The following is a 47846-nucleotide window of genomic DNA, read 5'->3' as shown; positions in this document are numbered from 1 at the left end:
GGGCGACGTGAAGTGATGCGGCTACTCAGACCTCCCGGACGCCGGCTCGCCAGACCGCCGCCGTCAGTGGCACGCCCGGGCGGTACGCCAGGTGCACGTGCGAGGGCGCGTCCAGCAGCAGCAGGTCCGCCCGGGAGCCGACCGCGACCGTCCCGACGTCGCCGCGCCGCAGGGCGTGCGCGCCGCCTGCCGTGGCCGCCCAGACCGCCTCGTCGGGGGTCATGCCCATCTCGCGCACCGCGACCGCGATGCAGAACGCCATCGAACTGGTGAAGCTGGAGCCCGGGTTGCAGTCGGTGGACAGCGCCACCACCGCGCCCGCGTCCAGCAGCCTGCGCCCGCTCGGGTAGTCGGCCCGCGTCGAGAACTCCGCCCCCGGCAGCAGCGTCGCGACCGTGCCCGAGCCGGCCAGCGCCGCCACGTCCTCGTCGGTCAGGTGGGTGCAGTGGTCCGCCGAGGCGGCGCCCAGCTCGACGGCGAGCTGCACGCCGGGCCCGTACGTGAGCTGGTTGGCGTGCACCCGGGGGGTGAGGCCGCGGGCGATGCCGGCGGTCAGGACCGCCCGCGCCTGGTCGCCGTCGAAGGCGCCCTGCTCGCAGAACACGTCCACCCAGCGGGCGTGCGGGGCGCAGGCGTCCAGCATCTCGCCGGTGACCAGGTCGACGTACCCGGCCGGGTCGTCGGCGTACTCGGGCGCGACCACGTGCGCGCCCAGGTAGGTGGTCTCCGGGGTGTGCCGCGCGGCGATCCGCAGCGCCCGCGCCTCGTCCTCGACCGTCAGCCCGTAGCCGGACTTGCACTCGATCGTGGTGGTGCCCTGCCGCAGCGCCTCCCGGACGAACCCGGCCAGGTTGGCGTCGAGTTCGGCGTCGCTCGCGGCCCGGGTGGCCGCCACCGTGGTGCGGATGCCGCCCGCCGAATACGCCTGCCCGGACATCCGGGCGTTGAACTCAGCCGTACGATCCCCCGCGAACACCAGGTGGGCGTGCGAGTCGACGAAGCCGGGCAGCAGCGCCCGGCCCTCGGCGTCGAAGCGCTCGTCCGCCGCCGGGGCCTGGGCTGCCGGGCCGACCCAGGCAACCGTTCCGCCGTCGATCACCACGGCCGCGTCGGTCAGCACTCCGAGCGGCCCGGTGCCGTGCCCGGGGTCGTTGGTGACCAGGCTGCCGATGCCCGTGATCAAGGTGGTCCTGGTGCTCAAGACAACGCCTTCCGAAGGGAATTGAACAAAGAGGTCAGTGGTCCAGCACGCCGATCGAGTCCCGCAGCGCGCCCGGCACGTCCGCGACGAGCTGGTGCACGCCGTCCCGGACGATCTGCCGGCCGCCGACCACCACGTGCCGCACGTCGGCCGCCGAGGCCGCGAAGACGGCGGTCTCGGCGCCGAGGCGGGGCGGCGGGCCCGCGGTGCGCACCGAGTCCAGGGCGATCACGGTGAAGTCGGCGAGCGCGCCGGCTTCGACCCGCCCCGCCTCCGGCCAGCCGAGCGAGGCGTGCCCGTCCTCGGTGCCGGCCCGCAGCAGGAGGTTGGCCGTCCAGTGCCCGCGGGTGCGGGTGCGCAGCCGCTCGTTCAGCTCCAGGGCGCGGGCCTCCTCGAACGGGTCGATGACGGCGTGGCTGTCGCTGCCCAGGGTGACCGGGCAGCCCGCCGAGGCGAGCCGGCGGGCCGGGCCGATGCCGTCCGCGAGGTCCCGCTCGGTGGTGGGGCACATGCAGATGGTGGTGGAGGTGTCGGTGAGGAGCCGGACGTCCTCGTCGGTGAGGTGGGTGGCGTGCACGGCCGAGGTGCGCGGGCCGAGCACGCCGTGGTCGGCGAGCAGCCGGGTCGGGGTGACGCCGTGCGCGGCGAGGCAGGCGTCGTTCTCGGCGGTCTGCTCGGACAGGTGGACGTGCAGCGGCGCCTCGCGCACCGCCGCCCACTGCGCGACGGTGCCCAACTGCTCGGCCGGGACGGCCCGCACCGAGTGGACGGCGGCGCCGATCCGGGCGTGCTCGCGGGGCTTGAGCGCCTCCGCCCGCACCGCCCAGGCCTCGGCGTCGCCGTCGCTGAACCGCTGCTGCGGCCTGGTCGGCTCGGCGCCGAAGCCGGCGGACAGGTAGCAGGTGTCGAGCAGGGTGATCCGGATGCCGGCCCGGGCGGCGGCCTCGATCAGCGCCTCGCCCATCGCGTTGGGGTCGTCGTAGCGGGCGCCGCCGGGGGCGTGGTGCAGGTAGTGGAACTCGCCGACGGCGGTGACCCCGGCCAGCGCCATCTCGGCGTAGACGGCGGTGGCGAGCGCCAGGTAGCGGTCCGGGTCGAGCGCCCCGGCGAACCGGTACATGGTGTCGCGCCAGGTCCAGAAGGTGCCGGAGCCGACCTGGACGTGGCCGCGCAGCGCCCGGTGGAAGGCGTGCGAGTGGGCGTTCGCCTGGCCCGGCAGCAGCAGCCCGTCGAGGCGGACGGCCCCGGGCGGGCAGGGCCCGCTGTCCGGGGTCACCGCGGTGATCCGGCCGCCGGGGCCGGCGGTGATCAGCACGTTCCGCTCGACCACCGGCCCGTTGGGGTGCGGCAGCCAGGCGTACTGCGCCCAGTACGCCACCGGCTCGGCCCCCGAGGTCAATGGGCTCAGCGACACGCCAGGTCCTCCAGTACGTCGGCGAGGGCGGCGACCCCGGCCAGGCAGTCGGCCTCCTCGGCGTGCTCGGCCGGGGAGTGCGACACCCCGCTGGGGTTGCGCACGAACAGCATGGCGGTCGGGACGGCCGACGCCAGGATCCCGGCGTCGTGTCCGGCACCGGTGGGCAGCACCGGGGCGTCCAGCAGCTTGGCGAGCCGGTCGCGCAGCGGGCCGTCGAAGTCCACCACCGGGGTGTAGGACTCGCGGGTCAGCTCGACCCGGACGCCGTCGCGCCCGCCGCGCTCGGCGGCGGCCTGCTCGATCTCCTCGACCAGCGCGGTGAGCGTCGCCTCGTCGGCGGCCCGGGAGTCCAGCCAGCCGCGCACCAGCGAGGCGATCGCGTTGGTGCCGTTGGGCTCGACCGCGACCTTGCCGAAGGTGGCCAGCGCGCCCGCCTGCCGGGCCTTCTTGCGGGCCGCGAGCACGGTGTTGGCGTACGTCAGCATCGGGTCGCGGCGGTCCTCGATCCGGGTGGTGCCGGCGTGGTTGGCCTCGCCGTGGAAGTCGAACCGCCAGCGGCCGTGCGGCCAGATCGCGCTGGCCACGCCGACCGGCCGGTCCTCGGCGAGGAGGCGGCCCTGCTCGACGTGGAGTTCGACGAAGGCGCCGATCCGGGCCAGCCGGTCGTCGTCCGCGCCGATCGCGCCCGGGTCGTAGCCGGCCCGCTCCATCGCGTCGGGCAGCCGGACGCCGTCGGCGTCGCGCAGCTCGTACGCGGCCTCGCGGGAGAGCACGCCGGCGGACAGCCGGGAGCCGATGCAGGCCACGCCGAACCGGGCGCCCTCCTCGTCACCGAAGTTGGTGATCGCCAGCGGTCGGGTGAACTCGGCCCCGCGGCCGCGGAGTTCGTCCAGGGCCGCGAAGGAGGAGACCACGCCGAGCGGGCCGTCGAAGGCGCCGCCGTCCGGGACGGAGTCCAGGTGCGAGCCGGTGACGACCGCCCCGCCCGCGTTCGGATCGCCCAGCCAGGCCCACTGGTTGCCGTTGCGGTCCAGCTCGTAGGCGAGGCCGCGGTCACGGGCCTGCTGCTCGAACCAGGCGCGGCACTCGGCGTCGGCGGAGTTCCAGGCGAAGCGGCGGTAGCCGCCGGAGGCGGCGGAGCGGCCCACGGGGAGCAGCTCCGCCCACATCTCTTCGAACGAGGACGTCACAGCTCACCCATCGGGACGCGCACCCCGCGCTCGGCGGCGACCTCGGTGGCCCGGTCGTAGCCGGCGTCCACGTGCCGGATCACGCCCATGCCCGGGTCGTTGGTGAGCACCCGGCGGATCTTCTCGCCGGCCAGCGCGGTGCCGTCGGCGACGGTGACCTGGCCGGCGTGGATCGAGCGGCCGATGCCGACGCCGCCGCCGTGGTGGATGGAGACCCAGGACGCGCCGGAGGCCACGTTGACCATGGCGTTGAGCAGCGGCCAGTCGGCGATCGCGTCCGAGCCGTCCAGCATCGCCTCCGTCTCCCGGTACGGGGAGGCGACCGAGCCGCAGTCGAGGTGGTCGCGGCCGATCACGATCGGGGCGGACAGTTCGCCGGAGGCGACCATGTCGTTGAAGCGCTCGCCGGCCTTGTCGCGCTCGCCGTAGCCGAGCCAGCAGATCCGTGCGGGCAGGCCCTGGAAGTGCACCTTCTCCTGGGCCATCTTGATCCAGCGGTGCAGCGACTCGTTCTCCGGGAAGAGGTCGAGGACGGCCTTGTCGGTCTTGTGGATGTCCTGCGGGTCGCCGGACAGCGCCGCCCAGCGGAACGGGCCCTTGCCCTCGCAGAACAGCGGCCGGATGTACGCGGGGACGAACCCTGGGAAGGCGAACGCGCGGTCGTAACCGGCCAGTTGGGCCTCGCCGCGGATCGAGTTGCCGTAGTCGAAGACCTCGGCGCCCGCGTCCTGGAAGCCGACCATCGCCTCGACGTGCCGGGCCATCGACTCGCGGGCCCGCTGGGTGAACTCGGCGGGCTTGGCCGCCGCGTAGTCCGCCATGTCGTCGAAGGCGACGCCCACCGGCAGGTAGGCGAGCGGGTCGTGGGCGCTGGTCTGGTCGGTGACGATGTCGATCGGCGCGTCCATCGCGAGCAGTTGCGGGACCAGCTCGGCGGCGTTGCCCAGCACGCCGATGGACAGCGGCTGCCGCTTGTCGCGGGCGGCGGTGGCCAGCTCCAGCGCGTGCCCGAGGTCCTTGGCCTCGACGTCCAGGTAACGGTGCTCGATCCGGCGGGCGATCCGCGACGGGTCGCAGTCGATGCAGATCGCCACGCCGCCGTTCATGGTGACGGCCAGCGGCTGGGCGCCGCCCATCCCGCCGAGGCCGGCGGTGAGGGTGATGGTGCCTTCCAGCGTGCCGTTGAACCGCTTGTTGGCGACGGCCGAGAAGGTCTCGTAGGTGCCCTGCAGGATGCCCTGGGTGCCGATGTAGATCCACGAGCCGGCGGTCATCTGCCCGTACATGGTGAGCCCGAGGCTCTCCAGCCGGCGGAACTCCTCCCAGTTGGCCCAGTCGCCGACCAGGTTGGAGTTGGCGATCAGCACCCGCGGCGCCCACTCGTGGGTCTGCATGACGCCGACCGGTCGCCCGGACTGGACCAGCATGGTCTCGTCCTGCTTCAGCCCCTCCAGCGTCCGCACCATGGCGTCGAACGAGCGCCAGTCCCGCGCCGCCTTGCCCGTCCCGCCGTACACCACCAGCTTCGACGGGTGCTCGGCGACCTCCGGGTCGAGGTTGTTCATCAGCATCCGCAGGGCCGCCTCCTGCTGCCACCCCTGCGTCGTCAGCCCCGTCCCCCGCGCCGCCCTGACCTCACGCGGCCCACTCGCCTGCTGCACCATGTCCTGGCCTCCCTGCGGATGGATTCATTCAGATTCAGCTCGGCTGAATATATCCAAACAATCAACTCCCGACCAGACCCCGAACCCATCCGATCAGCCCCGCCGCCGACCGACCCGGCGCGCTAGCCTGAACCCGGCGAACACCAGCCACTCGGCCCAGCGACGAGAACGGAGAACACGATGACTGCGATCACCGTGCGGCCCGGCAAACTGCGGGATGTGGCGGAGGAGATCGAGCGGAGCACCGGCCTCCGCGTCCAGATCATCGGAGGAACCCTGGTGATGTCCCCCACTCCTCGCGGCAAGCACGCGGGGACGGTCAAGCGCCTGTCCCGCCAACTCGACGGCAGCCTCCCGGCCGGTCTCGGCGCCTACGAGGTCTCCTCGATCAACATGCCCGACGACGCCGAGGACTACGCGACACCCGACCTGGTCGTCCTGCCGTCCGACTGGGAGGACGACGACGACTGGCTGGCCGACCCGCACGACGTCGAGCTCGCCGTGGAGGTCATCTCCACCTCCGAGCGGGTCAGCCACATCGCGACCAAAACCAGCTGGTACGCGGTCGCGGGCGTGCCGGTCCTCCTCGCGGTCGACCCCCGCAAGGGCGTCTGGACGCTCCGCACCCACCCCCGCGACGGCGAGTACCAGGGCGTGCTGCACGGCAAGTACGGCGAGCCCGTCCCGCTGCCCGCGCCGCTGCCCGCCGAGCTGGACACCTCCGCACTGCCGCTGTACGCACCCCGCGCCTGAGTCAGGCCGCGGCGTCGCCGTCCCAGTCGATGCCGATCTCGGCGAGCCAGCGGCGGTCGGCGGCGTCGGGGGTGGGCGGGGTCGGCGGGCGGGGGATGTTCTGGACCGGGCCGAGACCATACTTCTCGGCGGCCGCGGCGGCGGCGCGGGCGTCGGGTTCGATGACGCCGACGTGCACGGCGGACTCGTCTCCCGGGTCGAGGACGGTCAGTTCGGGATCGGGCAGGCGCCGCAGGGTGACGCGGCGTCCGCAGGTGGGGCAGGACCATTCGTCGACACCCGAGGCCAGGCGGGCGACGAACTTCATCTCGTGGATCACGCGCATGGGCGGCACCCCCTGCTGTAGGGGATGCCCGGGTTCGTGACGGCTACTCCCCGCCGTGTCTACTCCAAAAACAGGCCACGTGCCGCGGCGGACTGCTCGATGGCCTCCAACCTGGCCTCCGCGCCCGGGAGTTCGTCACACATGCGCTGCAACAGCACCCGGCCGAGCATCATCGGCGCGCACGCGGTGTCGAAGACCAGCCCGGTACCGACGGCGGCCGGCAGCATCAGGTCGGAGAGCTTGGCGACCGGCGCGAAGGCGCTGTCGGCGACGGTCAGCACCGTCAGCCCGCACTCGCGGGCCACCGTCAGCGCGTCCATCAGCTCCCGCGGGTAGCGCGGCAGCGCGAAGCAGAGCAGCGCGGTGGCCCCGGCCGCGGCGGCCTGTTCCAGCCGGTCGGCGAGCATGCTGCCGCCCTCGTCGAGGAGGCGGATGTCCGGGTGCACCTTGGCGGCGAAGTAGGCGAAGCCGCGCGCCTGCGCGGAGGCGGCCCGCAGGCCGAGCACCGGCAGTGGGCGGGAGGCGGCGAGCAGCCGGGCGGCGCGGGTGATCGGCTCGGGGTCGGCGAGGAGTTCGGCGAGGTGGCGCAGGTGAGCGATCTCGGCGAGCACGGCCTGCTGGTGCTCGTTGCGCACCGCGTCGTCGGGGGTCTCGGGTGCGGCCGGCTCGCCCGCGCCGAGTTCGCGCAGCTGCTTGCGCAGCGCCGGGTAGCCGTCGTAGCCGAGGGCGACCGCGAAGCGGGTGACGGACGGCTGGCTGACGCCGGCGAGTTCGGCGACCTCGACGCTGGAGAGGAACGGCGCCTCGGTGGCGTGCCGGACCAGCGAGTGCGCGATCCGCCGCTGGGTCGGGGTCAGTCGGTGGCCTTCGAACAGCTGGAGCAGTCGGGCGGAGGGGCCGACCGTGCCGGCCTCGTCGGTGGCGGTCATCAGCGGTACCTCCGGATGCGAGCGATTCGGACGACGACTGTGCAGCAGTGCGTCGCGCCTGGCAAAGACGTCTCGTACGGCGGGACGCCGGGCGAGACGGCCCGAGCGGGTGGGGGCTCGGGGTAACCCTGAATTCTCCCTGAACCCGCCCGGATTCCCCCACCGACGGATGGACCGCGCCCCTGGCACGGGCCCAGGCTGTTCCCATGGACACTCGCCAGGACGACCTGCGGCGCGACCTCGACGCCGCCCTGCACGCTCGCAAGGAACTCGGCAAGGAGTACGAGCCGGAGCTGGTCGACTCGTTCCTGAGCCGCCTGGACGCCCGCCTGGACGCCCGGGTCGAGCGCCGGGTGGCCGAGCGGATGGACGACTACGAGCCCGCGCACCGGCGCCGACCGCACCGCCCGGGGCCGGGGCCGGGGCTCGGCCGGCCCGGCAACCGGTTGGCGGTGATCTCGCTGGCCCTCGGCATCCCGCTCACCGCGATCGCGGCCAGCCCGCAGGGCGGCGGTTTCTTCGGCCTGCTGGTCAGTTGGGCGGGCATCGTCGGGGTCAACTTCGCCGCCGCGTTCGGCAACCGCCGGGACCGGGACGAGCCGCGGTCCCGGTCCCGGTCCCGCGACGACTGGGACTGAGCCCCGCCGCCCGCACCAGCCGTCCCACCGCCCGCACCGGACCCGACGGCCCGTCACGCCGATCGCACCGAACGCACCGGGTCACACCGGGTCAGGCCAGCGGCCCGGTGACCCGCTCCACCGCCCGCACCAGTTCCCCGGAGGCGACCAGCGCGGCCGCGGCCTCCAGGTCCGGCGAGAGGAAGCGGTCGCGGCCGGCGCCGCCGACCCCCGCCTCCCGGGCGGCGGCCATGGCGGCCGTGGTGGCCGGGGCCGTCCGGCCCGCGCCGTCGGCCTGCTGGCGGATCTCCAGGGCGCGGGCGGCGGCGGTGAGTTCGACGGCGAGGATCCGGCCGAGGTTGTCGACGGACTGGCGCAGCTTGCGGGCGGCGGACCAGCCCATCGACACGTGGTCCTCCTGCATCGCGGAGGACGGGATCGAGTCGACCGAGGCCGGGACGGCGAGCCGCTTGTTCTCGCTGACCAGCGCCGCCTGGGTGTACTGGGCGATCATCAGGCCGGAGTCCACGCCGGGGTCGTCGGCCAGGAAGGCCGGCAGGCCGTGCGAGCGGGCCTTGTCGAGCAGCCGGTCGGTGCGGCGCTCGGAGATGGAGCCCAGGTCGGCGGCGGCGATGGCGAGGAAGTCCAGCACGTACGCGACCGGGGCGCCGTGGAAGTTGCCGTTGGACTCCACCCGGCCGTCCGGCAGCACCACCGGGTTGTCGACCGAGGCGGCCAGCTCGCGGGAGGCGACCAGCTGGGCATGGGCGAGGGTGTCCCGGCCGGCGCCGGCCACCTGCGGGGCGCAGCGGATCGAGTAGGCGTCCTGGACCCGCGGCGCGTCGTCCTGGTGGTGGCCGGTGAGGCCGGAGTCCTTGAGGACGGCCAGCATGTTGGCGGCGCTCAGGGCCTGGCCCGGGTGGGGGCGGATCGGGGCGTGCAGTTCGGGGGCGAGCACCTTGTCGGTGCCGAGCAGCGCCTCCAGGGTCATCGCGGCGGTGATGTCGGCGGTGGTGTACAGCCGCTGCAGGTCGGCGATGGCCATCACCAGCATGCCGAGCATGCCGTCGGTGCCGTTGATGAGGGCCAGGCCCTCCTTCTCCAGCAGTTCGACGGGCTCGATGCCGGCGGCGGCGAGCAGTTCGGCGGCAGGCTTCTCCACGCCGTCCGGGCCGGTGGCCACGCCCTCGCCCATCAGGACCAGCGCACAGTGCGACAGCGGCGCGAGGTCGCCGGAGCAGCCGAGCGAGCCGAACTCCCGGACCACCGGGGTGATGCCCGCGTTGAGCAGGGCGGCCATGGTCTGCGCGACCAGCGGGCGCACCCCGGTCCGGCCGGAGGCCAGCGTCTTCATCCGCAGGAAGACGAGTGCCCGGACGACCTCGCGCTCGACGGCCGGTCCCATCCCGGCCGCATGCGAGCGCACCAGCGACCGCTGGAGCTGCGCGCGCAGTTCGGGGCTGATGTGCCGGACGGCGAGCGCGCCGAATCCGGTCGACACGCCGTAGACGGGGCGTGGTTCGGCCGCGAGGGCGTCGATCCGCGCCCGCGCCGTCGCCATCTCGGCGAGCGCGTCGGGGCCTATCTCGACCCGGGCGTTCCCCCGGGCGACGGCCAGCACGTCCTCGGCGCTGACGTCGGCCTTGCCGACCTGGACCAGCGGAGCGTCGGGGGCCACAGCACTGTGCATATCCATATACACCATCACATCAGGTGAATGAAGATATGACAACAGGTGGTCGCCATCCGAAACGGCCACGATCGTACGCCCGTACCGGCCAGCAGGATTTTCACCCGGGCCGCCCCGTACCGCACGCTGGTGCCCACGGACACGCACGGAGGTGGCAGGGCGATGACGCGGGCGACGGCACGGCGCCGGGTGGTGCGGCTGCGGGGGGACGAGCGCGGGGTGCGGCCGGACTCGCTGGCGGCGGAGGAGCCGCTGGAGATCCGGCTCGGCGGCGAGCCGCTGACCGTCACCATGCGCACCCCCGGGCAGGACTTCGACCTGGTGGCCGGGTTCCTGGTCGGCGAGGGGCTGGTGCACACCGCCGAGGAGCTCGCCGCCCTGCGGTACTGCGCCGGGACGGACGAGTCCGGCGCCAACACCTACAACGTCGTCGACGCCACCTTGCGCGGCGCCGCCCGCGCGCTGCCGCTGTCCGCGCACCGCAACCTGCTCACCACCAGCGCCTGCGGCCTGTGCGGCCGGGACACCGTGGACGCCGTCCGCACCCACGTCCGCCACCCGGTGGGCGAGGACCCGCTCACCGTCCCGCCGTCCCTGCTGTACGGCCTGCCGGAGCGGCTGCGGGCCGCCCAGCGCACCTTCGAGTCCACCGGCGGCCTGCACGCGGCCGGCCTGTTCGACGCCGCCACAGGCGACCTGCTCTGCGCCCGCGAGGACGTCGGGCGGCACAACGCGGTGGACAAGGTGGTCGGCTGGGCGCTGCGCGAGGGCAGGCTGCCGCTGACCGGGCACGTCCTTCTGGTCAGCGGCCGGGCCTCGTTCGAGCTGACCCAGAAGGCCGCGCTGGCGGGCGTCCCGCTGCTGGCGGCCGTCTCGGCGCCGTCCTCGCTCGCGGTGGACCTCGCCGAGGAGCTGGGCCTGACCCTGGTCGGCTTCCTGCGCGGGGAGGGCGCGAACGTCTACACCCGGCCGGACCGGATCGCCTCGCCCTCCCCCGCCTCGCCCTCCCCCGCCTCGCCCTCCCCCGACACGCCCTCGACAACGGCGCCCTCCCCCGCCGCGCCGGTCACCCCCTGAGCTCGGCCTCGATCAGGTCCGCCGCGCGGGCGGTGCCGCCCTCGGCCCGGCCGGCGGCGGCCAGCGCCTTCAGCCGCTCGGCCACCGCCGGGTCGTCGACCAGCTCCAGCAGCGCGCCGCGCAGCGCCTGCGGGGTCGCCTGCGCGGTGTCCAGGCGGCGGGCGACGCCGAGCCCCACCAGCGCGTCCGCGTTGGCGAACTGGTCGACGGCCTGCGGCACGGCGATCATCGGCACGCCGTGGTACAGCCCCTCACTGGAGCCGCCCATGCCCGCGTGGGTGACGAAGGCGTCCGCCTGCGCGAGCACCGACAGCTGCGGCACCCACCGGTGCACCTCGACGGTGTCCGGCACCTCGCCCAGGTCGGCCAGGTCGGTGTGCGCGCCGACCTGGAGCACCGTGTGCCAGCCGGGCAGGCCGCCGAAGGCCTGGACGCAGGCCCGGTAGAACGCGGGCTGGTGGGTGAAGGCGGAGCCGAGCGAGACCAGCAGCACCTTCTCCGCGTGCGCCGGCCGCTGCCACTCGCCCTGGTGGGCCCGGTCGCCGAAGCACGGTCCGACGAAGGTGACGCGCCGTTCGTCGACCCGGTCCGCGTTGAGCTGCAGGGCACGCGGGATCAGGGCGACGGACCGCGCCGGGCGACCCTTGAAGGCGTCCACGTCGCGCTCCACCGTCCCGGCCTCGGCCAGCCAGTCGGCGAACCGCCGGTAGTGCTCGGCGCCGCCGGGCCCGCTGCGGATCGCCTCGTACACCTCCGCCATGTCCTGCTCGATGCCCTCCCAGCCGACGTAGGTGGGCGACAGCTGCACCACCGGCACGCCCAGCCGCTCGCCGAGCGCCCGCCCGGCGAAGCCCGCGATGTCGCAGAGCACCAGGTCGGGGCGGTCGTCCGCGAAGGCCTCCAGCAGGACGGGGTACATCGCGAGGGCGTCGTCCAGGAACAGCTCCTGGAGCGCCACCGGGTCCTCCTCCCAGGCGTCCGGGCCGCCGGCGAGCGGCAGCCTCGTCGGGTACGGGACGAAGCGGGCGCCGGTCGACTCGACGGCCCCGGCGAAGGAGGCGTCGTTGACGTAGCTGACCCGGTGGCCCCGGGCGACCAGTTCGGCGATCACGGCGAGGCTGGGGTTGACGTGCCCGTGGGCCGGGATCGAGACCATCAGGATGTGGGCGGGGTGCGCGGAGCGGGTCATGGGGGCCTCCAGGGTCCAGAATGAGACGAGACGGTCCGTCTCGCTGGCGCCGCTCCAGCATGGTCCGGGGTCCGGCGCCGCGTCAAGACGATACGGTCCGTCTCGCCACTTCGCTTAGAATTTCCGCCATGGCCCACAGAACCGCCCCCGACCCGGCCCGCCGCAGCGAACGCTCCCGCGCCGCCGTCCTCACCGCCGCCGCCGAACTCGTCGCCGACGTCGGCTTCGGCAAGCTCACCATCGAGGCGATCGCCGCCCGGGCCGGCGTCGGCAAGCAGACCATCTACCGCTGGTGGCCCTCCAAGGGCGCCGTCGTCTTCGACGCCTTCCTCGCCGCCAACGAGCACGAGGGCAGCCTCGCCCTCCCCGACACCGGCGACCTCGCCGCCGACCTGCGGGCCGTCCTGCGCCCCGCCGCCGACGAGCTCACCGACCCCGCCCTCGACCGCACCTACCGCGCCCTCACCGCCGAACTGCTCAACGACCCGGCCCTGTACGCCGACTACCGCACCCGCCTGCTGGACCCGCTCCTCGACGTCACCCGCGAGCGCCTGCGCAGCGCCCGCGAGGCCGGCCAGCTCGCCCCCGACGCGGACCTCGACCTCGCCCTCGAACTCCTCTACGGCCCGCTCCACTACCGCTGGCTCTACCGGCTCGGCCCGCTCGACCACGCCCACGCCGACCGCCTGGTCGAGGCGGTCCTGCGCGCCCTCGGGCGGGCCTGACCGCACCGGCCGCCCGCCCCGGCCTCACACCACCGGGGGCGAGGCCGCGCCCGCCAGGGCGACGGCCACCAGGGCGCGCATGGCGAAGGCCGCCTGGCCGAGCGGCAGGGTGGCGTCGTCGGCGAAGAGTTCGACGAGCCAGCCGCCGGCCGGGTTCTGGCCGCCGGCGGCGACCATGCCGCGGTAGCCGGAGACGACCAGCATGGCCTCCTCGGCCGGGTCGTTGCCGGCCGCGCCGGCGCGCAGGGCGAAGGCGCCGCCGCGGACGGCGCGGCGGGTCATCGGGTAGTGGCGCAGGTCGAAGACGGCGTCCGGGGCCTCGATCTGGGCCCGCTGGGTCTCGGCGCGGGTGCTGCTGGGGCCCCTGGTCATCCGGTAGACGGCGTGCTGGGCGGTGCGCATGAGGTGGGAACCGGGCGGGACGTAGGAGACCCACCAGCCGACGGCGTCGAGCAGCCGGGCGGAGGCCTCGGCGACGACGACGAGCTTGCCGAGGGTGTCGGCGGGGTGGACGGCCCGGGCGGCGGCGGCCTGGTCGAGGGCCGCGAGGACGGCGGTGAGCAGCTGGCCCGGGTCGGCGCTGTGCGCGGCACCCCGGAAGCGCCGCCGGTCGCCCGCCCCGGCCCGGCCGGGGCGGGCGCCGCGTCCGTCGGCCCGGTGGTGCGGGTCGGCGGCGTCGGCGAGCAGCACGGTGGGGTCGGGCGAGAAGCCGGGGCCGTGGCTGCGCCCGGCGACGACGGGGTGGGCGGCGCGGGCGGCCTTGGCCCGGTACTGGGCGGCGTCGGCGAGCCGGAAGAGCCGGTCGGGGGTGGTGACCGGGCCGATGGAGTCGCCGGTGGAGGCGACGCCGCAGGCGACGCCCTCGCCTTCGGACAGGGCGAGGGCCCGGGCGCAGAGCTCCTCGGCGACGGCGACGACCTCGTCGGCCTTCTGCCCTTCGGCGAGCAGGCAGAACTCGTCGCCGCCGAGGCGGGCGGCGAGGCTGCCGGGGAGTTTGGCCGCGGCGACCGAGAGCTGGTGGGCGAACCGTTCGAGCAGCCGGTCGCCCATCTCGTGGCCGAGCTGGTCGTTGACCCGCTTGAGGCCGTTGACGTCGCAGACGACGAGCGAGACCACGGTGTTGTCCCGGTTGTGCGCCGTGAGGGCGCTCTCCAGCCGGGTGTCGACGGCGCGCCGGTTGGCGAGGCCGGTGAGCGGGTCGGAGAAGGCGAGTTTGCGCAGGTCGGCGAGGCGTTCGGTCTGGGCGAGGCCGGCCGAGATCTGGGCCGCGAGCAGGGTCGCGTAGTCGGCGTCGGCGGCGGCGAACTCGGGCTTGCCGACGCTGCGGGCCAGGTACAGCTCGCCCCAGGCCTGCCCGTGCAGGACGATCGGGGCGACCACGCAGCAGGCGCGGCCGCGCCGGCGCAGCGCCGCGGCGCGTTCCTGGCAGTACGCGCCGGCGGTGGGGTGGGCGTGCCCGGCGTGCGGTTCGGCGTTCTCGGCGGTCTGCAGCCAGGCCCGCGGGAGGCGCCCGGTGGTCCAGCGCTCCTCCAGATAGGTGACGATCTCGGGAAAGTCGGCGACGGGGTAGGACTCGTCCTCGGGCAGTTCCTCCTCGCCGGGCGCGAGCTCCCCGTGGTTGACCAGGACCCGGAGCCGGCCGGATTCGCGGTCCCAGACGGAGACGGCCGCCATGGTCGCCCCGAGCGCCTCGGTGGCGCGGGCGGCGGCGGCCCGGACGGCCTCCAGCGGGGTGAGCGCGCCGGCCATGTCCTGGGCCAGCTCGACCACGGACTGCAGCCGTAGGTCGGGCAGTTGGCCGGCCGGCTGCGGGCCGCCGCAGTCGCAGTCGCAGCCGCGGTCCGTCATGATCGCCTCACTGCTCACCGGCTCGCCTCGCTCCCTGTGCTCGGTCCTGCCGGACCCCCGACGGCGGCCGCACCCACCCGGCCGCTTTCACCAAGACTATGGCGGTTTCGTTCGGTTATGCCCCGTTTGCCGGGGCGGACCCGCAACCGGCCGTACGGGTTTCAACCGTTCGGCACCCCAAGCATCGGGACCGGCCCGGGGCCACGTCCTGGAAAAGGCCGGGGAAGGCCGGAAAGGCCCGGGAAAAGCCGGGAAGGGCACAGGAGAAGACCGGAAGGGGCCCGGAAGAGACCGGGAAGGGTCCGGGAGAGGCGTGAGAAGGGCCCGGGAGGGGCAGGGGCGGAGTCCTACTCCGGCTTCAGCCGCCGCGACAGCAGCCACGGCTCGACCAGCCCGAGCCCGCGCACCGGCCGGCGCCACATCGGCTGCAGGTGGAACCGGTGCCCGGCGTCCAGGCCCGGCACCGGCAGGCCCGAGGCGGGCATCCCGGCGGCGGCCGACAACGCCTCGGCGAGGCCGGGGCCGTCCGCGTCCGGCGGGGCCACGCTGCCGTACTGCTCCAGGGCGGCGGCGAACTCGCCGTCGATCAGCACCGCGTCCTTGGGTGCGATCGAGGTGAGCCGGCTGGCCAGGTTCACGGTGGTGCCGAAGACGTCGCCCATCCGCGAGGTGACCGTGCCGAAGGCCATGCCGACCCGCAGCGCGGGGATGCTCTCGTCCTCGGCGAGGGCCTCGATCAGGCTGAGCGCGATCTCGGCGGCGGTGACCGGGTCCTCGGAGACGTAGAGGATCTCGTCGCCGAGGGTCTTGATGACCCGGCCGCCCTGCCCGGCGATCAGGTCCGAACAGGTGTTCTCGAAGGTCTCGACGAGTTCGCCGAGCTCCTCCTCCTCCAGCCGCCGCGACAGCCGGGTGAAGCCGACCAAGTCGGCGAAGCCCACGGCGAGGCGGCCGCTGGTGATCTCGTTGTCCTCGGCGGCCTGGACCACCCGGCCGGTGACGGCGGCGAGCTGGCGGCGCCAGACGTACACCAGGAACTGCTCCAGCTCCGGCAGCAGCAGCTCGACCAGCGGGTAGGCGACGTCGGCGCGGGTCAGGCCGGGTTCGACGGCCTGGGTGAGGTTCTCCAGGAAGGTGTCCATCTGCCAGCCGGCCAGCCGGGCGGTGGTCTGGCCGGTGGAGCGGGCCACCTGGATCGCCATCGACTCGCTGAGCAGGCCGGACTCGACCAGGCCGGCGAGCCGGCGCAGGGCGATCACGTCGCCGTCGGTGAGGGCCCGGGACTGGCCGATGTCGGGGAAGCCCATGGCCCGCCAGAAGCGGGTCGCCAGCTCCATCGGGACGTCTGCGGCCCGCGCGGCCTGGTACGGGGTGTAGCGGCGTGGCGCGTCCAGGATCAGGCGTTCCAGTTCGAGCGCGACCGTGGGGTCGTGGGTCCCCGATGTCGCGCCGCTGCTGCCGTCCTCTGCCACCGGTCCGTCCCCGTGCGGTCGCCGCACTTGCCTCGTGTCCTGCCTGTCCGGGCGCGCCCGCCACCCGGCGGGCAGTGGCGCGCCTCACACCGCTGCCAGGTGGAATGTTCGCACGGAATCGCGTGATCCGGGGCATCAGCCCGGGTCAAGGAGAGGTGAAGAGTGCCGTTCAGCGGGGCTCGGGGCGCACGTGGACGACGTCCCCCGCGCCGACCGCCCGGCGTGCGCCGTCGGGGGTGCGGACCACCAGGCGGCCGTCGCCGTCGATCGCCACCGCCTCGCCGACCAGCTCCCGGTCGCCCGGCAGGTGCACCTTCACCTGGCGGCCGAGCGTGGTGCAGCGGTCCGCGTAGGCGCGGAGCAGCTCGCTGGTGTGCGGGTCGCCGGCGGCGGCCGTCCAGGTGCGGTACAGCCCGGCGAACTCGCGCAGCAGGGCGCGCAGCAGGGTGGACCGGTCGGTGACCTCGGCGCCGGCCAGCGCGAGCGAGGCCGCGGTGGGGACGGGCAGCTCGGGCTCGCGCAGCGAGACGTTGATGCCGAGGCCGGCGACCACGGCGCCGCCGCTCAGCTCGGTGAGGATGCCGCCGAGCTTGCGCTCCGCGCCGTCGATCTCCACCTGGAGGTCGTTGGGCCACTTCAGCCCGACCTCGACCCCGGCGACCCGGCTCAGCGTGCTGGCGGTGGCCACCCCGACCAGGATCGGCAGCCAGCCGTAGCGCTCGACCGGCACCTCCTCGGGGCGCAGCAGGACGGACAGGAACAGCCCGGAGCGGGCCGGGGCGCTCCACTGGCGTTCCAGCCGGCCGCGCCCGGCGTTCTGCACCTCGGCGACCAGCACCGCGCCCTGCGGGGCGCCGGCCCGGGCGCGGGCGGCGAGGTCGTTGTTGGTGGAGCCGGTCTCGGCGACGACGTCCACCGAGGTCCAGAGCCCGTCCGGGACCAGCAGGTCGCGGCGCAGCGCGGCCTCGTCCAGCGGCGGGCGGTCCAGGTCGGTCCACGGCGACGGCCCGGCGTGGCCGAAACCGCGCAGTCCACTGCGGCGGGGGGAGTCGGGTGCGGTCATGGTCCAGAACACTAGGTCCTGTCCGGTCGCATGGGGCGTAGGCCGCCCCATCGTCCCGCAGAACGCGCGTTGACACACTGTGTCGATGGCCATAACGCCAGGACATGACGTCCGGGCCGGTGCGCTGGCTACGCTACCCAACGGTAGTTCGCAGCGCCGCCCTGCCCTCATGCGCGGGCCCCCACTCCGGCCCGCGCGCACTCGAACAGGTCGCGGCCCATGGATCAGGGAGAGCCACCGGATGACCGAGGCGCCGTACGACCCCCACACCACCGCCGGCAAGCTCGCCGACCTGCGGCGCAGGCTCGACGAGGCGGTGCACTCCGGCTCCGCCGCGGCCGTGGAGAAGCAGCACGCCAAGGGCAAGCTGACGGCCCGCGAGCGGGTCGCGGAGCTGCTGGACGAGGGCTCCTTCGTCGAGTTCGACGAGTTCGCCCGGCACCGCTCGACGAACTTCGGGCAGGAGCGGAACCGCCCGTACGGCGACGGCGTGGTGACCGGCTACGGCACCGTGGACGGCCGTCAGGTCGCCGTCTTCGCCCAGGACTTCACCGTGTTCGGCGGCTCCCTGGGCGAGGTGTTCGGCGAGAAGATCGTCAAGGTGATGGACTTCGCGCTGAAGACCGGCTGCCCGGTCATCGGCATCAACGACTCCGGCGGCGCCCGGATCCAGGAGGGCGTGGTCTCGCTCGGCCTGTACGGCGAGATCTTCCGCCGCAACGTGCACGCCTCGGGCGTGATCCCGCAGATCTCGCTGATCATGGGCCCCTGCGCGGGCGGCGCGGTGTACTCCCCCGCGATCACCGACTTCGTGGTGATGGCCGACCGGACCTCGCACATGTTCATCACCGGCCCGGACGTGATCAAGACCGTGACCGGCGAGGACGTCGGCATGGAGGAGCTGGGCGGCGCCCGCACCCACAACAGCAAGTCCGGCAACGCGCACTACCTGGCCGCCGACGAGAAGGAGGCCGTCGAGTACGTCAAGAGCCTGCTCTCGTACCTGCCCTCCAACAACCTGTCGGACCCGCCGTCCTACCCCGAGCAGGCGGACCTCACCGTCACCGACGAGGACCTCGAACTCGACGCCATCGTGCCGGACTCGGCGAACCAGCCGTACGACATGCGCAAGGTGATCGAGCACATCGTCGACGACGGCGAGTTCCTGGAGACCCAGCCGCTGTACGCGGGCAACATCATCACCGGCTTCGGCCGGGTCGAGGGCCAGTCCGTCGGCATCGTCGGCAACCAGCCGATGGACCTGGCCGGCTGCCTGGACATCAACGCCAGCGAGAAGGCCGCCCGCTTCATCCGGACCTGCGACTCCTTCAACATCCCGGTGCTGACCTTCGTCGACGTGCCCGGCTTCCTGCCCGGCACCGAGCAGGAGTGGGACGGCATCATCCGCCGCGGCGCCAAGCTGATCTACGCCTACGCCGAGGCGACCGTCCCGCTGATCACCGTGATCACCCGCAAGGCCTTCGGCGGCGCGTACGACGTCATGGGCTCCAAGCACCTGGGTGCCGACCTCAACCTGGCCTGGCCGACCGCGCAGATCGCGGTGATGGGCGCGCAGGGCGCGGTCAACATCCTGCACCGGCGGGAGATCGCCGAGGCCGAGGCGGCGGGCGGTGCCGAGCAGAAGCGGGCCGAGCTGATCGCCTCGTACGAGGACACCCTGCTGAACCCGTACCTGGCGGCCGAGCGCGGCTACGTGGACGCGGTGATCCCGCCGAGCGAGACCCGCCGGCACATCGTCCGGGGTCTGCGGGCGCTGCGCGGCAAGCGCGAGGTGCTGCCGCCGAAGAAGCACGGCAACATCCCCCTGTAGGCCCTCGTCGGGAGAGAATGAGCCATGGCACCGATCCACGTGCTGCACGGGCAGCCGACCCCCGAGGAGCTCGCCGCCGTCCTGGCGGTGGTCCAGGCCCGGGCCGCCGCCGCGCAGGCCGCCGCCGAGGCGGCGCGCCGGGCCGGTGCCGGCCCGGCCGCCCCCTGGAACGACCGTTCCCGCCTGTTCCGCCAGGCCGTCCACCCGGGCGTCAACGCCTGGCGGACGTCCGGCTGGGCGAGCTGACCCGCCCGGATTGCCCGAAAGCTGAGTACGGATACTCAGGCGCCCGGGGCCGGGCGCGGCGCACCCTGGACGTGTGCTCTGGTCAGACCCCCGCGACGAGCCCTCCCCGGAGGCCCGCCGGATGATGGAGCGGCTGCACCGGGCCGGCCGGGTGCTCGCCGCCCTCGCGATGGTGGCCGCCGTCCTCCTCCTGCTGTGACCGGCGCCCACCCGACTGCGGTGACCGCCACTCACCCGACCGCCGCGACCGTCGTTCACCCGAACGGCGGACACCGGCACCCCCTACCCTGAGGGGCATGACCGACCAGCGCATCCTCGTCCTCGCCTCCGCCTCCCCCGCCCGCCTCGGACTGCTGCGCCAGGCGGGCCTCGACCCGCGCGTGGTGGTCAGCGGCGTCGACGAGGACGCGATCAGCGCCGCCACCCCGGCCGAACTCGCCCTGGTGCTGGCCGAGGCCAAGGCGAAGGCGGTCGCCGCCGCACTGACCGACGGCGAGCTGGTGATCGGCTGCGACTCCGTCCTGGAGCTGGACGGCCAGGCCCTCGGCAAGCCCGCCGACGCCACCGAGGCGCTCGCCCGCTGGCAGTCGATGCGCGGCCGGGCCGGGGTGCTGCGCACCGGCCACTGCGTGATCGACACCGCGACCGGCCGGCAGTCCTCGGCGACCGCGTCCACCACCGTCCGCTTCGGCACCCCGGACGACGCCGAGATCGCTGCCTACGTGGCCTCCGGCGAGCCCCTGCACGTCGCCGGGGCGTTCACCCTGGACGGGCGCTCGGCGCCGTTCATCGAGGGCATCGACGGCGACCCGGGCAACGTCATCGGCCTCTCGCTGCCGCTGCTGCGCACCCTGCTCGCCGACCTGGACGTCCGGCTGGTCGACCTCTGGGCCTGACGGCCGGACCCGCAGAACGGGCGGCGGCCCGCCGCCCGTTCCACCGTCGTTTGAGCCGGCCGCGCGAGAGTGTGTCCGATGCCACCGGGGCACCGGACAACGCCCGGTCACCCGCTGTGGATCCGGCCGGTTCGACCGCACCGGCCGCGACCTGCGGCGTCACCGGACAGGCGGTCGACGGGCCCCGGAAATTCATCACCGTCCGTGTGGGATAGTTCACAACCTGGGGCTACTCGCCGGTACCGCCCAGGAATCCATAAACTCGACCAGGTTCAAGAAGGGAGCCACAGTGCGCAAGGTGCTCATCGCCAACCGCGGGGAAATCGCCGTCCGCGTCGCCCGGGCCTGCTCGGACGCCGGTATCGCCAGCGTCGCCGTCTACGCCGAGCCGGACCGGGATGCGCTGCACGTCCGCGCGGCCGACGAGGCTTACGCGCTGGGTGGAGACACCCCCGGCACCAGTTACCTGGACATCGCCAAGGTCCTGAAGGCCGCAGCGGACTCCGGGGCCGACGCCGTCCACCCCGGCTACGGGTTCCTGTCGGAGAACGCCGACTTCGCCCAGGCCGTCCTCGACGCGGGCCTGACCTGGATCGGCCCGCCCCCGCAGGCCATCCGCGACCTCGGTGACAAGGTCACCGCCCGGCACGTGGCGCAGCGCGCCGGCGCGCCGCTGGTCGCCGGGACCCCGGACCCGGTCTCGGGTGCCGACGAGGTGGTCGTGTTCGCCCGGGAGCACGGCCTTCCGGTCGCCATCAAGGCGGCCTTCGGCGGCGGCGGCCGCGGCCTCAAGGTCGCCCGCACGCTGGAGGAGATCCCGGAGCTGTACGAGTCCGCGGTGCGCGAGGCCGTCGCCGCCTTCGGCCGCGGCGAGTGTTTCGTCGAGCGCTACCTGGACAACCCGCGGCACGTGGAGACCCAGTGCCTCGCGGACAAGCACGGCAACGTGGTGGTCGTCTCCACCCGTGACTGCTCGCTGCAGCGCCGGCACCAGAAGCTGGTCGAGGAGGCGCCCGCGCCGTTCCTGACCGCCGAGCAGAACGCCGAGCTGTACCGGGCGTCCAAGGCCATCCTGAAGGAGGCCGGCTACGAGGGCGCCGGAACCTGCGAGTTCCTGGTGGCGCTGGACGGCACGATCTCCTTCCTGGAGGTCAACACCCGGCTGCAGGTCGAGCACCCGGTCACCGAGGAGGTCACCGGACTCGACCTGGTCCGCGAGATGTTCCGGATCGCCGACGGCGAGGAACTGGGCTACGGCGACCCCGAGGTGCGCGGCCACTCGTTCGAGTTCCGCATCAACGGCGAGGACCCGGGCCGGGGCTTCCTGCCCGCGCCCGGCACCGTGACGCTGTTCGCGCCGCCGTCCGGCCCGGGCGTCCGGCTGGACTCCGGCGTGGAGACCGGCTCGGTCATCGGCCCGGCCTGGGACTCCCTGCTGGCCAAGCTGATCGTCTCCGGCCGGGACCGCAAGCAGGCCCTGGAGCGGGCCCGCCGCGCGCTGAACGAGTTCAAGGTGGAGGGCATGGCCACCGCCATCCCGTTCCACCAGGCGGTCGTCACCGACCCGGCGTTCGCGCCCGAGGTGCACGGCGGCGAGGGCCCGTTCACGATCTACACCCGGTGGATCGAGACCGAGTTCGACAACACCATCCCGCCGTTCGCGGGCGCGGCCGGCGACGGCGAGGAGGCCGAGGGCCGCGAGACCGTCGTGGTCGAGGTCGGCGGCAAGCGGATCGAGGTCTCGCTGCCGTCCTCGCTGGGCGTCTCGGCGGCCCCGGCGGCCGGTGCGGCGGGTGCCGCGAAGGCCACGCGCCGGGTGGGCGCCAAGAAGGCCGGTTCGGCCGTCAGCGGTGACACCCTGGCCTCGCCGATGCAGGGCACCATCGTCAAGGTCGCCGTCGAGGAGGGCCAGGTCGTCGCCGAGGGCGAGCTGATCGTGGTCCTGGAGGCGATGAAGATGGAGCAGCCGCTGAACGCGCACAAGGCGGGCACCGTCGTCGGCCTCAAGGCCGAGGTGGGCGCGAGCGTCAGCAGCGGCGCCGCGCTGTGCGAGATCAAGGACTGACGCGCTCCCTGGAGCACCGGCCGGCCCGTACCCCCTCGGGGGGGTGCGGGCCGGCCGCGTTCGCGCGGCGGTACAGGCCCTCAGCGCCCTCGCGGGAGGCCCAGCTCGGCCAGCCTGGCCGGCAGGCCGCCCGGACCGCCCGGACCGCCGTGCGCGCCCGGCCGGCGCTGGCCGGGCAGCGGGGCGCCGCCGGGGGGCGGGGCGGGGCGGCGCGCCAGCGGGCCGGGCTGGGTCTGGTGGACGGGCCCGCTGCCGGTGCCGTGCACCGGGGCGTCCCCGGTGGGGGCGGCGCCGAGCGGCGCCAGGTCGATCTGCACCCCGCAGTCGGCGATCGCGTCGAGTTGCCGGGCGGTGCCGTCGTCGGCGGTCGCCTGCTCGTCCGTGACCAGCCGGGTGATGTTCTCGGTGGGCACGGTCTGGAACATGGAGTCCGCGCCGAGCTTGGTGTGGTCGGCGAGGACGATGACCTCGTTGGCCGACTGCACCAGCGCCCGGTCCACGCTCGCGGACAGCATGTTGGCGGTGGACAGGCCCCGCTCGGCGGTCAGCCCGCTGCCGGAGATGAAGGCCTTGGAGACCCTCAGCCCGTGCAGGGACTGCTCGGCACCGCTGCCGACCAGCGCGTAGTTGGAACCCCGCAGGGTGCCGCCGGTCATCACCACCTCCACCCGGTTGGCGTGCGCCAGCGCCTGGGCGACCAGCAGCGAGTTGGTGACCACGGTGAGGCCGGGCACCCTGGCCAGCCTGCGGGCCAGCTCCTGGGTGGTGGTGCCGGCGCCGACCACCACCGCGTCCCCCTCCTCCACCAGGCCGGCGGCGAGGTCGGCGATGGCGCTCTTCTCCGCCGCGGAGAGGTGGGTCTTCTGCGGGTAGCCGGGTTCGCGGCTGAAGCCGCCGGGGAGCACCGCGCCGCCGTGCCGGCGGTCGAGGAGCCCTTCTGCCTCCAGTGCCCGTACGTCGCGGCGCACGGTCACTTCGGAGGTCTGGACGACGCGGGCCAACTCCCGGAGCGAGACCGCTCCGTTGGCGCGCACCATTTCGAGGATCAACTGGCGACGTTCTGCTGCAAACACAGAACCGACGGTAACCTGCGTGACCGTCTGCTTTCAGGCGTTTGCAGCTAGTAGCTGGAATTGCTCACGCAAGAGCGGCGCGTGACCGTACAATACGCGCCGTCAGCAGCCCGGGACTGCGCCCGCCGTCCGGGTGACGATCACTCCTGCGCAAAAGGCGGCCGCCGATCGGCAGCCGCCCTCAACTGTGCGCCGGAGGCTCAGGATTCGCTCTCGACCCGCTTGCGGATGTGCAACTGCCGGGCGGCCTCGGCGGTCGAGCCGGAGACCGACGGGTAGACGGTGAAGGCGCTGGCCACCTGTTCGACGGTCAGATTGGCGTCCACCGCGAGCGCGATCGGGTGGATGAGCTCGCTGGCCCGCGGGGCGACGACCACGCCGCCCACCACGATGCCGGTGCCCGGGCGGCAGAACAGCTTCACGAAGCCGTCCCGGATGCCCTGCATCTTCGCCCGCGGGTTGCCGCGCAGCGGCAGCTTGACCACGACCGCGTCCATCTTGCCGCACTCCACATCGGCCGCGGTGTAGCCGACGGTGGCGATCTCCGGGTCGGTGAAGACGTTGGAGGCGACGGTCTTCAGGTTCAGCGGCTGCACCGCGTCGCCGAGCGCGTGGTACATCGCGATCCGGCCCTGCATGGCCGCCACCGAGGCGAGCATGAAGACGCCGGTGCAGTCGCCGGCCGCGTAGACGCCCGGGGCGCTGGTGCGGGAGACCCGGTCGACCTGGATCTGGCCCCAGTCGTTGAGCTTGACCCCGGCCTCCTCCAGGCCCATCTGCGCGGTGTTGGGGATCGAGCCGACCGCCATCAGGCAGTGCGTGCCCTCGATCACCTTGCCGTCGGCGAGGGCCACCTCGACCCGGTCGCCGATCCGCTTGACGCTCTCGGCGCGCGAGCGGCCCATCACGTTCATGCCGCGGCGGCGGAAGACGTCCTCCAGCACCTCGGCGGCGTCCGGGTCCTCGCCCGGCAGCACCCGGTCACGGCTGGAGACCAGGGTGACCTTGGAGCCGAGCGCCTGGTAGGCACCCGCGAACTCCGCGCCGGTCACACCGGAGCCGACCACGATCAGCTCGCGGGGCAGCTCCTCCAGGTCGTACACCTGGGTCCAGGTGAGGATCCGCTCGCCGTCCGGCTGGGCGTCCGGCAGCTCCCGGGGGTGGGCGCCGGTGGCGATCAGCACCGCGTCGGCGCGCAGCGACTGGACGGTGCCGTCCGGCGCGTCCACCAGCACCTCACGGGAGCCGTCCACCGCCTGCCCGCCGCCGCCGAGCCGGCCGCGGCCGCGCAGCACGGTGACCCCGGCCCGGGTGACCGACTGGGTGATGTCGTGGGACTGCGCGATCGCCAGCCGCTTCACACGGCGGTTGACCTTGCCCAGGTCCACGCCGATGACCTTGGCCGCGTCCGCGGCCTCGTCCTGCGCGACGGTGATGCCCAGCTCCTCGTACGAGCTGTCGAAGGTGGTCATCACCTCCGCGGTCGCGATCAGGGTCTTCGACGGCACGCAGTCGGTGAGCACCGCCGATCCGCCCAGACCGTCGCGGTCGACGACGGTCACCTCCGCGCCGAGCTGCGCGGCCACCAGCGCAGCCTCGTAGCCGCCGGGTCCGCCACCGATGATCACGATCCGAGTCACGTGCACCATTGTCCCGCACGCCGGGAACGCCGCCACGCCGGGGTCCGGGCTTCTGTGCGATCGCCCAGTCGCCGCGGACCGTCCATCCACCGGGCTAGTCTTCCCCCCATGCCCCTTTACGCCGCGTATGCCACCAACCTCGATGCACGGCAGATGACCCGCCGCGCCCCGCACTCACCACTGCGCGGCACCGGGTGGCTGGACGGCTGGCGGCTCACCTTCGGCGGTGAACAGCTCGGCTGGGAGGGCTCGTTGGCCACCGTCGTCGAGGACGGGAAGGACCAGGTCTTCGTCTCGCTGTACGACGTCGCGCCGATGGACGAGGAGGGCCTGGACCGCTGGGAGGGCGTCCAGCTCGGCATCTACCGCAAGATCAAACTGCGCGCGCAGACCCTGGACGGCGACACCCCGGTCTGGACGTACGTGCTCAACGACTACGAGGGCGGCCTGCCCGCGGCCCGCTACCTCGGCCTGGTCGCCGACGCCGCGGAGAGCGCCGGCGCCCCGCACGACTACGTGATGGACCTGCGCCGCCGCCCCTGCTAGCCCTGGCCCACTAGCCCTGGCTCGCGGCCCAGCCGCGGGCCGTCTGCGCCAGCACCCCGGCCACCGCCGCGCGGCGGGCCGGCTCGGTGCGCAGCCCGTTGCCCAGCTCGACGTGCAGCCACGGCACGCCGAGCCCGGCCGCGAACCGGCCCTCGACGTTGGTGGTGCCCCCGAGCTGCCCGCACTTCTCCCGCCAGGCCCGGCAGGCCGCGTACCCGGCCTTCCCCAGCCCGGTGGCGGTCAGCTCGGCGGCCGGGCCCGGCTGGCCGGCGCCGCTGGAGACCACCGCGTCCTGCCCGGGCAGGCTGCCCTCGTCGAAGCCGTGCACCTGGATGCCGGGCAGGCCGCGCCCGGTGAGCGCCTCGACCACCGCCGCGAAGACCGTGTCGGCGCGGTGCGCGACGTCCGAGGCGCCGTCCGCCCCGGCCCGGCGGTGCGCCCCGGCGAGCACCAGCACCCCGCCCGGCGCGGCCCGGAAGAGGTCCACCCCGAGCGCCTCGGTACGGGCGTCCGAGACCGGGTGGGGCACCTGCACGGACCAGCCCGTCCGGGCCGAGAGGTCCAGGTAGACCCGGCCCCAGCCGCGGCCCTCGGCGTCCGTGCCGTCGGCGATCTCCGCCACCCGGCGGCCGGTCGCCGCCTCGGTGAACTCGGTGAGCCGGTAGCCGACCCGCGCCAGCGAGCGCCCGGCCTGCTCGGCCTGCCCGTCCAGCGCGCCGAGCACGCCGTCGGCGATCGCCCGGCGCTGCCCGGCGTCCGGCGCGGTGTACGGGCCGCCCGGGGTGAACCCGGCGGTGTACCCGTCGACCAGGGCCGCCAGGTCCACCGGGGCGGGCCCGGTCGGTCCGCTCCGGCCCGCCGGGGCGCCCGCCGCAGCGCCCGCCGCCGACGGCCGCTCGTCGGAGCCGCGCACGGCCAGCGTCAGCACCGCCGCGAGCGCCGCCAGCACCAGCAGCACCGCCGCCGACAGCAGCAACGGGCGTCGCGAACCCCGAGTCTCCATGGCCGTCGAACCTACCGTGCCGCCCGCCGCGGACCACCGGGGGCCGCCCGGGACCGCGCACCACGCCCGGTTCGCGGAAAGAGATCCCTAAGCGGCATCCGATCGACACCGGAACGTGACAACTTTTCGAAATCTCCTTCGTACGCTGTTCCGGCTTGACCAACTCTTGATCAGTGCTTGACCGACGAGAAGGCCGGCGGACCTCCCGGGGACAGGTGCGCCGAGCCCCGAGAAGAACGAGGCCCCGTGAGCACGGCACCCAACCCGCCGCGACAGCACCGCTATCGCCGCCGGGCCGACATGCCGCTGCTGGGAGGCATCCGCCCGCCCATCGCGCTGCTGCTGGTGCTGCTGCTCGCCGTCGCCGCCATCACCGCGCTCGCCGTCGGCGGGCTGCGCGTCGACGACACCCCGCAGGCCGTCCGGGAGTCCCACCAGTACGCCGCCGAGGACACCGCGGCCTCGCTGCGCGCCGGGCTGCACGAGAGCGCCACCGACCTGCGCCGGGCCGCCGCCCGCTACGACGCCGCGCCCGCCGAGCCGGCCGCGGTGCTGTCCGCGCTCGGCCAGGCGTACCACAAGTGGCGCGGCACGGCGGTGGTCCGCCCCGACACCGGCAGGCTGCTCGCCGCCCGCGGCGAGACCGTGCCGCTGGCCGGCCTCGACCTCAGCCGGGTCACCGACACCGCGCCCGCGCCCGTCCTGGTGCCCTCCGCCGCCGGCACCCGGCTGCTCACCTTCGCCCTGGTCGCCACCAAGGCCGACGGCCGCGCCCTGCTGGTCGCCTCCGACAACCTGCGGCTGCCCGGCATCGCGACCCGCAAGGAACAGACCATCCAGGTCCTCGACGCCGCCGGCGCCGTCCTGGACAGCACCGGCGCCGAACTCGGCGCCGAGGCCGACCGCGCCGTGGTCACCGGCGCCCGGGAGCGCGCCGCCCGCGAGCGCCCGGCCCCCGGCGGGACGGCCGCCGGCAGCCTGGCCGGCAGCCCGGACGCCAAGGGCGTGCGCCGGGTCGCCGGCTACGCCGCCGTCGGCGCCGCGGGCGGGCACGACCCGGCCGCCCCGCTCGGCCTGACCGTGGTCTCCACCAGCACCGTCGACGGCAAGCCCGGCAGCCTGCGCCACCCCGCGCTCGGCCTGGCCGCCGCCGGCGCGCTGCTCGCCCTGGCCCTGCTGCTCGCGTGGTACCTGAGCCGCAGCCTCCAGCGGCCGCTGCTTCGGCTGTTCCTGGAGTCCCGCCGGCTCACCCGCGGCGAACGGCTCGACCTGCCGGTCCGCGGCCCGAAGCGGAGGGAGGCCGGCCGGATCGCCCGCGCCCTGGAGGAGCTGCGGCTGCAACTCCTCGACCCGGCCCGCCCGCCGGCCCCCGCCGCGCCGAAGCGCCGCCCCGGCACCGCACTGCCGCTGGCGCTGTGCGCCGTCCTGGTGCTCGGCTGGTCCGGCCCGCTGCTGTTCCTGGGCGGCAACGACCCGACCGTACGGGTCCCCACCCAGGTGGTGGCGGGCCAGCGCGACCGCACCGACACCGCCGCCGACCGGATCCGCCAGGCGCTCAACGAGGGCTACGCGGACCTGCGTTCGCTCGCCCCCGAACTCGCCGGCGCCTCCGTCGGCAAGGCCGACGCCCTGCTGCGCGCCACCCTCACCGAGCACGACCGCTACCGCGCGCTGTACGTCCTCGGCGCGAACGGCGAGGTCCTCGCGCACGCCGGCGACGCCCCGCACCGCACCGGCCCGCAGGCCCTCGGCCCGAGCGGCGTGCTGCTGCTCAACAGCTCCGGCCGGGAGCCCCGGATCGCCGCCCGCGCGGCCCTCACCGCCGCCCCCGCCGACGCGGAGTCGGAGGGCGCCGCCGAGCCGCCCGGGCCCGTGCTGATCGGCGAGTTCAAGACGGACTTCCTCAGCGGGCTGCTGGTCCGCCCCGGCCTCGGCCGGGTCTGGCTGGTCGACGACCGGCAGCGGGTGCTCGCCGCCAACGAGGGCTACAGCTCCTTCGGCGAGCTGCCCGAGGGCCGCGCCAGGGCCCTGCTGGCCGAGGCGAGGAAGTCGGCCGCCGCCGAGGTGTTGCGCGGCGGCGGCGACCCGGCGCTGTTCGCCGCCGCCCCGCTCGGCGGCAACGGCAGCGTGGCCAAACTGGGCTGGTCGGTGGTCACCGCCCACCCGGTGGCCTGGCTGCACCTGGACGAGAACCGGGCCGACCGGCGGGCCGTGCTGGCCGGCATGCTCGGCCTGGCCGCGGCCGCGCTCTGCCTCGGCTGGCTGTTCATCGCGGTCGGCCTGCCGCTGCGCCGGCTCGCGGCGAGCGCCGAGGCGCTGGCCGCCGGGGACCGCCGGACGGTGCTCTACCCCGTCCACCACGACGAGGTCGGCGCCGTCGCCCGGAGCCTGGAGCTGATCCGCCAGGAGCTGGTCCGTCAGGAACCGGCCCGCCCCCGCCGCACCGCCACCGCCGCCCCCGCGTCCGTCCCCGTGCCCGCGCACGCCCGCTGAGCCCTGCCCGAAGGACCTCCCGTGCTCTTCCTCTACGTCGTGCTGCTGGTGTGCTGCGCCGTGCTGCTGGTGGCCGGCATCGTCGAGCAGCGCCGGCACTTCGCCGCGCTGGAACAGATCCCGACCCGGGTGCTGGTCAACGGCATCCGCGGCAAGAGCTCGATCACCCGGCTCTGCGCGGGCGCGCTGCGCGGCGGCGGGCTGGTGACGGTCGCCAAGACCACCGGCACGGCGGCCCGGTTCATCCACCCGGACGCCACCGAGGAGCCGGTCTACCGCAAGTTCGGCATCGCCAACGTGGTCGAGCAGATCGGCATCGTCCGCCGCGCCGCCACCTACCGGCCGGACGCCCTGGTGATCGAGTGCATGGCCGTCATGCCGGCGCTCCAGGAGGTCAACCAGACCAAGCTGATCCGCTCCACCATCGGCGTGCTGTGCAACGTCCGCGAGGACCACCTCGCCGAGATGGGCCCGACCCTGGACGACGTCGCCCGCTCGCTGTCCCGCTCGATGCCGGTCGGCGGGGTGTGCGTCACCGCCGAGCAGGAGCGCGCGCACATCCTGCGCGCGGAGGCGGCCCGCCGCGACTGCGAACTGATCGTGGTGGACCCGGAGTCGGTCACCGACGAGGAGCTGCGCGGGTTCAGCTGGTTCACCTTCAAGGAGAACGTGGCGATCGCCCTGGCCGTCGCCGAACTCCTCGGCGTGGAGCGGCGGACCGCGCTGCAGGGCATGTGGGCGGCCCCGCCGGACCCGGGCGTGCTGTCCGTCGAGCGCTACCGCACCGAGGACGGCAAGCGGCTGCGCTTCGCCAACGTCTTCGCCGCCAACGACCCCGAGTCCACGCTGATGAACGTCCGCCAGCTGGAGGGCCTGGGCGCGATCCACCGCCCGCTCAACGTGGTGATCAACTGCCGCCCGGACCGGGTGGAGCGCAACGGCCAGATGGGCCAGATCGTGCCCGAGCTCGACCCGGACGCCGTGTTCCTGATCGGCCACCCCACCAGGAGCGCCCGGGACGGCATCCCCGCCGGGTGGTCCGGCCGGGTGGTCGACCTCGGCGGCGACAGGCGCGACCCGGCCCGGCTCACCGCCGAACTGCTGGCCGAACTCGGGCCGGACTCCTCGCTGGTGGCCGTCGGCAACATCCACGGCCAGGGCGAACTGTTCCTGGAGGAGCTGGCCCGGCTCGCCCCCGACGAGGCCCCGGACGCGCCCGACGCCCCCGAACTCCCGTACCACGAGCCCGAACCGCTCTACCCCGAGCCGGTGTACGACTCCGCGTACCAGCCCGTCCACCACCCCGAACCGCTCCCCGACTCCTGGTTCGAGCCCCACCACCACACCCCCCACCACGGAGACCAGCAGTGATCCCCACCGAGCTCACCCCCGAGATCGCCGCCATCGGCATCGCGCTCGGCCTGGTCTTCTCGCTCGTCTGCTACCTGACCACCAACCTCTCCCCCGGCGGCATGATCACCCCCGGCTGGCTGGCCCTCACCCTGGTCGAGGACCTCCAGCGGGTGGCCATCGTGATCGGCGTGACGGTGCTGACCTACCTCGCCACCCGGGTGGTCCAGAAGCTGGTGATCCTGTACGGCAAGCGGCTGTTCGCCGCCGTGGTGCTGATCGGCGTGCTGCTGCAGGCCACCGTGATGCTGGTCCTCCAGCGCGAACTGCCCACCCTGTACGCCAACCAGACGCTCGGGTTCATCGTCCCCGGCCTGATCGCCTACCAGCTGGTCCGCCAGCCCAGGGCGGCCACCCTGATGGCCACCAGCACGGTGACGCTCGCCAACTACGTGGTGCTCACCGCCGGCGTCCTGCTCGGCGCCCTGCCCGGCACCTGATCCCCCCGTTCAGGAACCCCCGCCAGGAATCCCCGCAGGAACCCCCAGGAAGACCCCCCGATGCCCGTCACCCGCAAGTCCCTGCTCAGCGGCGGCCTCGCCGTGGCCCTGCTGGCCGCCAGCGGCTACCTCACCGTCCAGCTGCGCGACCGCGACCACGACCGGCCGTCGGACCCGGGCGGCGGCGCGCCGCTGATCACCAGCGCCGCCGTGCCGAGCCCCGCCCAGGGCACCGCCGCCGAGTACCGCTACGAGCGGCTGGGCGGACCGGACCGCACGGTGGTCCGGGACGCCCGCGGCGGCGTGGTCGCCACCCTGACCGACAGCGCCCGCACCGCCGTCCTGGCCGGCCCGAGCCGCACCTTCGCCGAGCCGGGCACCACCACGGCCACCGTGGTGACCGACACCTGGGTCCGGCTGATGCCGCAGCCGTGGCGGCCGGGCGCCGAGCAGGAGGGCTGGTTCCGCACCTGGTTCCAGCAGTCGCTCGGCTCCACCGCGGACGACGTGCTGGCGGCGGCCACCCAGTACCTGGCCGGCGCGGCGCCGGAGAAGGACGCCAAGGGCGTGCGGTTCAAGGGCGACGCCTCCTTCGGCCCGCTCAACCCGAACGGTTCGGTGGGCAACGACCTGCGGCTGGAGCAGACCGACTTCCTCGACTACCTCGGCGTTCCGTACACGTTCGCCGACAAGGTGGCCAAACAGCCGGACAAGACGCGCTACGGCGCCTTCGACTGCTCCGGGTACGTCCGGATGGTCTACGGCTACCGCTCCGGTTACCCGCTGCTCTCCAAGGACGTGGCCGGCCCCGGCCTGCCGCGCAGCGCCAACGGCCTGGCCCGGGTCGGCCCGGGCGTCCCGGTGCTGCCGCTGACCACCGCGCCGGGCTCGGACACCACCCTGCGGCCGGCCTCGATCGACCCGCTCCAGCCCGGCGACCTGGTGTTCTTCGAGATCGACGCCCGCACCGGCGCCCGGCTCGACCACACCGGCATCTATCTGGGCCTGGACACCGACGGCCACCCCCGGTACATCTCCAGCCGGGAGGAGGCGGACGGCCCGACCTTCGGCGACAAGGGCGGCACCGCGCGGCTGGACGACAACGGCCTGTACGCGAAGGGGCTGCGCAGCGCGAAGCGGCTCTGAACCCGGGCCCGGCCCGCACCGCCTGCGGTTCGACCCCGCACCGACCTCGCACCGACCCCGCGCCGACTTGTACGTACCGACGAGCGACGTCACCCGAAAGGCGCCACCGAGCTGTGCTTTCGGGTCAACCGGGTAACGATCCGGCATGCCGCGCCGGATTTTCTACGCGCGTAGTCGAATCCCGTCTATCCTCGGAGCCGTGAACGCATCTCCTCAGTCGGTCGTCTCCGCCGACCCCTACGCCGCCGCCCAGGCCGCCGCCGAGCGCCTGCGCGAGCTGACCGGTGCCGAGCGGCACGACGTCGCCCTGGTGATGGGCTCCGGCTGGGTGCCGGCCGCCGACGCCCTGGGCGAGACCGTGGCCGAGTTCCCGGTCACCGAGCTCCCGGGCTTCCCCGCCCCCGCCGTCGCCGGCCACGCCGGCACGATCCGCTCGGTGAAGATCGGCGACAAGCGCGCCCTGATCTTCCTCGGCCGCAACCACTACTACGAGGGCCACGGCGTGGCCACCGTCGTCCACGGCGTGCGCACCGCCGCCGCGGCCGGCTGCGGCATCATCGTGCTGACCAACGGCTGCGGCGGTCTGCGCGAGGGCTGGGTCCCCGGCCAGCCGGTCCTGATCAGCGACCACATCAACCTGACCGCGGACTCCCCGATCGTCGGCGCCAACTTCGTCGACCTCACCGACCTGTACTCCAAGCGCCTGCGCGCGCTCTGCCACGAGGTGGACCCGAGCCTGGACGAGGCCGTCTACGTCCAGTTCCGCGGCCCGCACTACGAGACCCCGGCCGAGGTCAACATGGCCCGGGTGATCGGCGGCGAGCTGGTCGGCATGTCCACCACCCTGGAGGCCATCGCCGCCCGCGAGGCCGGCTCCGAGGTGCTCGGCATCTCGCTGGTCACCAACCTGGCCGCCGGCATCACCGGCGAGCCGCTCAACCACGCCGAGGTGCTGGAGGCCGGCAAGGCCTCCGCCGAGCGCATGGGCGAGCTGCTCGCGAAGGTCCTTGAGCGGATCTGACGCCCGGCCAGGCCCTGTCCGGCCGGTCTTGGCGGGCGGACAGGGCCTAGGCGCACAATCATGAGCGACGGGGCCCTCGGGCGGCCGTGATCCCCTGATCACGCCCCGCGGGCCCCGTCCGCATGTGCCCACCCCTTCTTTGCGGAACCCTCCGGCCGACCAACCGACGCACTTCCCGATGGAGCAGGCAGCCATGACGCAGGCAACCACCACCGACCTCCTCGCCCGGGCCCGAACGTGGCTGGCCGAGGACCCCGACCCGCAGACCCGCGAGGAGCTGACGGCCCTGCTCGCCCGGGCCGAGGACCCGGCGGCCGAGACGGACGGCAAGCTCGCCTGGTCGGACCTCGCCGAGCGCTTCGCCGACCGGCTCCAGTTCGGCACCGCCGGCCTGCGCGGCGAACTGGGCGCGGGCCCGATGCGGATGAACCGCGCCGTGGTGATCCGGGCCGCCGCCGGCCTGGTCGCCTACGTCAAGCAGCAGAACCTGGGCGACCTGGTCGTGATCGGCTACGACGCCCGCCACAAGTCCTACGACTTCGCCCGGGACACCGCCGCCGTGGTGGTCGGCGCCGGCCTGCGCGCCGCGCTGCTGCCGCGCCCGCTGCCGACCCCGGTGCTCGCCTTCGCCGTCCGCCACCTGGGCGCGGCCGCCGGCGTCACCGTGACCGCCAGCCACAACCCGCCGCAGGACAACGGCTACAAGGTCTACCTGGGCGACGGCTCGCAGATCGTCCCGCCGGCCGACGCCGGGATCGCCGCCGAGATCGACGCGATCAGTTCGCTCCACGACGTCCCGCGCGCCGAGGACGGCTGGGAGGTGCTCGGCGAGGACGTCATCGAGGCCTACCTGGCCCGGGCCGTCTCGATCGTCGACGAGCACAGCCCGCGCAACCTCGACGTCGTCTACACCCCGATGCACGGCGTCGGCCGCGACACCCTGGTCGCCGCCTTCCGCCGGGCCGGCTTCCCGGCGCCCACCGTCGTCGCCGAGCAGGCCGAGCCCGACCCGGACTTCCCGACCGTGGCCTTCCCCAACCCGGAGGAGCCGGGGGCGATGGACCTCGCCTTCCGCACCGCCGCCTCGGTCGGCCCCGACATCGTGATCGCCAACGACCCGGACGCCGACCGCTGCGCGGTGGCCGTCCCGGTCCTCGCCAACGCGGCCGGCAGCGGCAACGGCACCTCCGGCTGGCGGATGCTGCGCGGCGACGAGGTCGGCGCGCTGCTCGGCGCGGCCCTGGTCGCCAAGAAGGCCGAGGGCGTCTTCGCCACCACCATCGTCTCCGCCACCCTGCTGGGCCGGATCGCCGAGGCCGCCGGCCTGGGCTACGCCGAGACGCTGACCGGCTTCAAGTGGCTCGCCCGCGCCGAGGGTTTGCGCTACGGCTACGAGGAGGCGCTCGGCTACTGCGTCGACCCGCAGGGCGTCCGGGACAAGGACGGCATCACGGCCGCCCTGCTGGTCGCCGAACTGGCCGCCACCCTCAAGACGTCCGGCCGCACCCTGACCGACCTGCTGGACGACCTGGCGCTGGAGCACGGCCTGCACGCCACCGACCAGCTGTCCGTCCGCGTGCAGGACCTCTCGCTGATCGCCGACGCCATGCGCCGGCTGCGCGAGCAGCCGCCGACCGTCCTGGCCGGCCTCCGGGTCACCCGTGCGGACGACCTGTCGGCGGGCTCCGCCGAGCTGCCGCCCACCGACGGCCTGCGCTACTACCTGGCCGGCGAGGCCGTCCGCTCGGCCCGCATCGTGGTCCGCCCGTCCGGCACCGAGCCCAAGCTCAAGTGCTACCTGGAGGTCGTCCTCCCGGTCGCCACCGCCGCCGACCTCACCGTCACCCGCGAGCGGGCCGCCGAGCTGCTCGAAGCGGTCAAGCGCGACCTGGCCGAGGCCGCGGGCATCGCCGTCTGACGCCCGCCCGTACGAGAAGGGGCCCGCCGGTCGCGTACCGGCGGGCCCCTCGCGTGCTTCGGCTCAGACCGCGATCACCGTGATCAGCGCGGCCAGGCCGGCCAGCGTCGGCGCGATCACCCACCAGCACCACGCCACCTCGACCGGGCCGGCCGCGTCGGGGCGGCGGGCGTTGCGCTCGGCCATCTCCTGGAGCACGTTGGTCACCTGGTCGGACCAGGCGCGGGTCGGGTCGGGCGAGCCCTGCACCACCGGGTTGGTCTGGCGGCCGAACACCATCCCCATCCGGGAGGCGTGCTCGGCGCCGCCGCGCTGCTGGGCCCGGGTCGCCCGCTTGCGCTGCCGCAGCGACACCGGCACCGCCCACACCTGGTACTTCTTGCCCCCGGCCAGCAGCTCGACCGAGTACCCCGCGCGCAGCGCGTCCACCGAGGCCCACGGCGCGGTGATCGTCCGCCACGGGTTGCGCACCAGCAGCCGGCTGCTGTCCGCCAGCACCGCCGGGCGCAGCGTGTAGGCGATCACAGGGAAGGCGAACAGCGGTACCGCCGCGAGCGAGACGTACGGCGTCTTCCCCGTCCCGTTCAGCACCGCGTCGCCGATCAGCCAGGCGGCGACGGCCAGCAGCAGCACTCCGGAGATCACACCGGGGACAGAGCGGTACACGCGGTCCGCATACGCGGGATCCCCGTCGGGGGCGGCGGAACCCTTGCGGGGCTTGCCGTGGGAATCGGTCATGCCGTCGATTCTGCCCCATGCCCCCCACGGAGAGGTCTCGGTCCGGCATCGAATGCCGCCCCCGGACCACCCGGTCGCCGGTCGCCGCGCCTCCCGCGCGTACACGCCCCCTGCCGCCCCTCCGCCTCCCCCCGAGGTCTCGGTCCGGCCACGAAAGGCAGGCCCCCTAGCGGTCGACTACGCGCGTAGATATGCTGCTCTGGTGACTATGTCCACTGTTGCAGCCAATGCCCTCGGCGTTGCGGGCAGCGGCCTTCAGGACGTTGCGGCGTCCGAGGCCTCGCTCCGCCGCTTCCTGCACGGCCTGCCCGGCGTCGACCAGGTCGGCCTTGAGGCGCGTGCCGCCACCCTCGGTACCCGCTCGATCAAGACCACGGCGAAGGCCTACGCCATCGACCTGTCGATCTCGATGATCGACCTGACCACGCTGGAAGGCGCGGACACGGTCGGCAAGGTGCGCGCCCTGTGCGCCAAGGGCAGGACCCCCGACCCGACCGACCCGACCACCCCCCGCGTCGCCGCCATCTGCGTCTACCCGGACATGGTCGCCACCGCGAAGGACGCCCTGCGGGGCACCGACATCCAGGTCGCCTCGGTGGCCACCGCCTTCCCGGCCGGCCGCGCCGCCCTCCCGGTGAAGCTCGCCGACACCGCCGACGCGGTCGCCGCGGGCGCCGACGAGATCGACATGGTGATCGACCGGGGAGCCTTCCTCTCCGGCCGCTACTACGACGTCTTCAACGAGATCGTCGCCGTCAAGGAGGCGTGCAAGCGCCCGGACGGCACCAGCGCCCACCTCAAGGTGATCTTCGAGACCGGCGAGCTGCAGACGTACGACAACGTGCGCCGCGTCTCCTGGCTGGCGATGCTGGCCGGCGCCGACTTCATCAAGACCTCCACCGGCAAGGTCGCCGTCAACGCGACCCCGCCGGTCACCCTGCTGATGCTGGAGGCGGTCCGCGACTTCAAGGCGCAGACCGGCGTCCAGGTCGGCGTGAAGCCCGCCGGTGGGATCAAGACCACCAAGGACGCCATGAAGTACCTGGTGATGGTCAACGAGACCCTCGGCGACGACTGGCTGAGCCCGCACTGGTTCCGCTTCGGCGCCTCCAGCCTGCTCAACGACCTGCTGATGCAGCGCCAGAAGCTCACCACCGGACGCTACTCCGGCCCCGACTACGTGACGGTGGACTGATCACCATGGCCAAGAAGAAGAACATCGAGGAGCCCGTGAAGGCCTCCGGCCTCTTCGCCTACGCCCCGGCCCCCGAGTCCCCCGCCGCCGCGGGCGACATCGCCACCTCCTACGGCCACTTCATCGGCGGCGAGTTCGTCGACTCCTCCGGCAGCGAGGCCCTGAAGACGGTCAACCCGGCCACCGAGCAGGTGCTCGCCGAGTTCGCCCAGGGCACCGACGAGGACGTGGACCGCGCGGTCGCCGCCGCCCGCAAGGCCTTCGCCGACTGGTCGGCGCTGCCGGGCAGCGAGCGCGGCAAGTACCTGTTCCGGATCGCCCGGATCATCCAGGAGCGCAGCCGCGAGCTGGCCGTGCTGGAGTCGATCGACAACGGCAAGCCGATCCGCGAGACCCGCGACTTCGACATCCCGACCGTCGCCGCGTGGTTCTTCTACTACGCCGGCTGGGCGGACAAGCTGGACTACGCGGGCTTCGGCGCGAACCCGCGCCCGCTGGGCGTGGCCGGCCAGGTCATCCCGTGGAACTTCCCGCTGATGATGCTGGCGTGGAAGATCGCGCCCGCCCTGGCGACCGGCAACACCGTCGTCCTCAAGCCGGCCGAGACCACCCCGCTGACGGCCCTGCGCTTCGCCGAGATCTGCCGCCAGGCCGGTCTGCCGAAGGGCGTCGTCAACATCGTCACCGGCGACGGCCGCACCGGCGCCGCGCTCACCGCGCACCCGGACGTCAACAAGGTCGCCTTCACCGGCTCCACCCCGGTCGGCAAGGCGATCGCCAGGCAGCTGGCCGGCAGCCGCAAGAAGCTGTCGCTGGAGCTGGGCGGCAAGGCCGCGAACATCGTCTTCGACGACGCGCCGATCGACCAGGCGGTCGAGGGCATCGTCAACGGCATCTTCTTCAACCAGGGCCACGTCTGCTGCGCGGGCTCGCGCCTGCTGGTCCAGGAGTCGATCCAGGACGAGCTGCTGGACGCCCTGAAGCGCCGGATGTCCACCCTGCGGGTCGGCGACCCGCTGGACAAGAACACCGACATCGGCGCCATCAACTCGGCCGCCCAGCTGGCCCGGATCACCGAGCTGACCGACGCCGGCGAGGCCGAGGGCGCGGACCGCTGGTCGCCCGAGTGCGAACTCCCGGGCACCGGCTTCTGGTTCAAGCCGACCCTGTTCACCGGCGTCAGCCAGGCCCACCGGATCGCCCAGGAGGAGATCTTCGGCCCGGTCCTGTCGGTGCTGACCTTCCGCACCCCCGACGAGGCGGTCGCGAAGGCCAACAACACCCCGTACGGCCTCTCCGCCGGCATCTGGACGGAGAAGGGCTCGCGCATCCTGTGGACGGCGAGCCGGCTCAAGGCCGGCGTGGTCTGGGCCAACACCTTCAACAAGTTCGACCCGACCTCGCCGTTCGGCGGCTACAAGGAGTCGGGTTACGGCCGCGAGGGTGGCCGCCACGGTCTGGAGGCCTACCTCGATGTCTGATGTCGCGACGCGTCTTGACGTCCTCAAGACCTACAAGCTGTACGTCGGCGGGAAGTTCCCGCGCTCCGAGAGCGGGCGGGTGTACGAGGTGACGGACGCCAAGGGCCAGTGGCTCGCCAACGCTCCGCTGGGCACCCGCAAGGACGCCCGCGACGCCGTCCTGGCCGCCCGCGCGGCGGTCAAGGGCTGGGCCGGCACCACCGCGTACAACCGCGGCCAGGTGCTGTACCGGGTGGCCGAGATGCTGCAGGGTCGCCGCGAGCAGTTCGCCGCCGAGGTCTCGGCCGCCGAGGGCATCGGCCCGAAGAAGGCCGCCGCGCTGGTGGACGCCGCGATCGACCGCTGGATCTGGTACGCGGGCTGGACGGACAAGGTCGCCCAGATCGCGGGCGGCGCCAACCCGGTCGCCGGCCCCTTCTTCAACCTCTCCACCCCGGAGCCGACCGGCGTGGTCGGGATCGTCGCCCCGCAGGCCGGGTACGGGCACTCGCTGCTCGGCCTGGTCTCGGTGATCGCCCCGGCGATCGCCACCGGCAACACGGTCGTGGTCGCGGCCGCCGCGGACGCCCCGCTGCCGGCCCTGTCGCTGGGCGAGGTGCTCGCCACCTCGGACGTCCCCGGCGGCGTGGTCAACATCATCTCGGGCAGGACCGCCGACATCGCGCCCACCCTGGCCTCGCACCAGGACGTCAACGCGGTGGACCTCACCGGCGCGATCGCCGCCGACGGCCCCGGCGCGGCGCAGGCGCTGGAAGCGGCCGCTGCGGATACCCTGAAGAGGGTGGTCCGTCCGGAGCTGGACCCGTTCGCCCAGGACTGGACCAATGCGCCCGGTACCGACCGGCTACTCTCGTTCCTGGAGACGAAGACGGTCTGGCACCCGATGGGGATCTGACCGCCCCGTCGACACCGAGTAACAACTCCACAGACTGGCCGTCCCCAGTGCCCTCTCCCCCCCAGGGCCCGGACGGTCATTGGACGGACCCGCGCCTCTCCCCCCCTGGCGCGGGTCCGTCGCCTTTCCGTGCCGTTTCGACGCCGTTTCGCCGCCGTCCTGCGGCTCGCCGATCCGCGGGGCCCGCAGAAGGTGTGATCCGACGGGTTTCGGCATCGGGCCCGGATGCGTCAGACTGGTGTCCCGTGAGTGACGACCCGCTGAATCCTGTGCCGACGACCCACGCCCGGGTCGTCCTGCTGTCCGGCCCCTCCGGCTCCGGGAAGTCCTCGCTCGCCGAGCGCAGCGGGCTGCCGGTCCTGCAACTGGACGACTTCTACAAGGACGGGGACGACCCCACCCTGCCGCTGCTGCCCGACGGCGCGGTCGACTGGGACTCCCCGCTCGCCTGGCACCGCGACCAGGCGGTCGCCGCGATCCGCAGCCTGTACGAGACCGGCCGCGCCGACGTCCCGGTGTACTCGATCCCGGACAACGGCCGGATCGCCACCCGCGCCCTGGAGCTGGACGGCGCCCCCGCGTTCATCGCCGAGGGCATCTTCGCCGCCGAGATCACCGCCGAGTGCGCCGCCGAGGGCCTGCTCGGCGATGCCCTGTGCCTGCGCAACGGCGCGCTCACCACGGCCTGGCGCCGGCTGCGCCGGGACGTCCGGGAGGGCCGCAAGTCGCTGCCGGTGCTGCTGCGGCGCGGCTGGCGGCTGATGCGCGCCGAGCGCTCCATCGTCGGGCGGCAGGTCACCCTGGGCTCCCACCCGTGCGCCGGGGCCGAGGCCGAGCGCCGGATCCGTGCCGCGGCCGGGCGGCGGGAGCTGTCCTCCGTCTGAGCCGTCCTCCGTTGGGGCCGTCCTCCGTTCGGGTGGGCCGGCTCCGGGCGGGGGCTCGACGCGGAACGAAGACACGAAGAACGACGGGCCCGGTGCGTCTCCCCCGCACCGGGCCCGTCGCCTTCCCCGAACGGCCGTCGGGCTCCCCGTGTTCACCGCTCCCCCGAGCCGGCGTCCACGCACCGCGACCGTCCGCTACCCGTCCCCCGACGGGAGTTCCACTCCTTCGCGTCACCCGCGTCCGCGTCAGGCGACCAGCTCGCCGAACGCCCGGACGGTGTCGCCCGACTTGTTCAGGTGCTCGTCCTCGCGCAGCCGGCGCAGCGCCCGCCAGATGCTGCTCTTGACCGTGCCGACGCTGATCCCCAGCACGTCGGCGATCTCCGGGTCGGTCTTGCCCTCGTAGTACCGCAGCACCAGCATGGTGCGCTGGTTCTCCGGAAGCTTCGCCAGCGCCTGCCAGAGCACGGTGCGCAGCTCGGTGCCGCCCATCGCGTCGGTGTCGCCGGCCGTCTCCGGCAGCTCCTCGGTCGGGTACTCGTTGACCTTGCGGCGCCGCCAGGCGGAGATGTGCAGGTTGGTCATGGTGCGGCGGAGGTACCCGCCGACCGCGGCCTTGTCGGTGATCCGGCCCCAGGCCCGGTAGGTGCTGAAGAGCGCGCTCTGCAGCAGGTCCTCGGCCTCGTAGCGGTCACCGGTGAGGTGGTACGCCGTGGCGTACAGGGAGGCGCGGCGCTCACGCACGTACGCGGTGAACTCCGTGATGTGGTCCTCCGCGACGGCCGGGTGCTCCCCCTGCGCGTCCGCCCGTCCCGCCTCGGTGGTGCGGGCCGCCGCCGGGTTCAGCTGCAGCAGCGTCGCACCGGCGGCCTCGCGGCCGGCCGACTCCCCCGAGCCGACCGTCCGCAGACCGTTCCCGCCGACGCCCCGGTTCCCCGCCGGAGCGTCCTTGCCCTCGACGCGGACGGGGAGGATCCCCCGCAGCGTGAGGGTGTTGCCGGAGTCGGCCGCGTTCCCCACCCGGCCGATCCCGAACAGCTCCCCCGTCCTGGCGCCGCCGCTCACCCGGCGGGCGACAGGGTTTCCACCGGTGCTGTGCGCGCACCCCCGTACGGTCACGGCACCGGAGTTCTCGTCGGTCCTGACCTCGTACCGGGTCCGCGGGGCGGTGGCTGACGAACGCGCGGTGCGGACAGCCGGGTTGGTCCGGGTCTGAAGCATGGCGTTCATCGTGCGCCCCCTGGGTCGGTACGAGCGGTTCCTGTTGCCGCCTTCCAGCCGGCCGGGTTGGCCCGCTGTCCTGCGGCGACATGGAAAATCTTGCCCGCCGGTTGTGATGACGCTGTCCGCCGACTGTCACAGGGGTGTCACAGGGGCGGGCCTTTCGTCCCGGTCCGCCTCCCTCCGTACCGGACGCCGGTAGTGCTCCTTCCGGTTCCCATACGGTCGGTGACCGGTCCTGGGGGTGATTCGACGCTTCGAGTGGGCCAAAATGGGGCCGTGCCTTTCCTCCTTCTGATCGAGGACGACGACGCCATCCGGACCGGCCTCGAACTCGCCCTCACCCGCCAGGGCCACCGTGTGGCCACCGCCGCCTCCGGCGAGGACGGTCTGAGGCTCTTCAAGGAGCAGCGGCCCGACCTGATCGTGCTGGACGTCATGCTGCCCGGAATCGACGGCTTCGAAGTCTGCCGCCGCATCCGCCGCACCGACCAGCTGCCGATCATCCTGCTGACCGCCCGTTCGGACGACATCGACGTGGTGGTCGGCCTGGAGTCCGGTGCCGACGACTATGTGGTCAAGCCGGTGCAGCCGCGGGTCCTGGACGCCCGGATCCGGGCCGTGCTGCGGCGCGGCGAGCGGGAGAGCTCGGACTCCTCCGCGTACGGCACCGTGGTGATCGACCGGGCGGCGATGACCGTCACCAAGGACGGGCAGGACCTCCAGCTCACCCCGACCGAGCTGCGGCTGCTCCTGGAGCTCAGCCGCCGCCCCGGCCAGGCGCTCTCCCGCCAGCAGCTGCTGCGGCTGGTCTGGGAGCACGACTACCTGGGTGACTCCCGTCTGGTGGACGCCTGCGTGCAGCGGCTGCGGGCGAAGGTCGAGGACGTGCCGTCCGCGCCGACCCTGATCCGCACCGTCCGCGGGGTGGGCTACCGGCTGGACCCGCCGGCCTGAGTTCCGCTCCCGTCCTCCTGCCTGCCGTCCTCCTGCTTCCCGTCCTCCTGATTGCCGCCCGCCCGATCCGCCTGGGCTGCCCGAAATTCCTGAACTCCCTGAACTTCCGTACGACGACAGGCTCTTGTGACTGATCATCAGACGACGGCCCGCCGCTTCGCCGCGGGCCCGTGGCGCAGGCTGCGCTCCCTGCGGGTACGGCTGATCGCGGTGTTCGCGGCGGTCGCGCTGCTCGCCGCCGTCTCGGCCTCCGGCATCGCCTACTGGCTGAACCGCGACGCGGTGCTCAAGCGCGCCCAGGACACCGCGCTCAACGACTTCCGGGTCTCGCTCAGCCGCAACGTCTCCGAGCTGCCGCTGAACGCGAGCTGCCCGGACCTGACCGCGCTCGCGTCCACCGTCGCCAGCTCCGGGCTGAGTTACGACGTGGTCGTGGCCGACCCGGCGCACCCGGAGTGCACGGCCTCCTCCGACCCGGGGCAGTTCACGCTGGCCGACGTCCCGGCGGCGCTGCAGTCCACCGTCGCCCGGCAGCGCGAGGTCACCGAGAACAACCCGTACCCGTACCACCTGTACTGGCAGCGGCAGAACCTGGCGGGCCAGCCGTTCCTGATCGGCGGCACCAAGGTGGTGCCGACCGGCCCGACGGCGTACATGTTCAAGTCGCTGGAGAACGAACGCAAGGACCTCAACACGCTGGGCTGGTCGCTGGCCATCGCCACGCTGCTCGCTCTGATCGGCTCGGCGCTGCTCGCCCAGGCCGCCTCGTCGACCGTGCTGCGGCCGGTCAAGCGGCTCGGCGACGCCGCCCGACGGCTCGGCCAGGGACACCTGGACACCCGGCTGGAGGTCGAGGGCGGGGACGAACTCGCGGACCTGGCGAGGACGTTCAACCGGGCCGCGGAGTCGCTGCACGAGCAGGTCGAGGAGCTGAGCGCGCGCGAGGCGCAGAGCCGGCGGTTCGTCGCCGACATGTCGCACGAGCTGCGCACGCCGCTGACCGCGATGACCGCCGTCACCGACATCCTGGAGGACGAGGCCGAGTCGCTGGACCCGATGATCGCGCCGGCCGTACGGCTCGTGGTCAGCGAGACGCGGCGGCTGTCCGACCTGGTGGAGAACCTGATGGAGGTGACCCGCTTCGACGCCGGCACCGCCAAGCTGGTCGCCGACGAGGTGGACATGGCCGACCTGATCATGTCCTGCATCGACGGCCGGGCCTGGTACGACGCCGTCGAACTGGACGCCCCGCGCGGCATCCTGGCCGTGGTCGACCCGCGCCGGCTCGACGTGGTCTTCGCCAACCTGATCGGCAACGCGCTCAAGCACGGCGGCTCCCCGGTGCGGGTCAAGGTCCGGCAGACCGCGGGCTCGGTCGTCATCGAGGTCTCCGACAGCGGCCCGGGCATCCCCGAGGACGTGCTGCCGCACGTCTTCGACCGGTTCTACAAGGCGGACCGGGGACGGGCCCGCTCGGAGGGCAGCGGCCTGGGGCTGTCGATCGCGATGGCCAACGCACAGATCCACGGGGGCACGATCACGGCGGCGAACGGGGAGGTCGGGGCGGTGTTCACGCTGACGCTGCCGCTGGCCCCGCCGCCTCCGCCGAACGAGGGCGAGACCGGTGACGGCCTTGTCGGCGACTCCGCCCAGGACAAGGACGCCACGTGACCGCCCCCACCCGCACCGCCCTGCGCCGCACCGCCGGCGCCCTGCTGCTGCTCGCGCTCGCCTCCGGCTGCGGCATCCGGCCGACCGCCGTCCCGGTGGACGCGGGCGCCCCGGCCAGCCGGACGGCCTGCCCGACCGCCCCGCACATACCGACCGCCCTGGCCACGCCGTCGGCGCCCACGCCGACCCCGCCGGCCCGCGGCGCCGCCAAGGCCGGTGTGAGCCCGAGCCCGTCGCCCACGGTGGTGCCCGCCACCCCGCCGGCCGACAACGTGTTCGGCGCGGTGCCGACCGCGGCACCCTGCCGGTAGCCCCGCCTGCCCGTCGTCCGTCTGCCTGTCTGCCTGTCTGCCTGTCGCCCCGCCGTTCGGCCCCGGGGCGGCGGGGCGACCGGGGGCGCGCCCCGGAATGTTCACGCCCGGGGGGAACCACCGCGCCACCGGTCCACGTCCTTCCCCCCGTGCAGCGAGATGGCACCAGGACACGCGACGAGCGTTCCGGCGCACGGACCAGGAACCGGCCGGCGGCGGCCGTCCACCGTCCCCTTCGAACAGCCGGACTGGCGGGCCTGACCTGTCACCTGGCCCTCGTCCTCTGGCTGGTGGTGCTGAGGCCGCTGCCGGTTCCCTGGGTGTACGACACCAACCTGACGCCGCTGGCCTCCCTCCGCTCCTCCACCGGCTGGCAGGTGGTCGGCGAATTCCTCCTGCTGGCCCCGCTCGGCGTGCTGCTCCCGCTGGCCGGCGGCCGACTGCGGGCCCCCTGGCTGCCGTCCTTCCTACGCACCACCGGCGCCTCCGCCCTGCTGGCGACCGGCCTGGAGTTCCTCTCCTCCTGGACGCCCGGGCACGTCCTCAACGTCGACCACATACTGCTCGCCGTGATCGGGGTGGCCATCACCCACCTGGCCCTCGTCCCCGGCCTGCGGCGGCTGCTGCGCGACCGGCGGCCGCGGGTCCGGATGCCGGTGCCCGCGCCCGCGCCCGCGCCCGCGCCGAAGGTGACCACCCTGGTCGGCCCGCCGGTCGCGCGCGCCCGCGCCTACGCCGAGCCCACGCCCCCCACCCGCTGAGGCCCGCCCTCCCGCACCACGGCGAGTGCGTTCCCGCACTCGCCGCCGGGGCCGCAAAAGACCCGCAGCACCTCATAGTCAGTCATTTCCCACCCCGTCAATTGCCGTTCCGTCGGGGTGCGACGACTCCGTGATGAAAAGGCGACGCCGAATGTCGGCCGCCTCCGGTAACCTGCGCTGTCGCCCCAAAGGCTTCACCGTCTTATCCCCCGTCCCACAGGAATCCCCCCTTGAACAATCTCAATTTCAGCGCCGAGCCGCTTTTCTCCTGGTACGTCGTCGCGCTCGCGATCAGCGGTGCCGCCATGCTGGTCCTCGGAGCGGTCAATCCCGGTAGCGGCCTGAAGGTCGGCTGGCGGATCCTCAACGTCCTCGCAGGCCTCGGATTCCTGGGGTACGCCTACTACCTCGCGTTCGTCTTCGAAGGCGGCCGGTACGAAATCTTCCTCAAGGCGTTCATCCTCCCGATCGCGCTGATCGCCAGCTCCGTGAAGGCGATCGTCGAGCGCGGCAACGCCAAGAACCAGCAGCCGGCCCCGCAGCCGGCGCCGTACGACCCCAACGCCCCGCAGGCGGCGCCGTACGACCAGCCCGTCCCGCCGCAGGGCGCCGCGCCGCAGGGTGCGCCGTACGCTCCGCCGGCGCAGCCCGTGCCGGACAACCCGTACGCGCAGCCGGTGCCGCCGGCCGGGCAGTCCGGGCAGGCGCAGTAGCCGCCTGCTGATCCGCCGCCGGCGGGCGGGGGGCTCCGGTCCGTCCGGTGCCCCCCGCCCGCCGGGGTCGGATGTCAGGGCGTCAGGCGGTGCAGGTCGCGCGGGAAGAGCGTGGTCCGGCGAATGTTGTCGGTGCCGGTGAGCCGCGCCGTCCAGCGCTCCAGCCCGAGCGCAAACCCGCCGTGCGGCGGCATCCCGTGCGCGAAGGAGCGCAAGTAGCCCTCGTACGGCTGGACCGGCTCGCCCCGGGCCGCCAGCGCGGCCAGGTAGTCCTCGTGCCGGTGCAGCCGCTGGCCTCCGGTGACCAGTTCGAGCCCGCGGAAGAGCAGGTCGAAGCTGTTGGAGTACTCCGGGCGGCCCGGTTCCGGGTGGGTGTAGAAGGGCCGCTTGCGCATCGGGTAGCCGACCACGAACAGGAACTCGCTGCCGTGCTCGCGCAGCGCCCACTCGCTGAGCCACCGCTCGTGCGCCGGGGCGAGGTCCGGCTCGTCGACGCCCAACAGCCGCATCGCCTCGGCGAAGTGGAGCTGCGGGATCTCCGCCGGGACCTCGGGCAGCTTCACCTCCAGCAGGTCGACGGCGGCGCCGGACCGCTCGGCCACCGAGGCGACCATCCCGGCGACCACCTCGCGCAGCACGGCCATCACCTCGCGGTGGTCGGTGATGAAGCCGAGTTCCGCGTCGAGGCTGGTGTACTGCGCCAAGTGCCGCGCGGTGTCGTGCGGTTCGGCCCGGAACACCGGCCCGGTCTCGTAGACCCGCTCGAACACCCCGACCATCGCCTGCTTGAAGAACTGCGGCGACTGCGCGAGGTAGGCGGGGCGGCCGAACCAGTCCAGCGCGAAGACGTTCGCCCCGGACTCGGTGGCCGAGGAGACCACCTTCGGGGTCTGGATCTCGGTGAAGCCCAGGCCGTCGAGGGTGGCCCGGAACCCGCCCACCGAGGCCGCGGTGATCCGGTGCAGGGCGGACAGGCGCGGGTGGCGGAGGGTGACGGGGGCGCCGTCGAGGATCACCGGGAGGGCGGCCTCGACGGTCGGCCGGAACAGGCTGACCGGGGGCGCCTCGGCGAGGCTGGACAGGACCTCGACGGTGGGCGAGGTCAGCTCGACGCCGGCCGGCGCCTGCGGGTTGGCGGTGACGGTGCCGCGGATCCGCAGGACGGTCTCCTCCGGCAGGTCGGGGCCCGCGCCGGTGGCGACCACCTGGGCCAGTCCGGAGCGGTCCCGGATCACCAGGAAGGTGACGGACTTGAGTGCGCGGCGGCGGTGCAGCCAGCCACTGATCTCTACGGATTCGCCGACGTGGCCGGGTAGTTCGGCGGCCAGGACACGGGTCGTCGGGTGGATCATCGCGGCCCTCCAGGGGCGTCGTGGTGATCCCTTCGGAGTGCGGGCGAGAAGGGCAACTCGCGGTGCCACCGCACTTTCGCCGCCGCCCGCACGGGCGGCGGCCTCATTGCGGCCCGTTGACGGGGGCCGGCCGGCGGGGCATTTCCTCCCCGCACTCGGGAGTGTCTTCGCTCCGGGACGCAGGGCCGCCTTCACAGCTGCCGGCGGCTCTCTCGACCCACGGGGCCCGGAGGTACTCGTCTCCCTCGACGTGTTGCCGGAAGGCTAGACCGGACCGTCGCCGGACCGCAACGGGCTTTCCCGCCGCCGCGCGGGCGCCACCTGGGGCGTCCGCCTCCGGGCGACCCTGAGACGGACCCCGACACCCGGCTACGCCTCACCGGCGAGTCGGCGGGGTGGCGAATCGACTGCCAGGTGGACGTTTCCGGGAGCGCGGTGGCGGAGAGTGGAAATTAAGCCCGCCGGATCGGCCGGATCGGGTGCCACGACACGGAGTTGACCCATGAGCGCCCGTCTCGCCCGTCCCCGTCACAACCGCGTCATCGCCGGCGTCTGCGCCGGGCTCGCCGAGCGCCACGGCGTGACGCCGTGGACCGTGCGACTGATCTTCCTGATCTCGATCATCCTGCCCGGGCTCCAGTGCCTGGTCTACCTGGCCCTCTGGGTGCTGCTCCCCCAGGAGCCGTAAGCCCGGGAGCCGTAAGCCGGGGAGCCGCACGCCCGGCGCCGTTGCGCCGGGGCCGGTACGACGGCGGGCCGCCCGCTCCCGGGATCACCGG

42 protein-coding genes and 2 pseudogenes are annotated in these 47846 nt (G+C 73.9%); 26 read left to right on the top strand and 18 right to left on the bottom strand.

Annotated elements, in window-relative coordinates:
• Nucleotides 1–25: 25 nt before the first annotated feature.
• From hutI to hutU, 4 genes are read right to left on the bottom strand one after another with little or no spacing between them, the layout of a single operon-like run.
• Entirely contained in the window at nt 26–1201 is a 1176-nt protein-coding gene (gene hutI, locus ACFV61_RS06735) for an imidazolonepropionase (protein ID WP_380490466.1), read from the bottom strand.
• 34 nt (nt 1202–1235) lie between these two features.
• A complete protein-coding gene (locus tag ACFV61_RS06730) occupies nt 1236–2615 on the bottom strand; it encodes a formimidoylglutamate deiminase (protein WP_380490464.1) in 1380 nt (459 codons plus the stop codon).
• Nucleotides 2606–3787, bottom strand: a complete 1182-nt coding sequence (locus tag ACFV61_RS06725) for an allantoate amidohydrolase (protein ID WP_380427762.1) — start codon at nt 3785–3787, stop codon at nt 2606–2608. Before ACFV61_RS06725 ends, ACFV61_RS06730 begins: the two co-directional genes overlap by 10 nt.
• Before the next feature lie 17 nt (nt 3788–3804).
• Nucleotides 3805–5472 (bottom strand): urocanate hydratase, encoded by a 1668-nt coding sequence (hutU, locus tag ACFV61_RS06720; RefSeq protein ID WP_063349093.1) that lies wholly within the window; start codon nt 5470–5472, stop codon nt 3805–3807.
• Between the two features lie 180 nt (nt 5473–5652).
• Between hutU and ACFV61_RS06715 the strand changes: the two genes are divergently transcribed.
• Nucleotides 5653–6225, top strand: a complete 573-nt coding sequence (locus tag ACFV61_RS06715) for a Uma2 family endonuclease (RefSeq protein WP_380345495.1) — start codon at nt 5653–5655, stop codon at nt 6223–6225.
• A 1-nt stretch (nt 6226) separates the two neighbouring features.
• Here ACFV61_RS06715 and ACFV61_RS06710 read toward each other — a convergent pair whose 3' ends face one another.
• Entirely contained in the window at nt 6227–6550 is a 324-nt protein-coding gene (locus ACFV61_RS06710) for a hypothetical protein (protein ID WP_063349091.1), read from the bottom strand.
• Nucleotides 6551–6609: 59 nt separating this feature from the next.
• On the bottom strand, nt 6610–7479 hold the full coding sequence (locus ACFV61_RS06705; RefSeq protein WP_363369166.1) for a MurR/RpiR family transcriptional regulator: 870 nt from the start codon (nt 7477–7479) through the stop codon (nt 6610–6612).
• A 206-nt stretch (nt 7480–7685) separates the two neighbouring features.
• Between ACFV61_RS06705 and ACFV61_RS06700 the strand changes: the two genes are divergently transcribed.
• Nucleotides 7686–8117, top strand: coding sequence for a hypothetical protein (locus ACFV61_RS06700; RefSeq protein WP_380490462.1), 432 nt, complete (start codon nt 7686–7688; stop codon nt 8115–8117).
• Between the two features lie 91 nt (nt 8118–8208).
• Here ACFV61_RS06700 and hutH read toward each other — a convergent pair whose 3' ends face one another.
• On the bottom strand, nt 8209–9792 hold the full coding sequence (hutH, locus tag ACFV61_RS06695; protein WP_363369169.1) for a histidine ammonia-lyase: 1584 nt from the start codon (nt 9790–9792) through the stop codon (nt 8209–8211).
• Nucleotides 9793–9948: 156 nt separating this feature from the next.
• Between hutH and fdhD the strand changes: the two genes are divergently transcribed.
• Nucleotides 9949–10863, top strand: a complete 915-nt coding sequence (gene fdhD, locus ACFV61_RS06690; RefSeq protein ID WP_380490461.1) for a formate dehydrogenase accessory sulfurtransferase FdhD — start codon at nt 9949–9951, stop codon at nt 10861–10863.
• On the opposite strand, the gene ACFV61_RS06685 is transcribed toward fdhD, so the two are convergent.
• Entirely contained in the window at nt 10853–12052 is a 1200-nt protein-coding gene (locus ACFV61_RS06685) for a macrolide family glycosyltransferase (RefSeq protein WP_063349087.1), read from the bottom strand. The two genes, fdhD and ACFV61_RS06685, sit on opposite strands and share 11 nt — an antisense overlap.
• A 128-nt stretch (nt 12053–12180) precedes the next feature.
• Between ACFV61_RS06685 and ACFV61_RS06680 the strand changes: the two genes are divergently transcribed.
• Nucleotides 12181–12777, top strand: coding sequence for a TetR/AcrR family transcriptional regulator (locus ACFV61_RS06680; RefSeq protein WP_063349086.1), 597 nt, complete (start codon nt 12181–12183; stop codon nt 12775–12777).
• A gap of 612 nt (nt 12778–13389) precedes the next feature.
• On the opposite strand, the pseudogene ACFV61_RS06675 reads toward ACFV61_RS06680, so the two are convergent.
• From ACFV61_RS06675 to ACFV61_RS06665, 3 genes and pseudogenes are all read right to left on the bottom strand, one after another.
• Nucleotides 13390–14526: pseudogene (locus ACFV61_RS06675) on the bottom strand (diguanylate cyclase domain-containing protein); the annotation flags it as partial.
• Nucleotides 14527–14972: 446 nt separating this feature from the next.
• Nucleotides 14973–16097, bottom strand: coding sequence for an adenylate/guanylate cyclase domain-containing protein (locus ACFV61_RS06670; RefSeq protein WP_063349085.1), 1125 nt, complete (start codon nt 16095–16097; stop codon nt 14973–14975).
• 169 nt (nt 16098–16266) lie between these two features.
• The gene (locus tag ACFV61_RS06665) at nt 16267–17160 is read right to left on the bottom strand and encodes a biotin--[acetyl-CoA-carboxylase] ligase (RefSeq protein WP_063351348.1); all 894 of its coding nucleotides are present in this window, start codon (nt 17158–17160) and stop codon (nt 16267–16269) included.
• A 241-nt stretch (nt 17161–17401) separates the two neighbouring features.
• On the opposite strand from ACFV61_RS06665, the gene ACFV61_RS06660 reads away from it, so the two are divergent.
• From ACFV61_RS06660 to ACFV61_RS06640, 5 genes are all read left to right on the top strand, one after another.
• Complete coding sequence (locus tag ACFV61_RS06660) at nt 17402–18991, top strand: acyl-CoA carboxylase subunit beta (protein ID WP_380490460.1); 1590 nt, start codon at nt 17402–17404, stop codon at nt 18989–18991.
• Nucleotides 18992–19015: 24 nt separating this feature from the next.
• Nucleotides 19016–19237, top strand: coding sequence for an acyl-CoA carboxylase epsilon subunit (locus ACFV61_RS06655; protein ID WP_350877317.1), 222 nt, complete (start codon nt 19016–19018; stop codon nt 19235–19237).
• Nucleotides 19238–19310: 73 nt separating this feature from the next.
• Entirely contained in the window at nt 19311–19436 is a 126-nt protein-coding gene (gene mmpB, locus ACFV61_RS06650; protein ID WP_279634918.1) for a morphogenic membrane protein MmpB, read from the top strand.
• A 97-nt stretch (nt 19437–19533) separates the two neighbouring features.
• Nucleotides 19534–20133 (top strand): nucleoside triphosphate pyrophosphatase, encoded by a 600-nt coding sequence (locus ACFV61_RS06645; RefSeq protein WP_380430878.1) that lies wholly within the window; start codon nt 19534–19536, stop codon nt 20131–20133.
• 289 nt (nt 20134–20422) lie between these two features.
• Nucleotides 20423–22198 carry an acetyl/propionyl/methylcrotonyl-CoA carboxylase subunit alpha gene (locus ACFV61_RS06640; protein WP_380490459.1) on the top strand — a complete coding sequence of 592 codons (1776 nt, stop codon included), beginning with the start codon at nt 20423–20425 and terminating at the stop codon, nt 22196–22198.
• An 80-nt stretch (nt 22199–22278) separates the two neighbouring features.
• Here the strand turns inward: ACFV61_RS06640 and ACFV61_RS06635 are convergent, their stop codons facing one another.
• Together ACFV61_RS06635 and ACFV61_RS06630 are read right to left on the bottom strand one after the other, a co-directional pair.
• Nucleotides 22279–23235: a DeoR/GlpR family DNA-binding transcription regulator gene (locus ACFV61_RS06635; RefSeq protein WP_380336068.1), complete on the bottom strand. Its 957-nt coding sequence runs from the start codon at nt 23233–23235 to the stop codon at nt 22279–22281.
• A gap of 236 nt (nt 23236–23471) precedes the next feature.
• A complete protein-coding gene (locus tag ACFV61_RS06630; RefSeq protein ID WP_063349077.1) occupies nt 23472–24920 on the bottom strand; it encodes an NAD(P)H-quinone dehydrogenase in 1449 nt (482 codons plus the stop codon).
• 99 nt (nt 24921–25019) lie between these two features.
• Between ACFV61_RS06630 and ACFV61_RS06625 the strand changes: the two genes are divergently transcribed.
• A complete protein-coding gene (locus tag ACFV61_RS06625) occupies nt 25020–25457 on the top strand; it encodes a gamma-glutamylcyclotransferase (RefSeq protein ID WP_063349076.1) in 438 nt (145 codons plus the stop codon).
• A gap of 10 nt (nt 25458–25467) precedes the next feature.
• On the opposite strand, the gene ACFV61_RS06620 is transcribed toward ACFV61_RS06625, so the two are convergent.
• The gene (locus tag ACFV61_RS06620; protein WP_380490457.1) at nt 25468–26460 is read right to left on the bottom strand and encodes a hypothetical protein; all 993 of its coding nucleotides are present in this window, start codon (nt 26458–26460) and stop codon (nt 25468–25470) included.
• Between the two features lie 246 nt (nt 26461–26706).
• Here ACFV61_RS06620 and ACFV61_RS06615 point away from each other — a divergent pair, with 246 nt between their 5' ends.
• The 6 genes from ACFV61_RS06615 (at nt 26707) to ACFV61_RS06590 (ending at nt 34888) form a co-directional block, all read left to right on the top strand.
• Entirely contained in the window at nt 26707–28953 is a 2247-nt protein-coding gene (locus tag ACFV61_RS06615; protein WP_380490455.1) for a HAMP domain-containing protein, read from the top strand.
• A 21-nt stretch (nt 28954–28974) separates the two neighbouring features.
• A complete protein-coding gene (gene pgsB, locus ACFV61_RS06610; RefSeq protein WP_380426701.1) occupies nt 28975–30324 on the top strand; it encodes a poly-gamma-glutamate synthase PgsB in 1350 nt (449 codons plus the stop codon).
• A complete protein-coding gene (locus ACFV61_RS06605; protein WP_063349074.1) occupies nt 30321–30803 on the top strand; it encodes a poly-gamma-glutamate biosynthesis protein PgsC/CapC in 483 nt (160 codons plus the stop codon). Before pgsB ends, ACFV61_RS06605 begins: the two co-directional genes overlap by 4 nt.
• A 60-nt stretch (nt 30804–30863) precedes the next feature.
• Nucleotides 30864–31949, top strand: coding sequence for an NlpC/P60 family protein (locus ACFV61_RS06600; RefSeq protein ID WP_380426699.1), 1086 nt, complete (start codon nt 30864–30866; stop codon nt 31947–31949).
• A gap of 199 nt (nt 31950–32148) precedes the next feature.
• The gene (locus ACFV61_RS06595; RefSeq protein ID WP_063349072.1) at nt 32149–32970 is read left to right on the top strand and encodes a purine-nucleoside phosphorylase; all 822 of its coding nucleotides are present in this window, start codon (nt 32149–32151) and stop codon (nt 32968–32970) included.
• 193 nt (nt 32971–33163) lie between these two features.
• Nucleotides 33164–34888, top strand: a complete 1725-nt coding sequence (locus tag ACFV61_RS06590) for a phospho-sugar mutase (protein WP_380490454.1) — start codon at nt 33164–33166, stop codon at nt 34886–34888.
• A 63-nt stretch (nt 34889–34951) separates the two neighbouring features.
• Here the strand turns inward: ACFV61_RS06590 and ACFV61_RS06585 are convergent, their stop codons facing one another.
• Nucleotides 34952–35626 carry a PH domain-containing protein gene (locus ACFV61_RS06585; RefSeq protein WP_063349070.1) on the bottom strand — a complete coding sequence of 225 codons (675 nt, stop codon included), beginning with the start codon at nt 35624–35626 and terminating at the stop codon, nt 34952–34954.
• 208 nt (nt 35627–35834) lie between these two features.
• On the opposite strand from ACFV61_RS06585, the gene deoC reads away from it, so the two are divergent.
• The 4 genes from deoC (at nt 35835) to ACFV61_RS06565 (ending at nt 40081) form a co-directional block, all read left to right on the top strand.
• The gene (deoC, locus tag ACFV61_RS06580; protein ID WP_079135833.1) at nt 35835–36821 is read left to right on the top strand and encodes a deoxyribose-phosphate aldolase; all 987 of its coding nucleotides are present in this window, start codon (nt 35835–35837) and stop codon (nt 36819–36821) included.
• A gap of 5 nt (nt 36822–36826) precedes the next feature.
• Entirely contained in the window at nt 36827–38302 is a 1476-nt protein-coding gene (locus ACFV61_RS06575) for an aldehyde dehydrogenase family protein (RefSeq protein WP_380485362.1), read from the top strand.
• Nucleotides 38295–39197 carry an aldehyde dehydrogenase family protein gene (locus ACFV61_RS06570; protein ID WP_380336034.1) on the top strand — a complete coding sequence of 301 codons (903 nt, stop codon included), beginning with the start codon at nt 38295–38297 and terminating at the stop codon, nt 39195–39197. The genes ACFV61_RS06575 and ACFV61_RS06570 overlap by 8 nt, the downstream gene beginning before the upstream one ends.
• A gap of 245 nt (nt 39198–39442) precedes the next feature.
• Nucleotides 39443–40081 carry an ATP-binding protein gene (locus ACFV61_RS06565; protein WP_380336031.1) on the top strand — a complete coding sequence of 213 codons (639 nt, stop codon included), beginning with the start codon at nt 39443–39445 and terminating at the stop codon, nt 40079–40081.
• Between the two features lie 246 nt (nt 40082–40327).
• Here ACFV61_RS06565 and ACFV61_RS06560 read toward each other — a convergent pair whose 3' ends face one another.
• A complete protein-coding gene (locus ACFV61_RS06560; RefSeq protein ID WP_107453068.1) occupies nt 40328–40990 on the bottom strand; it encodes a SigE family RNA polymerase sigma factor in 663 nt (220 codons plus the stop codon).
• Between the two features lie 591 nt (nt 40991–41581).
• Here ACFV61_RS06560 and ACFV61_RS06555 point away from each other — a divergent pair.
• From ACFV61_RS06555 to ACFV61_RS06540, 4 genes are all read left to right on the top strand, one after another.
• Nucleotides 41582–42259: a response regulator transcription factor gene (locus tag ACFV61_RS06555; RefSeq protein WP_063349065.1), complete on the top strand. Its 678-nt coding sequence runs from the start codon at nt 41582–41584 to the stop codon at nt 42257–42259.
• Nucleotides 42260–42385: 126 nt separating this feature from the next.
• Nucleotides 42386–43930 (top strand): HAMP domain-containing sensor histidine kinase, encoded by a 1545-nt coding sequence (locus tag ACFV61_RS06550; protein WP_063349064.1) that lies wholly within the window; start codon nt 42386–42388, stop codon nt 43928–43930.
• Nucleotides 43927–44241 (top strand): hypothetical protein, encoded by a 315-nt coding sequence (locus tag ACFV61_RS06545; protein ID WP_363369413.1) that lies wholly within the window; start codon nt 43927–43929, stop codon nt 44239–44241. The genes ACFV61_RS06550 and ACFV61_RS06545 overlap by 4 nt, the downstream gene beginning before the upstream one ends.
• 149 nt (nt 44242–44390) lie before the next feature.
• Nucleotides 44391–45002, top strand: coding sequence for a VanZ family protein (locus ACFV61_RS06540; protein ID WP_380490452.1), 612 nt, complete (start codon nt 44391–44393; stop codon nt 45000–45002).
• Nucleotides 45003–45007: 5 nt separating this feature from the next.
• Here ACFV61_RS06540 and ACFV61_RS06535 read toward each other — a convergent pair.
• Nucleotides 45008–45088: pseudogene (locus ACFV61_RS06535) on the bottom strand (PhzF family phenazine biosynthesis protein); the annotation flags it as partial.
• A 144-nt stretch (nt 45089–45232) separates the two neighbouring features.
• Here ACFV61_RS06535 and ACFV61_RS06530 point away from each other — a divergent pair.
• Nucleotides 45233–45715 carry a hypothetical protein gene (locus tag ACFV61_RS06530; RefSeq protein WP_380490450.1) on the top strand — a complete coding sequence of 161 codons (483 nt, stop codon included), beginning with the start codon at nt 45233–45235 and terminating at the stop codon, nt 45713–45715.
• Nucleotides 45716–45789: 74 nt separating this feature from the next.
• On the opposite strand, the gene aspS is transcribed toward ACFV61_RS06530, so the two are convergent.
• Entirely contained in the window at nt 45790–47067 is a 1278-nt protein-coding gene (gene aspS / locus ACFV61_RS06525) for an aspartate--tRNA(Asn) ligase (protein ID WP_380490448.1), read from the bottom strand.
• 502 nt (nt 47068–47569) lie between these two features.
• Here aspS and ACFV61_RS06520 point away from each other — a divergent pair.
• Nucleotides 47570–47755 carry a PspC domain-containing protein gene (locus ACFV61_RS06520; protein WP_380490446.1) on the top strand — a complete coding sequence of 62 codons (186 nt, stop codon included), beginning with the start codon at nt 47570–47572 and terminating at the stop codon, nt 47753–47755.
• The last annotated feature ends 91 nt before the right edge of the window (nt 47756–47846 follow it).

Origin of the sequence: Kitasatospora sp. NPDC059817, assembly GCF_042731835.1 — a bacterium.
In the GTDB taxonomy this organism is placed as follows: Bacteria; Actinomycetota; Actinomycetes; order Streptomycetales; family Streptomycetaceae; genus Kitasatospora.
Note: the sequence above shows the minus strand (reverse complement) of the source record. Positions and strands in the feature narration are given on the sequence as shown.

Excerpts from the sequence above, each read along its gene's own strand:
- ACFV61_RS06725 (WP_380427762.1), bottom strand. The coding sequence starts at position 3,787 with ATGTGGGCGGAGCTGCTCCCCGTGGGCCGCTCCGCCGCCTCCGGCGGC.
- hutU (WP_063349093.1), bottom strand. The coding sequence starts at position 5,472 with ATGGTGCAGCAGGCGAGTGGGCCGCGTGAGGTCAGGGCGGCGCGGGGG.
- ACFV61_RS06715 (WP_380345495.1), top strand. The coding sequence starts at position 5,653 with ATGACTGCGATCACCGTGCGGCCCGGCAAACTGCGGGATGTGGCGGAG.
- ACFV61_RS06710 (WP_063349091.1), bottom strand. The coding sequence starts at position 6,550 with ATGCGCGTGATCCACGAGATGAAGTTCGTCGCCCGCCTGGCCTCGGGT.
- ACFV61_RS06705 (WP_363369166.1), bottom strand. The coding sequence starts at position 7,479 with ATGACCGCCACCGACGAGGCCGGCACGGTCGGCCCCTCCGCCCGACTG.
- ACFV61_RS06700 (WP_380490462.1), top strand. The coding sequence starts at position 7,686 with ATGGACACTCGCCAGGACGACCTGCGGCGCGACCTCGACGCCGCCCTG.
- hutH (WP_363369169.1), bottom strand. The coding sequence starts at position 9,792 with ATGGATATGCACAGTGCTGTGGCCCCCGACGCTCCGCTGGTCCAGGTC.
- fdhD (WP_380490461.1), top strand. The coding sequence starts at position 9,949 with ATGACGCGGGCGACGGCACGGCGCCGGGTGGTGCGGCTGCGGGGGGAC.
- ACFV61_RS06685 (WP_063349087.1), bottom strand. The coding sequence starts at position 12,052 with ATGACCCGCTCCGCGCACCCCGCCCACATCCTGATGGTCTCGATCCCG.
- ACFV61_RS06680 (WP_063349086.1), top strand. The coding sequence starts at position 12,181 with ATGGCCCACAGAACCGCCCCCGACCCGGCCCGCCGCAGCGAACGCTCC.
- ACFV61_RS06665 (WP_063351348.1), bottom strand. The coding sequence starts at position 17,160 with ATGACCGCACCCGACTCCCCCCGCCGCAGTGGACTGCGCGGTTTCGGC.
- ACFV61_RS06660 (WP_380490460.1), top strand. The coding sequence starts at position 17,402 with ATGACCGAGGCGCCGTACGACCCCCACACCACCGCCGGCAAGCTCGCC.
- ACFV61_RS06655 (WP_350877317.1), top strand. The coding sequence starts at position 19,016 with ATGGCACCGATCCACGTGCTGCACGGGCAGCCGACCCCCGAGGAGCTC.
- ACFV61_RS06645 (WP_380430878.1), top strand. The coding sequence starts at position 19,534 with ATGACCGACCAGCGCATCCTCGTCCTCGCCTCCGCCTCCCCCGCCCGC.
- ACFV61_RS06635 (WP_380336068.1), bottom strand. The coding sequence starts at position 23,235 with ATGGTGCGCGCCAACGGAGCGGTCTCGCTCCGGGAGTTGGCCCGCGTC.
- ACFV61_RS06630 (WP_063349077.1), bottom strand. The coding sequence starts at position 24,920 with ATGGTGCACGTGACTCGGATCGTGATCATCGGTGGCGGACCCGGCGGC.
- ACFV61_RS06625 (WP_063349076.1), top strand. The coding sequence starts at position 25,020 with ATGCCCCTTTACGCCGCGTATGCCACCAACCTCGATGCACGGCAGATG.
- ACFV61_RS06620 (WP_380490457.1), bottom strand. The coding sequence starts at position 26,460 with ATGGAGACTCGGGGTTCGCGACGCCCGTTGCTGCTGTCGGCGGCGGTG.
- ACFV61_RS06600 (WP_380426699.1), top strand. The coding sequence starts at position 30,864 with ATGCCCGTCACCCGCAAGTCCCTGCTCAGCGGCGGCCTCGCCGTGGCC.
- ACFV61_RS06590 (WP_380490454.1), top strand. The coding sequence starts at position 33,164 with ATGACGCAGGCAACCACCACCGACCTCCTCGCCCGGGCCCGAACGTGG.
- ACFV61_RS06585 (WP_063349070.1), bottom strand. The coding sequence starts at position 35,626 with ATGACCGATTCCCACGGCAAGCCCCGCAAGGGTTCCGCCGCCCCCGAC.
- deoC (WP_079135833.1), top strand. The coding sequence starts at position 35,835 with ATGTCCACTGTTGCAGCCAATGCCCTCGGCGTTGCGGGCAGCGGCCTT.
- ACFV61_RS06575 (WP_380485362.1), top strand. The coding sequence starts at position 36,827 with ATGGCCAAGAAGAAGAACATCGAGGAGCCCGTGAAGGCCTCCGGCCTC.
- ACFV61_RS06570 (WP_380336034.1), top strand. The coding sequence starts at position 38,295 with ATGTCTGATGTCGCGACGCGTCTTGACGTCCTCAAGACCTACAAGCTG.
- aspS (WP_380490448.1), bottom strand. The coding sequence starts at position 47,067 with ATGATCCACCCGACGACCCGTGTCCTGGCCGCCGAACTACCCGGCCAC.
- ACFV61_RS06520 (WP_380490446.1), top strand. The coding sequence starts at position 47,570 with ATGAGCGCCCGTCTCGCCCGTCCCCGTCACAACCGCGTCATCGCCGGC.